54 protein-coding genes and 1 other RNA gene (2 of these 55 cut by a window edge) are annotated in these 55,319 nt (G+C 60.5%); 27 read left to right on the top strand and 28 right to left on the bottom strand.

Going from position 1 to position 55,319, the window contains the following annotated elements; genetic code table 11:
- On the bottom strand, positions 1 to 1,067 hold the 5' portion of the coding sequence (gene glpT / locus M1E04_RS23665; protein WP_192130697.1) for a glycerol-3-phosphate transporter. The gene continues 283 nt to the left of window position 1, outside the view; the window shows 1,067 of its 1,350 coding nt (coding positions 1–1,067); it begins with the start codon at positions 1,065 to 1,067; its stop codon lies beyond the left edge, outside the window.
- 217 nt (positions 1,068 to 1,284) lie between these two features.
- On the opposite strand from glpT, the gene M1E04_RS23660 reads away from it, so the two are divergent.
- Positions 1,285 to 2,274: a hypothetical protein gene (locus tag M1E04_RS23660; RefSeq protein WP_456292143.1), complete on the top strand. Its 990-nt coding sequence runs from the start codon at positions 1,285 to 1,287 to the stop codon at positions 2,272 to 2,274.
- Here M1E04_RS23660 and M1E04_RS23655 read toward each other — a convergent pair.
- A complete protein-coding gene (locus tag M1E04_RS23655; protein ID WP_456292142.1) occupies positions 2,271 to 3,413 on the bottom strand; it encodes an acyltransferase family protein in 1,143 nt (380 codons plus the stop codon). The genes M1E04_RS23660 and M1E04_RS23655 overlap by 4 nt on opposite strands.
- Positions 3,414 to 3,656: 243 nt before the next feature.
- On the opposite strand from M1E04_RS23655, the gene M1E04_RS23650 reads away from it, so the two are divergent.
- A complete protein-coding gene (locus M1E04_RS23650) occupies positions 3,657 to 4,304 on the top strand; it encodes an energy transducer TonB (RefSeq protein ID WP_456292141.1) in 648 nt (215 codons plus the stop codon).
- 44 nt (positions 4,305 to 4,348) lie between these two features.
- Here M1E04_RS23650 and M1E04_RS23645 read toward each other — a convergent pair whose 3' ends face one another.
- Positions 4,349 to 5,326, bottom strand: coding sequence for an NADPH:quinone oxidoreductase family protein (locus M1E04_RS23645; RefSeq protein WP_456292140.1), 978 nt, complete (start codon positions 5,324 to 5,326; stop codon positions 4,349 to 4,351).
- 135 nt (positions 5,327 to 5,461) lie between these two features.
- Between M1E04_RS23645 and M1E04_RS23640 the strand changes: the two genes are divergently transcribed.
- Positions 5,462 to 5,872 (top strand): flagellar basal body-associated protein FliL, encoded by a 411-nt coding sequence (locus M1E04_RS23640; RefSeq protein ID WP_065987463.1) that lies wholly within the window; start codon positions 5,462 to 5,464, stop codon positions 5,870 to 5,872.
- Positions 5,873 to 5,887: 15 nt separating this feature from the next.
- On the opposite strand, the gene M1E04_RS23635 is transcribed toward M1E04_RS23640, so the two are convergent.
- Positions 5,888 to 6,337, bottom strand: coding sequence for an EVE domain-containing protein (locus M1E04_RS23635; RefSeq protein ID WP_296308188.1), 450 nt, complete (start codon positions 6,335 to 6,337; stop codon positions 5,888 to 5,890).
- Between the two features lie 194 nt (positions 6,338 to 6,531).
- On the opposite strand from M1E04_RS23635, the gene M1E04_RS23630 reads away from it, so the two are divergent.
- A complete protein-coding gene (locus tag M1E04_RS23630) occupies positions 6,532 to 6,681 on the top strand; it encodes a hypothetical protein (protein ID WP_122534092.1) in 150 nt (49 codons plus the stop codon).
- A 52-nt stretch (positions 6,682 to 6,733) separates the two neighbouring features.
- Here the strand turns inward: M1E04_RS23630 and M1E04_RS23625 are convergent, their stop codons facing one another.
- From M1E04_RS23625 to M1E04_RS23610, 4 genes are all read right to left on the bottom strand, one after another.
- Positions 6,734 to 7,363 carry a 5-formyltetrahydrofolate cyclo-ligase gene (locus M1E04_RS23625; RefSeq protein ID WP_192130703.1) on the bottom strand — a complete coding sequence of 210 codons (630 nt, stop codon included), beginning with the start codon at positions 7,361 to 7,363 and terminating at the stop codon, positions 6,734 to 6,736.
- 101 nt (positions 7,364 to 7,464) lie between these two features.
- Positions 7,465 to 7,643: non-coding RNA, 6S RNA (gene ssrS / locus M1E04_RS23620), on the bottom strand.
- A 31-nt stretch (positions 7,644 to 7,674) separates the two neighbouring features.
- Positions 7,675 to 7,998: a cell division protein ZapA gene (locus M1E04_RS23615; protein WP_065987460.1), complete on the bottom strand. Its 324-nt coding sequence runs from the start codon at positions 7,996 to 7,998 to the stop codon at positions 7,675 to 7,677.
- Positions 7,995 to 8,204, bottom strand: a complete 210-nt coding sequence (locus M1E04_RS23610; RefSeq protein WP_456292139.1) for a TIGR02449 family protein — start codon at positions 8,202 to 8,204, stop codon at positions 7,995 to 7,997. The genes M1E04_RS23615 and M1E04_RS23610 overlap by 4 nt, the downstream gene beginning before the upstream one ends.
- 149 nt (positions 8,205 to 8,353) lie before the next feature.
- Here M1E04_RS23610 and M1E04_RS23605 point away from each other — a divergent pair, with 149 nt between their 5' ends.
- From M1E04_RS23605 to gcvH, 8 genes are all read left to right on the top strand, one after another.
- Complete coding sequence (locus M1E04_RS23605; protein ID WP_192130705.1) at positions 8,354 to 8,911, top strand: YecA/YgfB family protein; 558 nt, start codon at positions 8,354 to 8,356, stop codon at positions 8,909 to 8,911.
- Between the two features lie 81 nt (positions 8,912 to 8,992).
- Complete coding sequence (gene pepP / locus M1E04_RS23600) at positions 8,993 to 10,327, top strand: Xaa-Pro aminopeptidase (RefSeq protein WP_065987458.1); 1,335 nt, start codon at positions 8,993 to 8,995, stop codon at positions 10,325 to 10,327.
- Entirely contained in the window at positions 10,324 to 11,511 is a 1,188-nt protein-coding gene (gene ubiH, locus M1E04_RS23595) for a 2-octaprenyl-6-methoxyphenyl hydroxylase (RefSeq protein WP_410928255.1), read from the top strand. Before pepP ends, ubiH begins: the two co-directional genes overlap by 4 nt.
- 49 nt (positions 11,512 to 11,560) lie before the next feature.
- On the top strand, positions 11,561 to 12,781 hold the full coding sequence (locus M1E04_RS23590; protein ID WP_369318269.1) for a 2-octaprenyl-3-methyl-6-methoxy-1,4-benzoquinol hydroxylase: 1,221 nt from the start codon (positions 11,561 to 11,563) through the stop codon (positions 12,779 to 12,781).
- A gap of 280 nt (positions 12,782 to 13,061) precedes the next feature.
- Entirely contained in the window at positions 13,062 to 14,063 is a 1,002-nt protein-coding gene (locus M1E04_RS23585) for an extracellular solute-binding protein (protein ID WP_456292138.1), read from the top strand.
- Positions 14,064 to 14,187: 124 nt separating this feature from the next.
- Positions 14,188 to 15,804 carry an ABC transporter permease gene (locus tag M1E04_RS23580; RefSeq protein ID WP_369318271.1) on the top strand — a complete coding sequence of 539 codons (1,617 nt, stop codon included), beginning with the start codon at positions 14,188 to 14,190 and terminating at the stop codon, positions 15,802 to 15,804.
- Positions 15,805 to 15,958: 154 nt separating this feature from the next.
- A complete protein-coding gene (gene gcvT, locus M1E04_RS23575) occupies positions 15,959 to 17,041 on the top strand; it encodes a glycine cleavage system aminomethyltransferase GcvT (RefSeq protein WP_192130710.1) in 1,083 nt (360 codons plus the stop codon).
- 65 nt (positions 17,042 to 17,106) lie between these two features.
- A complete protein-coding gene (gcvH, locus tag M1E04_RS23570) occupies positions 17,107 to 17,490 on the top strand; it encodes a glycine cleavage system protein GcvH (RefSeq protein ID WP_065987452.1) in 384 nt (127 codons plus the stop codon).
- A gap of 96 nt (positions 17,491 to 17,586) precedes the next feature.
- Here the strand turns inward: gcvH and M1E04_RS23565 are convergent, their stop codons facing one another.
- The gene (locus M1E04_RS23565) at positions 17,587 to 17,904 is read right to left on the bottom strand and encodes a DUF2388 domain-containing protein (RefSeq protein ID WP_065987516.1); all 318 of its coding nucleotides are present in this window, start codon (positions 17,902 to 17,904) and stop codon (positions 17,587 to 17,589) included.
- 276 nt (positions 17,905 to 18,180) lie between these two features.
- On the opposite strand from M1E04_RS23565, the gene M1E04_RS23560 reads away from it, so the two are divergent.
- Complete coding sequence (locus M1E04_RS23560) at positions 18,181 to 18,951, top strand: glucose 1-dehydrogenase (RefSeq protein WP_456292137.1); 771 nt, start codon at positions 18,181 to 18,183, stop codon at positions 18,949 to 18,951.
- A 14-nt stretch (positions 18,952 to 18,965) separates the two neighbouring features.
- Positions 18,966 to 20,015 carry an L-idonate 5-dehydrogenase gene (locus M1E04_RS23555; RefSeq protein ID WP_456292136.1) on the top strand — a complete coding sequence of 350 codons (1,050 nt, stop codon included), beginning with the start codon at positions 18,966 to 18,968 and terminating at the stop codon, positions 20,013 to 20,015.
- On the opposite strand, the gene M1E04_RS23550 is transcribed toward M1E04_RS23555, so the two are convergent.
- Both M1E04_RS23550 and M1E04_RS23545 read right to left on the bottom strand, forming a co-directional pair.
- A complete protein-coding gene (locus M1E04_RS23550) occupies positions 20,016 to 21,800 on the bottom strand; it encodes a GspE/PulE family protein (protein ID WP_065987449.1) in 1,785 nt (594 codons plus the stop codon).
- A 112-nt stretch (positions 21,801 to 21,912) separates the two neighbouring features.
- Positions 21,913 to 22,260 (bottom strand): hypothetical protein, encoded by a 348-nt coding sequence (locus M1E04_RS23545; RefSeq protein WP_065987448.1) that lies wholly within the window; start codon positions 22,258 to 22,260, stop codon positions 21,913 to 21,915.
- A 147-nt stretch (positions 22,261 to 22,407) separates the two neighbouring features.
- On the opposite strand from M1E04_RS23545, the gene M1E04_RS23540 reads away from it, so the two are divergent.
- A complete protein-coding gene (locus M1E04_RS23540; RefSeq protein ID WP_065987447.1) occupies positions 22,408 to 22,878 on the top strand; it encodes an Lrp/AsnC family transcriptional regulator in 471 nt (156 codons plus the stop codon).
- A 649-nt stretch (positions 22,879 to 23,527) separates the two neighbouring features.
- On the opposite strand, the gene M1E04_RS23535 is transcribed toward M1E04_RS23540, so the two are convergent.
- Complete coding sequence (locus tag M1E04_RS23535) at positions 23,528 to 24,895, bottom strand: CYTH domain-containing protein (protein WP_456292135.1); 1,368 nt, start codon at positions 24,893 to 24,895, stop codon at positions 23,528 to 23,530.
- A 165-nt stretch (positions 24,896 to 25,060) separates the two neighbouring features.
- On the opposite strand from M1E04_RS23535, the gene argE reads away from it, so the two are divergent.
- Together argE and argA are read left to right on the top strand one after the other, a co-directional pair.
- Positions 25,061 to 26,209, top strand: a complete 1,149-nt coding sequence (gene argE, locus M1E04_RS23530) for an acetylornithine deacetylase (protein ID WP_456292134.1) — start codon at positions 25,061 to 25,063, stop codon at positions 26,207 to 26,209.
- 160 nt (positions 26,210 to 26,369) lie between these two features.
- On the top strand, positions 26,370 to 27,668 hold the full coding sequence (gene argA / locus M1E04_RS23525) for an amino-acid N-acetyltransferase (protein ID WP_065987444.1): 1,299 nt from the start codon (positions 26,370 to 26,372) through the stop codon (positions 27,666 to 27,668).
- Between the two features lie 180 nt (positions 27,669 to 27,848).
- Here argA and gshA read toward each other — a convergent pair whose 3' ends face one another.
- From gshA to M1E04_RS23510, 3 genes are all read right to left on the bottom strand, one after another.
- Positions 27,849 to 29,435: a glutamate--cysteine ligase gene (gshA, locus tag M1E04_RS23520; RefSeq protein ID WP_192130717.1), complete on the bottom strand. Its 1,587-nt coding sequence runs from the start codon at positions 29,433 to 29,435 to the stop codon at positions 27,849 to 27,851.
- A 197-nt stretch (positions 29,436 to 29,632) separates the two neighbouring features.
- On the bottom strand, positions 29,633 to 30,016 hold the full coding sequence (locus M1E04_RS23515; RefSeq protein ID WP_065987442.1) for a PaaI family thioesterase: 384 nt from the start codon (positions 30,014 to 30,016) through the stop codon (positions 29,633 to 29,635).
- Positions 30,016 to 32,340 (bottom strand): Tex family protein, encoded by a 2,325-nt coding sequence (locus M1E04_RS23510; RefSeq protein ID WP_192130718.1) that lies wholly within the window; start codon positions 32,338 to 32,340, stop codon positions 30,016 to 30,018. Before M1E04_RS23510 ends, M1E04_RS23515 begins: the two co-directional genes overlap by 1 nt.
- 280 nt (positions 32,341 to 32,620) lie before the next feature.
- Here M1E04_RS23510 and ompR point away from each other — a divergent pair, with 280 nt between their 5' ends.
- Together ompR and M1E04_RS23500 are read left to right on the top strand one after the other, a co-directional pair.
- Entirely contained in the window at positions 32,621 to 33,361 is a 741-nt protein-coding gene (gene ompR / locus M1E04_RS23505) for an osmolarity response regulator transcription factor OmpR (protein ID WP_065987440.1), read from the top strand.
- A gap of 166 nt (positions 33,362 to 33,527) precedes the next feature.
- Positions 33,528 to 34,841, top strand: coding sequence for an ATP-binding protein (locus M1E04_RS23500; RefSeq protein ID WP_065987439.1), 1,314 nt, complete (start codon positions 33,528 to 33,530; stop codon positions 34,839 to 34,841).
- Positions 34,842 to 34,922: 81 nt separating this feature from the next.
- Here the strand turns inward: M1E04_RS23500 and rimK are convergent, their stop codons facing one another.
- The 3 genes from rimK to rimA are packed head-to-tail and all read right to left on the bottom strand — an operon-like array spanning position 34,923 to position 37,096.
- Positions 34,923 to 35,828, bottom strand: a complete 906-nt coding sequence (gene rimK, locus M1E04_RS23495; RefSeq protein WP_065987438.1) for a 30S ribosomal protein S6--L-glutamate ligase — start codon at positions 35,826 to 35,828, stop codon at positions 34,923 to 34,925.
- Positions 35,825 to 36,307 (bottom strand): retropepsin-like aspartic endopeptidase RimB, encoded by a 483-nt coding sequence (gene rimB / locus M1E04_RS23490; RefSeq protein WP_065987437.1) that lies wholly within the window; start codon positions 36,305 to 36,307, stop codon positions 35,825 to 35,827. The genes rimK and rimB overlap by 4 nt, the downstream gene beginning before the upstream one ends.
- A 15-nt stretch (positions 36,308 to 36,322) precedes the next feature.
- Positions 36,323 to 37,096 carry a S6 modification regulatory phosphodiesterase RimA gene (gene rimA / locus M1E04_RS23485; RefSeq protein ID WP_192130719.1) on the bottom strand — a complete coding sequence of 258 codons (774 nt, stop codon included), beginning with the start codon at positions 37,094 to 37,096 and terminating at the stop codon, positions 36,323 to 36,325.
- A 117-nt stretch (positions 37,097 to 37,213) separates the two neighbouring features.
- Between rimA and M1E04_RS23480 the strand changes: the two genes are divergently transcribed.
- Positions 37,214 to 37,615: an RNA-binding S4 domain-containing protein gene (locus M1E04_RS23480; RefSeq protein WP_065987435.1), complete on the top strand. Its 402-nt coding sequence runs from the start codon at positions 37,214 to 37,216 to the stop codon at positions 37,613 to 37,615.
- A 65-nt stretch (positions 37,616 to 37,680) separates the two neighbouring features.
- Here M1E04_RS23480 and M1E04_RS23475 read toward each other — a convergent pair whose 3' ends face one another.
- Positions 37,681 to 38,490 (bottom strand): phosphatase PAP2 family protein, encoded by an 810-nt coding sequence (locus tag M1E04_RS23475; protein ID WP_065987434.1) that lies wholly within the window; start codon positions 38,488 to 38,490, stop codon positions 37,681 to 37,683.
- Between the two features lie 98 nt (positions 38,491 to 38,588).
- On the opposite strand from M1E04_RS23475, the gene hslO reads away from it, so the two are divergent.
- Both hslO and M1E04_RS23465 read left to right on the top strand, forming a co-directional pair.
- Positions 38,589 to 39,491, top strand: a complete 903-nt coding sequence (gene hslO / locus M1E04_RS23470; protein WP_065987433.1) for an Hsp33 family molecular chaperone HslO — start codon at positions 38,589 to 38,591, stop codon at positions 39,489 to 39,491.
- A 191-nt stretch (positions 39,492 to 39,682) separates the two neighbouring features.
- On the top strand, positions 39,683 to 41,224 hold the full coding sequence (locus tag M1E04_RS23465; protein WP_065987432.1) for a phosphoenolpyruvate carboxykinase: 1,542 nt from the start codon (positions 39,683 to 39,685) through the stop codon (positions 41,222 to 41,224).
- A 61-nt stretch (positions 41,225 to 41,285) separates the two neighbouring features.
- Here the strand turns inward: M1E04_RS23465 and M1E04_RS23460 are convergent, their stop codons facing one another.
- The 3 genes from M1E04_RS23460 to M1E04_RS23450 all read right to left on the bottom strand — a co-directional run bounded on the left by M1E04_RS23460 (position 41,286) and on the right by M1E04_RS23450 (position 44,318).
- On the bottom strand, positions 41,286 to 42,020 hold the full coding sequence (locus M1E04_RS23460) for a hypothetical protein (protein WP_192130721.1): 735 nt from the start codon (positions 42,018 to 42,020) through the stop codon (positions 41,286 to 41,288).
- A gap of 238 nt (positions 42,021 to 42,258) precedes the next feature.
- On the bottom strand, positions 42,259 to 43,386 hold the full coding sequence (locus tag M1E04_RS23455) for a hypothetical protein (RefSeq protein WP_192130722.1): 1,128 nt from the start codon (positions 43,384 to 43,386) through the stop codon (positions 42,259 to 42,261).
- Positions 43,387 to 43,514: 128 nt separating this feature from the next.
- Positions 43,515 to 44,318: a hypothetical protein gene (locus tag M1E04_RS23450; RefSeq protein ID WP_296307749.1), complete on the bottom strand. Its 804-nt coding sequence runs from the start codon at positions 44,316 to 44,318 to the stop codon at positions 43,515 to 43,517.
- Between the two features lie 242 nt (positions 44,319 to 44,560).
- Between M1E04_RS23450 and M1E04_RS23445 the strand changes: the two genes are divergently transcribed.
- The gene (locus M1E04_RS23445; protein WP_456292133.1) at positions 44,561 to 46,492 is read left to right on the top strand and encodes a RecQ family ATP-dependent DNA helicase; all 1,932 of its coding nucleotides are present in this window, start codon (positions 44,561 to 44,563) and stop codon (positions 46,490 to 46,492) included.
- Between the two features lie 54 nt (positions 46,493 to 46,546).
- Positions 46,547 to 46,975: an acyl-CoA thioesterase gene (locus M1E04_RS23440; protein WP_065987427.1), complete on the top strand. Its 429-nt coding sequence runs from the start codon at positions 46,547 to 46,549 to the stop codon at positions 46,973 to 46,975.
- A 70-nt stretch (positions 46,976 to 47,045) separates the two neighbouring features.
- Here the strand turns inward: M1E04_RS23440 and M1E04_RS23435 are convergent, their stop codons facing one another.
- From M1E04_RS23435 to M1E04_RS23420, 4 genes are all read right to left on the bottom strand, one after another.
- Complete coding sequence (locus tag M1E04_RS23435; protein WP_065987426.1) at positions 47,046 to 47,507, bottom strand: glycine zipper domain-containing protein; 462 nt, start codon at positions 47,505 to 47,507, stop codon at positions 47,046 to 47,048.
- 336 nt (positions 47,508 to 47,843) lie between these two features.
- A complete protein-coding gene (locus M1E04_RS23430; protein ID WP_167355775.1) occupies positions 47,844 to 50,174 on the bottom strand; it encodes an FdhF/YdeP family oxidoreductase in 2,331 nt (776 codons plus the stop codon).
- Positions 50,175 to 50,176: 2 nt separating this feature from the next.
- A complete protein-coding gene (fdhD, locus tag M1E04_RS23425; RefSeq protein WP_065987424.1) occupies positions 50,177 to 51,016 on the bottom strand; it encodes a formate dehydrogenase accessory sulfurtransferase FdhD in 840 nt (279 codons plus the stop codon).
- Between the two features lie 94 nt (positions 51,017 to 51,110).
- Entirely contained in the window at positions 51,111 to 51,998 is an 888-nt protein-coding gene (locus M1E04_RS23420; RefSeq protein ID WP_456292132.1) for a LysR family transcriptional regulator, read from the bottom strand.
- Positions 51,999 to 52,169: 171 nt separating this feature from the next.
- Between M1E04_RS23420 and lysM the strand changes: the two genes are divergently transcribed.
- Positions 52,170 to 52,616, top strand: a complete 447-nt coding sequence (gene lysM, locus M1E04_RS23415; RefSeq protein ID WP_065987422.1) for a peptidoglycan-binding protein LysM — start codon at positions 52,170 to 52,172, stop codon at positions 52,614 to 52,616.
- 132 nt (positions 52,617 to 52,748) lie between these two features.
- Here lysM and yrfG read toward each other — a convergent pair whose 3' ends face one another.
- Positions 52,749 to 53,411: a GMP/IMP nucleotidase gene (gene yrfG, locus M1E04_RS23410; RefSeq protein ID WP_456292131.1), complete on the bottom strand. Its 663-nt coding sequence runs from the start codon at positions 53,409 to 53,411 to the stop codon at positions 52,749 to 52,751.
- A 96-nt stretch (positions 53,412 to 53,507) separates the two neighbouring features.
- Here yrfG and nudE point away from each other — a divergent pair, with 96 nt between their 5' ends.
- Both nudE and cysQ read left to right on the top strand, forming a co-directional pair.
- Positions 53,508 to 54,074 carry an ADP compounds hydrolase NudE gene (gene nudE / locus M1E04_RS23405; RefSeq protein WP_065987420.1) on the top strand — a complete coding sequence of 189 codons (567 nt, stop codon included), beginning with the start codon at positions 53,508 to 53,510 and terminating at the stop codon, positions 54,072 to 54,074.
- Positions 54,071 to 54,913: a 3'(2'),5'-bisphosphate nucleotidase CysQ gene (gene cysQ, locus M1E04_RS23400; protein WP_456292130.1), complete on the top strand. Its 843-nt coding sequence runs from the start codon at positions 54,071 to 54,073 to the stop codon at positions 54,911 to 54,913. Before nudE ends, cysQ begins: the two co-directional genes overlap by 4 nt.
- 164 nt (positions 54,914 to 55,077) lie before the next feature.
- Here the strand turns inward: cysQ and M1E04_RS23395 are convergent, their stop codons facing one another.
- Positions 55,078 to 55,319, bottom strand: partial view of a YiiD C-terminal domain-containing protein gene (locus tag M1E04_RS23395; RefSeq protein ID WP_456292129.1) — the 3' portion only. The gene runs 226 nt beyond the window's last position; only the last 242 of its 468 coding nucleotides appear in the window; the start codon falls outside the window, past its right edge; it ends in the stop codon at positions 55,078 to 55,080.

Genomic DNA, 55,319 nt, shown 5'->3' with positions numbered 1-55,319 from the left:
GAGACCAGCGCAATCATGTCGACGGTGGGATTGCCGGGTGGGTTGAGCCAGTAGACCAACGTCGCAACGGTCACCATTGCCATGAACACGATGCCGGTCAGGCCACGGTTGCCACGAAAGATCTTGTCGGACATCCAGCCGCACAGCAGCGTGCCCGGAATGCCTGCCCACTCATAAAAAAAGTAGGCCCACGAGGTCTTGTCGACGTCGAAGTGCTTGGCTTCTTTCAAGTACGTTGGCGCCCAGTCCAGCACGCCGTAACGCAGCAGGTAAACGAATACGTTGGCCAGCGCGATGTACCAGAGCATTTTGTTACGCAGGACGTATTTGACGAAGATTTCTTTGGCGGTGAATTCCTCTTCGTGGCTCGCGTCGTAGCCTTCCGGGTAGTCGTTCTTGTAGTCCTCGACCGGCGGCAAGCCCACGGACTGTGGGGTGTCGCGCATGGTGACGAAGGCGAACAGGGCGACGAACAGGGCAACCGCCGCAGGCACGTAGAACGCGGCGTGCCAGTCGTTGGTCCAACCCAGCCCGAGCAGGAACAGCGGGCCGATCAAGCCACCACCGACGTTGTGCGCCACATTCCATACCGAGACCACGCCGCCACGCTCCTTCTGCGACCACCAGTGCACCATCGTGCGTCCGCTCGGCGGCCAGCCCATGCCTTGGGCCCAGCCATTGATGAACAGCAGAATGAACATGATGGTTACGCTGGACGTCGCCCAGGGTGCGAATCCGAACACGAACATCACCAGCGCGGAAATCACCAGTCCGAATGGCAGGAAGTAGCGCGGGTTGGAGCGATCCGACACCAGCCCCATCAGGAATTTCGACAGCCCGTACGCAATGGCAATCGCTGAGATCGCGAGGCCCAGTTGGCCACGGGTATATCCCTCGTCGATCAGGTAGGGCATGGCCAGCGAGAAATTCTTGCGCAGCAAATAGTAGCCAGCGTAGCCGAAGAAGATGCCGGCGAAAATCTGCCAGCGAAGGCGGCGGTAGGTAGAGTCGACACGCTCCTCAGGCAGCGGAGCCTGATGTGCGGCAGGACGGAAAAAGGCAAACATCGGGACACTCCATTTATTTTATTGTTATGCGAATCCGAATATTACATTTTCGTTACAGAAAATAGGAAGGCTTCTCATCGGATAAAAAGGACGTAAACACGGGCCGAGAGGGAATTCCTTTGCGAACATCCCGTTTGTACAGTGCTGTCCATAGGTGGGTTTCGGTGTCTGGGACAGGTAAAGTGCGCGCTCACGCGCTCACGATTGGCAAACCCTCATGCAGTCACCCCCGCTTGGGATTCGGAATAAAAAAATCATCATCCTGTGCCGCGATGTTGGCGGATACCTTGGCCGGCTCAGCACCTTTCTCGGCAAGTCGAACGACGTTGTATTCCTTGACCTGACCCATGGCGCGAAAGAACTGCCATGGCTTCCGGGGAAGCTGCGCCGATGGCTGAAAAAGTACCTGATCGTTAAGCGTGCTCGTGCGGCGATTCGGGCGGCGGGCCATGTCGATGCGCTGCTGGTTGTGAATCCAAGCCAGCTGGATCAGGGTTTGGTCACACTGGCCCAGGCTGCGGCGGCGCTCAGCGTCGCCTATCTGTCTGACGGGATTGCGCGATTGTCGATGCCGATTGATCAACTGGCGACCTTTGACAAGGTCTACACCTTCGATGGCGCTGATGCCCGCGAGTATCAACTGCGCAAGCTCTACAACTACATCTACGAAGAACACGCCGATTTCAGAACGACGTCCGACTTCAAGGCTTTTGTCGTGATGGGCGGCAAGCACCGTGTGGATGTACTCGGGAGGGTGGCTCGGGCGTTTGAACAACTGGGCTACACCAACACCTGCAAGTTCCTGGTGCAGAGCAAGCCAGTGTTGGGGGCCAGTCCATTACTGACCTTCTTTCGGCAGCGCATGGACATCGATGAAACGGCCGAATACGTCAGGCGTTCGGAAATACTGATCGACATCGTCCGGCCGGGGCACGCGGGTTTGAGCTTCCGGTTCTTCGAAGCACTGCTCTATCGCAAGAAAATGATCACAAACAATGCATCGGTGGCGGATTACGACTTCTACGATCCGCGCAACATTCTGATCATCGACAGCGATAACCCCGTGATCCCTGAAGCCTTCATCGCCGGTGAATACGTGGATCCGCCCGAAGAGGTCGTGCAGCGCTACAGCATGGCGAGCTGGGCGAACGAGGTTTTCAGTTCGTTGTCGGCCAGCCCGCCTCGGTTACCCGTTAACGAATCTTAAGCCCTCGGCAAACCGGCATCGGTGCTTGGCGTTGCCTTGCGCAGGAATGGATGCTCGATGCACCAGTACGTCGCGACGCTGATGCTGCTGGTCAGCAGGATGATCAGCGGTAAATACAGCGCGTAACTGAGTGGATCCGGTGTGGTGAAGTCATACATGCCCAGCAAGCTGAACGCGCTGTAGATGACGATGCCGTGCAGCAGGTAAATGCTGAAGCTGGCCTCGCCCAAAATCTTCAATCCTCGAATCTCCAGCAACCCGTGCAAGCTGTTGCCGAGCACAAACAGCGCAAACGGAATGCCGAGGATCAACATCTGCAGCGTCGAATACGATTTGAGCTTCATGCTGATCAGCAGTATCACGACCGCAACCAACGTGCAGCGCACGCCTGTGAAGTCGACGCGCCACTGGCGCATCCGGTCTTCAAACACCGCCACTGCGATGCCGACAGCGAACAGTTTGATGAACCGGTTGTGAAAGTGATGGTGGTATTCGCCCCACAGGCACGCCAGCACCATCAGCGAGACGACGACGGCCATCCCGGGGAGCGTGCGCCGAAGGAGGCAATACAGCACCGGCAGTGACAGGTAGAAGACCGCTTCATAGAGCAGCGTCCACTGCACCGAGGCGTTGATGCGGACAGTGTCCGGGAAACCGTTGATGGGGCTGCCGATGAAAATCACCCATCGGCCAAGTGCTTTGAGGGTGTCCATCACCGGGGCGCTGATGCCTGCGGATTGATACAGGGCGATGGCCGCGATCACGGCGACGCTGAAGAGGTACATCGGGAAGATTCGCCGTACCCGTGACGACAGGATCTGACGCCATTTCGGCTCGCCGCGGTAGATCTTCGCGGTAAACAGGTAACCCGTGATCATGAAAAACAGCGACACCGGCACCGTGCCCATGTTGTTCAGCACGCGACTGTCCGTGGTTTCCCAAGCTCCGTTGACGTGCCAGTAATAACTGACGATGAAGTGGTGAACGATGACCGCAGTGGCGAGCACGCCGCGCAGCCCGTCCAGCGACGAAACGCGGTGGAGCGCGTCTTGGGAAAGGATCGGGAGTCGCTGTGTAGCGAGGCAAAATATCGCGATCGACAGCGCGTACAGCGATATCAAAATCAGAGTGACGGTCATCAATACTGGGTCCGCAATTCGTATTGGAGTCGATACCGAATGAGGGCCCGTTCGGTATGTATCGGGCGTGAAATATACGGAACACATCGGGCGCCGTCGCGGGTTGTTTAGCGAGGTGTTGATTTTGGGATCGATCCTACGCAGCTCTGGGAAGTCATGAGCTATTGCCGCCGCAGCCCAACACACAAACTGCGCGCCGGCCTTTTGCACTCAAGCAGGGGGCACACGGGAAGAAGCGCGCAGGTGACGGCAGTGATGAGCAGGTGGGTTTTATGGGTGATGCTTGCGGTGTGTATCAAGGTTCATGCAGACGAGCGCAGTGTTGAGTTTGATTACCGCAGGGCGCCCGCCTGGCCGTATTCGCTTTCAAAATCGGGAGTATCCGGGTGGGTCGTCTACAACCTGAAGGCGCACCACGATGGAAAGGTTTCCGCGCCTGAGGTGCTGGACAGCTCGCACCCTCTGTTTTCCCTCTCCGTGGTAAACGTTGCGCCGATATGGCGCGTAAAACCCTGGGTGGTCAGTGATCAGCGTCCGGCAGTTATCTCGCTGCGCCAGGAGCATTACTTCGTCCACCCGCGTGAAGGAAATGCCCCCGTGCCCTGGCTTCATCGCAGCCTGCGACACATGACCTGCGCCCGATTCAACAAGCGACTGGACGACTTCCAGCAAAACTCATCCGGTCTTGAAGAGATCGACATGAGCGTGTTCCGGCACACCTTCAAAGTGCTGGCGAGGGTCGCCACTTACCGCAGGCTGTCCGACGAGCGACGGTTCGCGCTGGGGGATGCGCTGGCAGATGCAGCTCCGGAGATCATTCAGCGATGCCGGGTGAATCCGGAACTGCGTTACAAGGACGTGTTACCTGATCAAGTGAGGATGATGCTGTGAGCGCTTGGTCAGCCCTTTCAGATTGGAGGCGATCCCGATGCACGCTACCTGACGCTAACCACCACTTTGCCAACCGCTTTCCTCTGCGCCAACGATTCAATCGCTTCTGCCGCCTGCTCCAGCGGGTAAACCTTCGACACCAGCGGCTTCAGCTTGCCCTCGCTGAACCAGGTGAACAGTTGCTGGAAATTCGCCGCGTTGTCCTGGGGCTGGCGTTGGGCAAATGAGCCCCAGAACACACCCACAACCGAGGCCCCTTTCAACAGCGCGAGATTGACCGGCAGCTCAGGAATGCGGCCACTGGCGAAACCGACGACCAGCAGTCGCCCGTTCCAGGCGATGCCCCTAACGGCCTGATCAAAAAGGTCGCCGCCCACCGGGTCATAGATCACATCGACGCCGTTACCGTTGGTGAGGCGTTTGATTTCATCCTTGAGATTGCTTTCGCTGTAGTTGATTACCTCGTCGGCGCCTGCGTTTTTGGCGACCTCCAGCTTTTCTGCGCTGCTGGCGGCGGCAATCACTCGAGCGCCCATGGCTTTGCCGATCTCGACGGCCGCCAGGCCGACACCCCCGGAAGCGCCGAGGACGAGCAGTGTTTCGCCTGCCTGCAGATTTGCGCGCTGTTTAAGGGCGTGCATGGAGGTGCCGTAAGTCATGCTGAATGCCGCGGCGGTGGTGAAGTCCATCGTTTCGGGAATGGGCAGGACGTTGTAACCGGCCACGGCGATCTGTTCAGCGAAGCTGCCCCAGCCTGTCAGCGCCATTACCCGGTCACCGACACGCACATGGCCGACCTTTTCACCGACAGCGGTCACGATACCCGACGCCTCACCTCCAGGTGAAAACGGAAAAGGCGGCTTGAACTGGTATTTGCCCTCGATGATCAGCGTGTCCGGGAAGTTGACCCCGGCAGCGTGCACGTCCAGAAGAATCTCGTTTTTCTTCGGCTCCGGGCTGGGGATTTCCTCCAGCACCAGATCTGCAGCGGGACCGAAGGCTTTACAAAGCACGGCTTTCATCGAGGGCTATTCCTTTTTCGGGGATGGCCGATAAGTACAGGTAGCGAGGTTGTGGGGTCAATGAGCATGGCCCGGCCTGATAGGCGTGCATAAGCTGAAGTAAGCTATGCGGCAAAACGGATTGAGGAGCGGACTGTGAAAGCGTGGATTCTGATGTTGATGGCATTGTCGATGCCGGTTGTGGCGCTGGCCGAAGAGGGCGGCGAGAAGGAAGATCCGAACAAGGTTTCCTACGTGGCGTTGACGCCACCCTTCGTAGGCAACTACTCACTGGATGGCGGCCCGAAACTGCACGTCTATAAGGCCGACGTCGCCTTGCGCGTGACCGGCGCCGAAGCGCAGAAGCTGGTGAAGCAGAACGAGCCGCTGATTCGCAATCAGCTGGTGGCGCTGTTCACTCAGCAAACGGTCGACAGCATGGGCAACGTCGATGCCAAGGAGAAACTGCGTCAGGAAGCCCTGAAGCAGACCCAGCAAGTGCTGACCCAGGAAACCGGCAAGCCCGTGGTTGATGACCTGCTGTTCAACAACTTCATTGCCCAATAACGCCGCGTTCTGAACTCAGCGCAGGCCCAGCACGGCGGCCCATTGTTCGTCCGTCACCGGCATGACGGACAAGCGGCTGCCTTTCTGCACCAGTGGCATCTGCTCCAGTGCGGCTTGTTGCTTCAGAAAACTCAGGCCCAGCACGTTCGGAAACGCCTCGACGAATGCCACATCAAGGGCGCTCCAGGGGTTTTTCTGCTCGGTGGCCTTGGCGTCGAAGTAGTGGCTTTTTTCGTCCAGCGCAGTGGGATCGGGATACGCGGCCTTGACGATTTCTCCGATGCCGGCGATCCCGGGCTCGGGGCAGCTGGAATGGTAGAAAAAGAACTGATCGCCCACGGCCATCGCGCGCATAAAGTTGCGGGCCTGGTAGTTGCGTACACCGTCCCAGCGCGTCTGCCCGAGCTTTTTCAGCCCGCTGATCGAGAGCTCGTCGGGCTCGGATTTCATCAGCCAATAGGCCATTTATAAGGTTCCTGAACAGGTATTGGGAAAGTTGTCCTACGATTTGATGACAAACCGACAGTCGGCTGGCGCCAGTATTTGCGTGTTGCGTCACGTTGCCGCAGAATGCCGGCATTTTAAGGGCTGCACTATCTGGCGGCCTTGTTTAAACGTTATCGATTTCAGATTCTGATTCGTTACAAAGGGGACGATGAATGCGACGCAAGCCGGATGTACTATGGATTTTGGCAATTTTGTTCGGCTTGGGAATCGTTACCACCGGTTATGCGCAAAGTCTGTGGGCTGCCAAGGCAGACGCGCCGGTTGAAATCACTCAGCAACAGCAGCCACAGCTCCGCCGCTAAACCGCTTTTTCGCAGCGCGCTTTTTTTCACCCAAGCGCGCATTGCTGATGATTCACCCCGCCATATACCAACGCGTACCCGTCACCGTTCCTGCCAACGGAACATCCCAACTGGCGACCGCCAGCTTCCCGACTTTCTGACACTCGTGGGCCAGTCCCAGCAGCACCGGCTTGCGCCAGGTTTTACGACGCGCGAGATAAGCCAGGCTGCGGTCGTAAAAGCCGCCACCCATGCCAAGACGTCCCCCGTCCGGATCGAACCCCACGAGCGGCATCAGCACCAGGTCGAGCGTCCAGATCTTGCGCTGTCGCCTGGCATTGGTACGTGGCTCCGGGATGCGGAACCGGTTCGGCTTGAACGTCTCCCCGGGGCGCACGCGCTGAAACACCATTTTGGTTCGAGGCCAGGCACTGAGCACCGGCAGGTACGTGGTCTTGCCGCGTTTTTGAGCGGCACGGAGGAGCAGGCGCGGGTCGATTTCACCGTCCATCGGAAGGTAGAGCGAAACATGACGGGCGCGGCGAAACAGCGGGTTTTGCGCCAGTTGACGGTACAGGCCCTGCGCCGCCTGTCGCTGTTCTGCCGGGCTGAGCGCGCGACGATTATGGCGAAGAAGCCGACGCAACTGTGGTCGAGAGAGGCTTGAAGGATCTGGAAGGGGAGCGGCGCCGGATGAGGTCATGCTGGCGGGTCCGTGAGGCGTTGGATAGTGATGTCGTGGAATCAGGCAGATTCACGATGCCCACCGCCAGACGGGGCGCCTGGCGATGGGTAGAAGGTTCGAGACTCCCCGACGAACCGCTGTCGGTGTAGCCCTTGAACCCGAAAGTTCAAGGTGGAGATTGCAGGAGGTTTTAAGGCTTTCCGTCGAGCGGACATGCACACCAACCCCAACGTGCAACCCCCGTGGTTGTGCGTATCGGCTCAGGGACATGACCGACTGGCAAGCACTCCAGGGAGCGGTCGCAAGTATACCCAATCATGTCCGAACAATCAGCCTTGTGCTTTATCCGAATCCGTGGCAAGGACCAGGTCTACACGGTCCAGCAAATCGCGAACCTGCTCACTGTTGGCACCATTGGCCTGGGCCTTTGCGGGTGGCAGTTCCTGTTTGTGCAGAAGGTCATGGGTAATATTCAGTGCGGCCATCACCGCAATACGGTCGGCGCCGATGACTTTGCCGCTGCTGCGGATCTCGCGCATTTTGCCGTCCAGATAACGCGCGGCGCTGACCAGATTGGTGCGCTCCTCTTGCGGGCAGATGATCGAATATTCTTTGTCGAGGATTTGCACGGTGATGCTGTTGCCATTACTCATGAGTCTTGCTCCAGGGCCTTGAGGCGCGAAATCATGGACTCGACCTTTTGCCGGGCGATTTCGTTTTTTTCAATGAGTTGAGCGCGTTCCTCGCGCCAGGATTTTTCCTGAGCTAATAGGAGTCCGTTTTGACTTTTTAGTTGCTCGACACGATTGATCAATAACTCCAGTCGAACCATCAGCGCTTGCAGGTCGTTGTCTTCCATTGTTTTCCACTGATTACTTTCAGATGAGTGGTGCAGGCGCTGGCGTCTGGATTCGCCCCGGACATCGCCTGATAGCTTGGGCGCGTCTGCCGGTGCTACGATACAAGGCCTTCATTCTAGACATTGCGCCGCTTGGCGCCTAGTTGCCCATGCCTATTCAGAATTCCCCGTACAACGGCTTCGCCGCCCTGCTTGCCAGCAGTGGTCATCATGTATCTCCTGCCGAATTGCACGGCCTCTTGCTGGGCCGCAGTTGCGCCGGCGCAGGCTTCGATGCAGAAGAGTGGCTGTCCGACGCTCATCTGCTGCTGGAAACAGAGCCAGACGACAAAGTGCGTCAGGCCCTGATCGGCCTGCAGGCAATGGTCAAAAGCGAACTGACCGGTGACGACATGACCGTCGTGTTGCTGTTGCCCGGCGATGATGAGCCCCTGGCTGCACGCACCGCCGCCATGGCACAGTGGTGCCAGGGCTTTCTCAGCGGCTTTGCCCGGGTGGGTGGCCAGTCACTGAGCGATGATGCCAGGGACGTGCTGCAAGACCTGGCTGCCATTGCTCAGGTTCATGACGCGCTGGACGAGTCCGAAGATGGCGAGAGCGACTACATGGAAGTCATGGAGTACCTGCGCGTTGCGCCGTTGCTGCTGTTCACCGAGTTCAACCAGAAAACCGATGCTGACGACGAAGCCAAGCCTTCTTTGCACTGACAGCGCGTCATCGCGGCTTCCGCCATGCCGCCCTTGCGCGGCGGTGGCCGAAGCGCATCTCCCGGAGAACCGCACTTGCCCATGATTCATATCCCGAAAGCCGAATATGCCCGCCGCCGCAAGGCGTTGATGGAGCAGATGGAGCCCAACAGCATCGCCATCCTGCCAGCGGCGGCTGTGGCGATTCGAAATCGGGACGTCGAGCATGTGTACCGCCAGGACAGCGACTTTCAGTACCTGAGTGGCTTCCCCGAACCGGAAGCGGTGATCGTGCTGATCCCTGGCCGCGAGTACGGTGAGTACGTCCTGTTCTGTCGCGAACGCAATCCCGAGCGCGAGTTGTGGGACGGCCTGCGCGCGGGCCAGGACGGCGCGATGCGCGAGTACGGCGCCGATGATGCCTTCCCGATCACCGACATCGACGACATCCTGCCCGGCCTCATCGAGGGTCGCGATCGGGTGTATTCGTCCATGGGCAGCAATCCTGAATTCGACCGCCATGTGATGGAGTGGATCAACGTCATCCGTTCCAAGGCGCACCTGGGTGCGCAGCCGCCCAAAGAATTCGTTGCGCTGGATCACTTGCTTCACGACATGCGCCTGTATAAATCGGCGGCCGAAGTGAAGGTGATGCGTGAGGCCGCGCAGATCTCGGCCCGTGCCCATGTGCGAGCCATGCAGGCCAGTCGCGCCGGGCTGTACGAGTTCAGCCTGGAAGCGGAGCTTGATTACGAATTCCGCAAGGGCGGCGCGAAGATGCCGGCCTATGGCTCCATCGTCGCCTCGGGGCGCAACGCCTGCATCCTGCATTACCAGGAGAACGACGCGCCGCTCAAAGACGGTGACCTGGTACTGATCGATGCCGGTTGCGAGATCGACTGCTACGCCAGTGACATCACCCGTACCTTCCCGGTAAGCGGCAAATTCTCCGCCGAACAGAAGGCGATTTACGAGGTGGTGCTCAAATCCCAGGAAGCGGCGTTTGCAGCGATCAAACCCGGCAATCACTGGAATCAGGCCCACGAGGCTACGGTTCGAGTCATCACCGAAGGGCTGGTTGAGCTGGGGCTGCTGCGAGGCGCGGTGGATGAACTGATTGCTGCCGAAGCGTACAAAGCTTTTTACATGCATCGCGCCGGACACTGGCTGGGCATGGACGTGCACGACGTCGGCGAATACAAGGTCGGCGGAGAGTGGCGTGTTCTGGAGGCCGGGATGGCGCTGACGGTCGAGCCCGGCATTTATGTGTCCCCGGACAATCAGACCGTCGCCAAAAAGTGGCGCGGGATTGGCGTGCGAATCGAGGATGACGTCGTGGTAACCAAAAAAGGCTGTGAAATCCTGACGGGCGATGTGCCAAAAACCGTTGCCGAGATCGAGGCCCTGATGGCCGCAGCACGAACCCAAGCCGCATGAGCCGCTTTAATCTGGCCATCGTGGGTGGCGGACTGGTCGGCGCAAGCCTGGCCCTGGCCCTGCAAGCCGGGGCGAAGGCGCGAGGCTGGAAAATCGTCCTGATCGAGCCGTTTGCGCCCGGCGACACGTACCAACCCAGCTACGACGCGCGCTCTTCAGCGCTGTCTTTCGGCGCGCGGCAGATCTACGAGCGCCTGGGCCTGTGGCAGCAGATCAGCCGCCGCGCCGAGCCGATCCTCAACATTCACGTTTCCGACAAAGGCCGGTTTGGCGCCGCGCACCTGTCTTCGATGGAAGAAGGTGTTCCGGCCCTGGGCTACGTGGTTGAAAACGCCTGGCTGGGCCAATGCCTGTGGCAGGCGCTGGACAAGGACGTGATCAGTTGGCGGGTCCCGGCCGAAGTCACGCACATGCAGGCGCTGCCCGATGGCTACCAACTCACGCTCAATGACGAAACTCAGCTCACCTGCGACCTGGCGGTGCTGGCCGATGGCGGCCGTTCCAGCCTGCGCGAGCAGTTGGGCATTGCCGTGCGACACACGCCATACGATCAAAGCGCGCTGATCGCCAACATCACGCCGGGAGACCCACACGGTGGTGAGGCCTTCGAGCGGTTTACCGAAAATGGCCCCATGGCGTTGCTGCCGCTTCCGGATAATCGTTGCGCGCTGGTCTGGACGCGCACCGGCGATGACGTTCAACGGCTGATGGCGCTGGACGACCGAAGCTTCCTGGAAGAACTGCAGGGCGTCTTCGGCTTCCGGCTGGGCGCACTGAAGCAAGTGGGGGCGCGCCACAGCTATCCGCTGGCGCTGATCGAGGCCGAAGAGCAGATCCGCTCCCATCTGGTGGTGCTCGGCAATGCCGCCCACAGTCTTCATCCGATTGCGGGGCAGGGCTTCAACCTGTCGCTGCGTGATGCCGCCTCCCTGGCCGAGGCGCTGCTGGCCAGTGATGCACCGCTGGGCGAGCTGTCGACGTTGCAGGTGTATCGCGAGCGCCAGCGGGTTGATCAAAAACTGACCGTCGGCTTTTCCGATCAGGTCACCCGGTTGTTCAGCAGTCAGCAGTCCGTCGTGACTGCAGGCCGCAATCTGGGCCTCCTGGGCCTGGATCTGTTGCCTTCGGCCAAGAGCTGGTTCGCCCGTCAGGCCATGGGCCTGGGAACGCGAAGCGATGTCTGAACACTCCATTCATTCGTGGCCTTCGCCACAGTCGAGAACGATTTAAAGCATGGAAACGCGCGCAGATCTGCTGATTGTCGGGGCCGGAATGGTGGGGAGTGCGCTCGCGCTGGCGCTGCGAGACAGTGGGCTGAACATCCTTGTGGTGGATGGCGGTCCCCTGACGGTCAAACCGTTCGTGGCTGATGCCCCCTTCGAAGCCCGGGTCAGTGCGCTGTCCATCGCCAGTCAGCGCATTCTTGAGCGGCTTGGCGTCTGGGATGGCATCGTTGCGCGTCGCGTCAGCCCCTACAGCGACATGCACGTGTGGGATGGCAGCGGCACGGGCAAGGTGCATTTTTCTGCTTCCAGCGTTCACGCTCAGGTGCTTGGGCACATCGTCGAAAACCGCGTGGTGCAGGATGCGTTGGTCGAACGTCTGCATGCCAGCGACATCGGCATGTTGGCAGACGTGCGTCTGGAGCAGATGCGTCACTCCGGCGATGACTGGCTCCTGACGCTCTCCGACGGCCGCACATTGCGTGCGCCGCTGGTGGTAGCCGCCGATGGCGCCAACTCGACCGTACGACGCATGACCGGCACCGCGACGCGGGAGTGGGACTACCTGCACCACGCCATCGTGACGAGCGTGCAAATGGCGGACTCCCACCGTAAAACCGCCTGGCAGCGCTTCACTGACAGTGGCCCGCTGGCCTTTTTGCCGCTCGACCGAGAGGGTGAGCATTGGTGCTCCATCGTCTGGTCGGTGACGCCGGAGCAATCCGAGCGTTTGATGAAGCTCGACGACGAACGCTTCTGCCGTGAGCTGGAGAATGCGTTCGAAGGCCGTCTCGGGCCGGTGATTTCTGCTGATCCACGGCTTTGCGTGCCGCTGCGTCAACGCCACGCCAAGCGCTACATAGCGCCTGGCCTTGCGCTGATCGGCGATGCCGCGCACACCATCCATCCGTTGGCGGGGCAGGGCGTCAACCTGGGCTTTCTCGACGCAGCGGTGCTGGCCGAAGTGCTGCGCGGTGCGGTGGAGCGCGGCGAACGTCTGGCCGATGAGCGCGTGTTGAGCCGTTACGAGCGTCGGCGCATGCCGCATAATCTGACCTTGATGGCGGCGATGGAAGGCTTCGAGCGACTGTTCCAGGCTGACGCGCTGCCGGTTCGTCTGTTACGCAACGCCGGGCTGAAGATGGTCGATCGTTCGGCAGAGGCCAAAGCGTTGTTCGTGCGCCAGGCCTTGGGCCTGACCGGGGACCTCCCGACGCTGGCACGGCTCTGACAACACGGCACTTTCTGTCCGCGCGCTTCACCGTGGGACCGGCTTTAGCCGGAAAAGCGCCATTCGTTACGCCGCGAATCTGATGGCGTTCAAGCTGGCCTCCTCCCGGCTGAAGCCGGTCCCACTGTAACTGCGCGTGCGTTCAGTGGTGCCGGGTGTGGCACCGCCAGCATCTCGCAACATCCGGTAACGCCTCAATCCTGACTTCGGTTGAGATGGCAGATGCGATTCACTACCATTTCGCCTCGTTTTTCCCCTCTCTCGAATCAGGAGAACCTGCATGCAGGCGAGCAAGCGTCTTTTGGCTGCCCTGGCGTTAACCGTGCTCGGCAGCACCGCCCAGGCCGCAGATGAAGTGGTGGTGTATTCCTCCAGAATCGATGAGCTGATCAAACCGGTGTTCGATGCCTATACCGCCAAGACCGGCGTGAAGGTCAAGTTCATCACCGACAAGGAAGCGCCGCTGATGCAGCGCATCAAGGCCGAGGGCCAGAACGCAACGGCTGACCTGCTGCTCACCGTCGACGCGGGCAACCTCTGGCAAGCTGAGCAAATGGGCATCCTGCAGCCGTTCACTTCGCCGGTCATCGACGCCAACATTCCGTCCCAGTACCGCTCTTCCACCCACAGCTGGACCGGCCTGAGCCTGCGCGCGCGGACCATTGCCTACTCCACCGATCGCGTCAAACCTGAAGAACTCACCACCTACGAAGCCCTGGCCGACAAACAGTGGGAAGGGCGTCTTTGCCTGCGTACCGCCAAAAAGGTTTACAACCAGTCGCTGACCGCCACGCTGATCGAAACTCACGGGGCCGAGGCGTCGGAGAAGATTCTCAAGGGCTGGGTGAACAACCTCTCGACCGACGTATTCTCCGATGACATCGCGGTGCTGGAAGCCATCAATGCCGGCCAATGCGACGTCGGCATCGTCAACACCTACTACTACGGCCGTTTGCACAAGGACAATCCGGATCTCGCCGTGCGCCTGTTCTGGCCCAATCAGTCGGATCGCGGCGTGCACGTTAATCTTTCCGGCATTGGCCTCACCAAGCACGCGCCCCACCCAGACGCCGCCAAAGCGTTGGTGGAATGGATGACGGGCCCTGAAGCCCAGACCATATTCGCCGGCACCAATCAGGAATTTCCGGCCAACCCGAAAGTGGCGCCCTCTGAAGAAGTGGCGAGCTGGGGCGCATTCAAAGCGGACACGATCCCGGTTGAAGTGGCCGGTCGGCGGCAGGCCGAGGCGATTCGCATGATGGACCGCGCTGGCTGGAACTGATCTTTCGCGAAAGAAGGCCGGGTTAACGCCGGCTTTGCATCCTGACAAAGACCCTGTGGGAGCGCCACCCCGGTCACTCCCACCGAGGGCTTCGGCAACCCGCAACTCTCCATGAGTAACCCCCTTGGCCCACTCTCCCCAGCGTCGCTGGTACCCCCTGGTTTTCAGCATTGCCGCGCTGGTGCTGCTGCCGTTAAGCGTTCTGCTGTTTTCCTGGCAAACCATCGATCAGCAGATCTGGTCCCACCTCTGGGAAACCCAGATGCCGCGGTTGCTGCGCAACACCCTGACGTTGGTGATTGGCGTGGGGCTGGGCGTCACGCTGCTGGGCGTGAGTCTGGCGTGGCTGACGGCGCTTTGTGAGTTTCCAGGGCGCCGCTGGCTGGACTGGGCACTGATGCTGCCGTTTGCCATCCCGGCATATGTGCTGGCGTTTGTCTTTGTGGGTTTGCTGGATTTCGCAGGCCCGGTGCAGACGCTGCTGCGCGAGTGGTTCGGTTCCGGCCTGCGTCTGCCGCGAGTGCGCTCCACCGGCGGCGTGATTATCGTGCTGGTGCTGGTGTTCTATCCCTACGTGTATCTGTTGGCGCGCACGGCATTTCTGGCACAGGGCAAAGGCCTGATGGAGGCCGCGCGCATTTTGGGGCAGTCGCCGTGGCAAGCGTTCTGGCGCGTGGCATTGCCCATGGCACGGCCGGCGATCGGTGCCGGTGTCGCGTTGGCGTTGATGGAAACCCTGGCGGATTTCGGCGCGGTGTCGGTGTTCAACTTCGACACCTTCACTACAGCGATCTACAAAACCTGGTATGGCTTCTTCAGCCTGTCGAGCGCCGCGCAGCTGGCGAGCCTGTTGCTGTTGGCGGTCATGGTCCTGCTGTACGGCGAGCATCGCGCACGGGGCGCGAGCCGGCCGAGCAACGAGCGTCCGCGGGTCAAGGCCCTCTATCACCTGCATGGATTAAAAGCTGCCGCCGCCAGCACGTGGTGTGGACTGGTGTTCGCCTGCGCGTTTGTGGTGCCGCTGTTGCAGTTGATTGTCTGGGTCTGGCAGCGCGGGCGTTTCGACCTCGACGAGCGCTACGCCGGGTTGATTCTGCACACGCTTTATCTGGGCGGCATCGCTGCGCTGGTCACGGTCTGCGTGGCGATGATCCTTGTGTTTGCTCGGCGTCTCGCCCCCACCCGCGCCATCCGCTCGGGCGTCAGCGTCGCCAACATTGGCTATGCGCTGCCCGGCTCGGTGCTGGCGGTGTCGATCATGTTGGCGTTCAGTTATCTGGACCGGGAACTGGTCGTGCCCTTATCTAGCTGGCTGGGCGGCGCTGGCCGACCGTTGCTGCTGGGCAGTCTGGGGGCGCTCGTGCTTGCGTATCTGGTGCGTTTTATCGCGGTCGCGTACGGGCCGCTCGAGAACAGCCTGTCGCGGATTCGCCCGTCACTGCCCGAAGCCGCGCGCAGTCTGGGGGTCAGCGGGCCGCGATTGTTTTTCAGGATTTATCTGCCGCTGCTCATACCCGGCACGTTGAGCGCTGCGCTGCTGGTCTTCGTCGACGTCCTCAAGGAAATGCCCGCCACGCTGCTCATGCGCCCGTTTGGCTGGGACACGCTGGCCGTGCGCGTCTTCGAAATGACCAGCGAAGGTGAGTGGGCGCGTGCGGCTTTGCCTGCGCTGACCCTGGTGCTGGTCGGGCTGCTCCCGGTCATCGGTTTGATCAGACGTTCGGCCAAGCCGATTGGTTAGGTGCGGGGTCCCAACCTTGCGGCTACAATGCGCCGCAATCGACTCGGTCTGTCAGACAATTCCTCAGATTAGCAAAGGTTTCAGACCCCAATTCACGGGGGATTTGCGGGATTGCCATTGACCGCGTCTTCGCCACGCCCGGAAGGAGAAACCCATGGGACAGCGTACGCCCCTCTTTGACCTGCACCTCGCGCTTGGCGCGAAGCTCGTCGATTTTGGTGGTTGGGACATGCCCTTGCACTACGGCTCCCAAGTTGAGGAGCACCATCAGGTGCGCCGGGACTGCGGGATTTTTGACGTGTCGCACATGCATGTGCTCGACGTATCCGGCAGTCAGGCCAAGCCCTGGCTGCAGCATCTGCTGGCCAACGACGTCGGTAGATTGCAACAGACCGGGCAGGCGCTTTACAGCGCAATGCTCGACACCCACGGCGGTATCGTCGACGACATGATCGTCTACCTGACCGACGAGGGTTATCGACTGGTGGTCAACGCAGCCACCGGCGACAAGGACCTGGACTGGATGAACGCCAACCTTGCCGGCTACGACGTGCGCGTCAAGCACCGCTCGGAGCTTGCGATGCTCGCCATTCAGGGACCGAACGCCCGGCAGAAGATCGGCGAACTGGTCAATCAGGAACGCACCGCGCTTATCCACACCCTCAGACCCTTCGAAGGTCAGCAGGAAGGCGACTGGTTCATCGCCCGCACGGGTTACACCGGTGAAGACGGCCTGGAGATCATCCTGCCAGCCACCGAAGCCTGCAGTTTCTTCAACGACATGGTCGGCGCCGGCATTTCCCCGATCGGACTGGGCGCACGCGATACGCTGCGTCTGGAAGCGGGCATGAACCTGTATGGTCAGGAAATCGACGAGCAGGTCTCGCCGCTGGTCTCCAACATGGCCTGGACGGTGGCGTGGATGCCTGAAGAGCGCGAGTTCATCGGGCGCTCTGCACTCGATGCGGAGCGAAAGCGAGGCATCTCATCAAGGCTTGTAGGACTGGTCCTCGAAGAGCGGGGCGTTTTGCGCGCTCATCAGGTCGTCCGGATAGCGGAAGTTGGCGAAGGAGAGATCACCAGTGGTAGTTTCTCTCCTACGCTAAGCAAGTCGATCGCGCTGGCGCGAGTGCCGATGGCCACCGCTGACCGTGCCGAGGTGGAAATCCGGGGCAAGTGGTACCCGGTCCGAGTGGTTCGACCCGCATTCGTGCGTCACGGCAAGGCCCTGATATAACCTGATTTGAAAGCCATCCCTGGCGGGTTTTTCCGCTGACCTGATGAAGTAGAGAGGATAAGAACATGAGCACTATTCCCGCCGAACTGCGTTTTGCCGAGAGCCACGAGTGGGCCAAGCAAGAGGGTGATCTGATCGTTGTCGGTATTTCCGATCATGCGCAGGAAGCGCTGGGTGACGTCGTGTTCGTCGAGCTGCCTGAAGTGGGTAAAGTTTTCTCGGCACCAGGTGATCAGGCCGGTGTCGTTGAGTCGGTAAAGGCTGCATCTGACATCTACTCGCCAGTGGCGGGCGAAGTCGTTGAAGTCAACGAGGTGCTGTCGGGTGAGCCAGAGGCACTGAACAACTCGCCTTACGATTCGTGGATCTTCAAGGTCAAGCCAGCCAATGCCGCCGACTTGGACAAGCTGCTCGACGCAGCCGGTTACAAGGCGCTGATCGCCGAATAAGCCCATCGGTCAGGCACAAAAAAGCCGCTCACATGAGCGGCTTTTTTTGCGAGCGAGATCGGCGTCAGAACGCCAATTCATCCCGATGTGTCTGACTTATTGCTCGGCAACCAGATTCTTCGCCAGGATGGCGTTTGCCAGGTCCATGTCCGATGCCTTCAGGGCCGGGTTATCTTTGCGCACTTGATCCATCGCCGCTTCAAGGTACGGGCCACGGATTTCGCCGTTGCTGGCCACGAAGCTGCCAGCGTCGTCTTGCGCCGCGACGATCAGCTTGTGGTGACGAAAGGTGAGGTAGGTGGAGCCGGTTGTGGCACCAGACGAAAGCACATCCCGCAGAAAACCGTCGGCCATTGCTGAACCGACCGGCAGGGAAAGCAAGGCTAACGTGGCTACAGCAAGTTTAAGACGCATGACGGCTACTCCGATGTTGGTTTGTTCTGAAACGATTTGATACGCCATCTCCCGTTCTAGTTCCCCACCCACAGGGGGTCATAGCACCCCGCTCTGCAAAAATGCCCGGTTCCTGGAGTTCATCAACGTTCATGGAGTCACCGTTGATGACGGTGGGAAGTTGATCGGGCAGAGTAAGGTGACTGCACTCTGCGCAGCGAACCTTCCGTATCTGACAGGAAGAACAGCTGGCGCAGCCAATCGAGATTAACGCCACAAAAACAATAGGAGAGCGTCATGGCTGTTCTGGAAAGTTTTCGTCTCGACGGCAGGGTGGCCCTGATCACCGGCTCCAGCGCAGGCATCGGACTGGCGATCGCGCGAGGCCTGGCCGAAGCGGGCGCCACCGTCGTGCTCAACGGCCGCAGCGCCGAGACATTGCATTCGGCCGGCCAAGCGTTGACGGCCGAGGGGCATGCGGTCCACACCCAGCGTTTTGATGTGACGGACAGCGCGGCGGTCGCCGCTGCGGTTCAGGACATCGAGGCGCGCGTCGGGCCGCTGGAAGTCCTGGTCAACAACGCGGGCATCCAGCGGCGCGGGCCGCTGGCGGAGTTTGCCGAAGCGGACTGGCACGAGCTGATGCGCACCAACCTCGACAGCGCGTTCTTCGTCGGTCAAGCGGTCGCGCGCTGCATGATCCCCCGTGGGCGCGGGCGCATCATCAACATCTGTTCGGTGCAGAGCGAGCTGGGCCGCCCGGGTATTGCGCCGTACACGGCAAGCAAGGGCGCGCTGAAGATGCTGACCAAGGGCATGGCGATCGACTGGGGCCCGTTCGGCCTCAACGTCAACGGAATCGGGCCGGGCTACTTCAAGACCGAACTGAACGCTGCGCTGGTGGCCAACGCCGAATTCAGCGACTGGCTGGTGCAGCGGACGCCGAGCCGCCGTTGGGGCGAAGTGTCTGAACTGGCAGGCGCGGCGGTGTTTCTGGCTTCTGACGCGGCCAGCTTCGTCAACGGCCACATCCTTTACGTCGACGGTGCCATCACGGCATCGCTGTAATCCGGAGAATGACCATGCAAGCGATTGTCTGCCATGCCGCGAAAGACCTGCGTGTCGAGCCCGGCAACGAAGCATTGCCGCTTTCTGCCGGCCAGTTGCGGGTTCGCGTTGCTCGCGGCGGTATCTGCGGCTCGGACCTTCACTACTACCAGCACGGCGGTTTCGGCGCGGTTCGGCTGAAAGAGCCGATGGTCCTCGGCCATGAAATCTCGGCGGTTATCGAGGAGGTCGGCGACGCGCAGAGCGCTTTCAGCGTCGGGCAACGGATCTCCGTGTCACCGTCACGGCCGTGCGGCGACTGCAAATACTGTCACGAAGGCCTGCCCAACCATTGCCTGAACATGCGTTTTTACGGCAGCGCGATGCCGTTTCCGCACATTCAGGGCGCGTTTCGCGAGCACTTGGTGATCGAGTCAAGCCAGGCTCATGTGCTGGCGCCGACCACTACGATGGCTGAAGGCGCACTGGCCGAGCCTTTGTCGGTCGGGCTTCACGCGATCCAGCGCGCCGGCGGCGTGTTCGGCAAGCGCGTGCTGGTGACCGGTTGCGGCCCGATCGGCAACTTGTTGATCGGCAGCCTGCGCGCGGCGGGTGCGTTGCAGATCATTGCCGCAGACCTGAGCGACAGCGCGCTGGCGTGCGCGCGGCGCATGGGCGCCAGCGAAACCCACAACCTGCGCGACGAGCCCGAAGCACTGGCGCGCTATACCGCCGACAAGGGTTATTTCGACGTGATGTTCGAGGCCTCCGGCAGCGCCCACGCCTTGCGCGATGGCCTGACGTGCATGCGCCCGCGCGGGATTGTGGTGACGGTCGGGCTCGGTGGCGATGTGGCGATTCCGCTAAATCTGGTGGTGGGCAAGGAAATCGACCTGCGCGGCACCTTTCGCTTCCACCCCGAATTCGCCCAGGCGGTGGACTTGCTCAATCGCAAAGTCATCGACGTCACGCCAGTGATCTCCCACACCCTCGCGTTTCACGACGCGGTCCAGGCGTTCGAGCTGGCCGGGGACAAGCAGCAAGCGATGAAAGTCGTGCTGGATTTCGGGGTGCCGGACCAGTAACTAACGCTGCTCGCTCTGCGGTGTCACACGCAGCACCTCTTCGACCGTCGTCAGCCCTGCCGCGACCTTTTGCGCGCCGGACAACCGCAGGCTGCGCATGCCGTCCTTGAAGCCCTGGCGACGCAACGCCGTCAGGTCCAGGTCCGCCGTGATCAGCGACTTCACGGCGTCGGACATCAGCATGATCTCGTACACCCCCGCACGCCCGCGATAACCCGTGTCGCGGCACTCCGCGCAACCCACTGCCCGGTGCGCGCCGCTTGGCACGGGCGCCTGCCAAGGCCGCGTCAGGGTTTGCCAGTCGACCTCATCCATTTCGATCGGCGCCTTGCAGTGCGGGCACAGCGTCCGCACCAGACGTTGCGCCATCACGCCGAGGATCGTCGCCTTGAGCAGATAATGCGGCACGCCCAGCTCCAGCAGACGGCTGATGGCGCTGGGCGCGTCGTTGGTGTGCAGCGTCGACAGCACCAAGTGACCGGTCAGCGCCGCCTGGATCGCCATTTCTGCGGTCTCCAGGTCGCGAATCTCGCCGATCATGATGATGTCCGGGTCTTGCCGCATCAGCGCGCGGACACCACTGGCAAAGGTCAGGTCGATGTTGTGCTGCACTTGCATCTGATTGAACGCCGGCTCCACCATCTCGATCGGGTCCTCGATGGTGCAGAGGTTCACCTCCGACGTCGCCAGCATCTTCAGCGTTGTGTACAGCGTGGTGGTCTTGCCGGAACCGGTCGGGCCGGTCACTAGAATGATGCCGTTGGGCTGTCGGGTCATGCCCTCCCAGCGACGCAGGTCATCGCCGGAGAATCCGAGCTGGTCGAAGTCCTTGAGCAGCACTTCCGGGTCAAAAATCCGCATGACCATCTTTTCGCCGAAAGCCGTGGGCAGCGTCGACAGCCGCAGCTCCACCTCGCCACCGTCAGGCGTTTTGGTCTTCACCCGGCCGTCCTGCGGCTTGCGCTTCTCGGCCACGTTCATGCGGCCCAGGCTTTTCAGGCGGCTGGTGACGGCCATCGCCACTTGCGGCGGGAATTGATACACGTTGTGCAGCACGCCGTCGATGCGGAAGCGGACAGTACCGGCGTCGCGGCGGGGCTCGATGTGAATATCGCTCGCCCGCTGCTGGTAGGCGTACTGGAACAACCAGTCGACGATATTGACGATGTGCGCGTCGTTGGCGTCCGGCTCCTGATCGCTGGCGCCGAGCTTGAGCAGCTGTTCGAAGTTACCCATGTTGCTGATTTTCTGATCGCTGGCACTCGCGCCGCTGACCGATTTCGCCAGCCGGTAAAACTCCACGGCCAGTTTCTGCACGTCGACGGGATTGGCGACGACGCGCTTGATCGGCATCTTCAGTACGTGGGTCAGGTCGGCTTCCCACGCACTCACGTACGGTTGCGCGCTGGCGATGGTCACCGCGTCGCGATCGACGTCCACCGCGAGAATCTTGTGGCGCTGGGCGAAGGCGTAGGACATCAACGGCGTGACGGCGGCGACGTTGATCTTCAGCGGATCGATGCGCAGATACGGCTGGCCGGCTTGCTCAGCCAGCCAGGCGGTGAGGGTTTCGAGGTCGAGTTTCTTGCCGGGCCGCTTGTGGTTATCGAACTGCTGGGTGGCGATGAGTTCGAGCGGGTGGGCGTGGAGATTCTGCGCGGCTCGGCGCAGCGTGAGCGCATATTCGGCGTTGTCCTGGTCGAGGTATCCCTGCGCGACGAGGTCACGCAATACTTCGTTCAGATCCAGCCAGCGGTCCTGAGATGATGAGGCGAGGACGGACATGCGGGCTCCTTCGGACGAGACGGCTTACTTCGGTGATGAGCAAGAGTAGTCCCAAGCGTGCCAGTTGTGACGCCCTGCCGGTAGCGAAGCGTTGCCAATATTTTCGGTGCGCTCAACTGGCGGCGAGTGAGACAACCTCGGTTACGACGTGCAAATCACCCATGGGTTCAAGTTCGACCGAGCAAACACTGATGAGGTTGCGCATTTTTTCGCCAATCACCTGAGCGCGGTGCCACGTCATGCCGCCCACCTCGACATTCACCATCAGCATGCCGTCCTGCTGCAGCACGCTGACCTGTTGGGGGATCAGGTACTGCATCGCGAACAGGTTGAGCAGCCGGCAGAGTACGTCAGCTTCTGCCTCGGCAAGGATTTGATAGCGCGACAGGCAATGAGCGTTGCCGACAGACCAGGCATCGTTGCGAAAGGGGGCGGGGCTGGCGGGTTCGAAATGCGGCATGGGAGTCTCCTGACGACCTCGTCGTTGCAATGACGTTGATTGGCAGAAAGTTTTACACGCGGGAAAAGAAATTTCTGATCGAAGATGCGCTGTATTAGGCTATATGGGACTTGTTTATGTGCAGTGGACTGCTTTCAGGAATTGACTATGCAAATCGAGCTGGATGCCTACGACCGGAAGATTCTGGCGCTGCTGCAAGAGGATGCGTCGCTGTCCAGCGCGCAGATTGCCGAGCAGGTCGGCCTGTCGCAGTCTCCTTGTTGGCGGCGGATCCAGCGGCTCAAGGAGGAGGGCGTGATCCGGCGGCAGGTGACGCTGCTGGATCGCAAGAAGATTGGCCTGAATACGCAGATTTTTGCAGAGGTAAAGCTCAACGCCCACGGTCGGTCCAATTTCACTGAATTCACCGAAGCGATCCGTGGCTTTCCCGAAGTGCTGGAGTGTTATGTGCTGATGGGGTCGGTGGACTTTTTGCTGCGCATCGTCACGCCGGATATCGAGGCGTATGAGCGATTCTTCTTCGAAAAGCTCTCGCTGGTACCGGGCATTCAGGAAGTGAACTCGACAGTGGCGCTGTCTGAGATCAAATCGACGACGAGCTTGCCGATTGGCCGATAGGGTGCCTCTTCCCGGCTGAAGCTGGTCCTACTGACACAACGCATGCCTTTCGTAGGACCGCTTGCCTTTAGTGGGACCGGCTTCAGCCGGGAAGGCGTAGGTAGGCACACCACAAAAATTGAGGGGCGGCCACTGGCCACTTCCCGGCTGAAGCCGGTCCTACTGACACACGCATGCCTTTCGTAGGACTGGCTTTAGCCGGGAAAGCGTAGGTAGGCACACTGCAAAAATTGAGGGTGCTGTTACTGGCCTCTTCCCGGCTAAAGCCGGTCCTACTGACACACCGCGTGCCTTTCGTAGGACTGGCTTTAGCCGGGAAAGCGTAGGTAGGCACACTGCAAAAACTGAGGGACGGCCACTGGCCACTTTCCGGCTGAAGCCGGTCCTACTGACACACGCATGCCTTTCGTAGGACTGGCTTTAGCCGGGAAGGCGTCGGTAGGCACACTGCAAAAATTGAGGGTGCTGTTACTGGCCACTTCCCAGCTAAAGCCAGTCCTACTGACACGCCGCGTGCCTTTAGTGGGACTGGCTTCAGCCGGGAAGGCGCCGGTGGACACACCACAAAAATTAAGGTGCGGCCACTGGCCTCTTCCCGGCTGAAGCCGGTCCTACCAAAACAGCGTCAGCCGGTCCTACTGCCAGCGCCTTACAATTTCAACAATGTCTTCCACGCCCGGCTTTGCAGCACGGTGATGGTTTGCTGGACGCGGGCATCGAGGATTTCGTCGGTGATGTCCAGATGCGCCAGTTGCTCTAGCTTGTTCAACTCGCCGTACAAGCGATCCAGCTCAGGCAGGTCGAGGGCCTGGCGGGCGTAATGCAGCCAGACCTGAAGGCGTTCGATGCGTGGCAGTTGCTCGGCCAGATCTTCCGGCTGTTGCTGGTAGCGCGGCAGGTTCAGCGCGGTGGCTTCATCACCCAGGAAACGCGGTACCCAACTGCTGAGCATCGCGTGGCCCTGACGATTGCCACGGTTGTTGCGCTCCACCGTCCAGCTGCGCGCCATCAACCAGCGCGAGGTGGTCAGCGAGAACAGACCCCAGCGAGTGTCCTGCAACTCTTCGATGAACTGCTCATGGGCGGCGGCGCGTACGTCGCCGTCTTCCTGGCCAGCCAGCACCAGCGTGCGCCAGTCTTCCAGCAAAGCGTCCAGCGCGGCGCGCAGGTCATGGGTCGTGGCGCGCGGAGCGGCCTGACCGAGGCTGCCGGCCAGAGCGCGCAATTCAGCGAGCACTTCGACCCATTCCTGCAACAGGCTCCAGTGACCGTTGAAACGGTACTGCTCGGCCAGACGCTGGCTGCTGCCGAGCAGGAACCAGGCGATGGCGCTGAACGCGTCGTCTACGGAGAGTTCGCCATGCAGCTCGGGTGACGGCAACTTGATCGAGTAGCTGCTGGCGTCGAACAGGCGATAGCCACGTTCGGCCTTGCTGATATCGCAGGGCATCAGCGGCAGCTTCTCGGCCAGCTCTGCAGCCAGTTCCAGCAGCGCGGCAGGGTCGCCTTCGCGCAGCTCAAGCTCCAGCTCGCAGATTTCTTCCTGCTGCTTGCCGGCGACGACCTTGCCCAGGTCCAGCGCCGCTTCGATCACCACCTTGGTCTTGCCACGGCCCCAGGCGATTTCCGCTTTCTCGCGGACGAAATCAGTGGTGAACACCGGCTTGATGGTTTTCTTGTCCAGATCTGCCAGTTGCTCGGGCCAGCATTCGCCGTCGAGCTTCTTCAGGTCCAGCTTGGCTTTGGGTACATCCCAGTTGTATTCGTTACGCTCGGACAGGCCCGCCACGCTCTGGCCGCGGGTCTTGAGGGTCTGAATGATCGCGTCGCCGTCGCGGCGCAGGCGCAGCGCAACCTTGGCATGGGCCAGCTCGCGCTCGGGGGTGTCGAAGTACTGATTGAACAGCTCCAACCGCTCCCAGCCGCTCTTGTTGCGCTTCTTCAGCAACGGGTGCTCGCGCAGGGCTATGAGGGTTTCGCGGCTGACGCGGAGTTTGATTTCGGTTTCTTTCTGCATGGCCGGAGAATCCAAACGCTCTATCGCTGATAACGGGGTCGCAGCCGGAATCGACACAGCTGCGTGGGCCGTGCAGTGTACAGGACATCAACCGTGACAGTTTATTCATGCGGGCCAATCGACCTATGATGGCCGGCGTGTCGTACCCCATTACCGGAGTCGCCTATGCCGTTGCCGTCCATGAAAGACCAGTTCGCCGCCCTGATCGCCGCGCCGTCTGTGAGCTGTACGCAGCCCGCGCTCGACCAGTCCAATCGCGCCGTCATTGATCTGCTGGCAGGTTGGCTGGGCGATCTGGGTTTTGCCTGCGACATCCAGCACGTGAGCCCTGGCAAATTCAATCTGCTGGCAACGTATGGCACCGGCCCCGGCGGGTTGGTGCTCGCGGGCCACAGCGATACGGTCCCTTACGACGATGCGCTGTGGAAGACCGATCCGCTGAAACTGACCGAAGTCGACGGCAATTGGGTAGGACTGGGCAGCTGCGACATGAAGGGCTTCTTCGCGTTGGCCATTGAGGCGCTTCAGCCGCTGCTCGATCAGCCGTTCAAACAGCCGCTGATCATCCTCGCGACCTGCGATGAAGAAAGCTCCATGGCTGGTGCCAAGGCATTGGCTGCGGCGGGCGGCGTGCTCGGCCGCGCGGCGGTTATTGGCGAGCCGACTCGCCTCAAGCCGGTCCGCCTGCACAAAGGCGTGATGATGGAGCGCATCGAGATTCTCGGCCGCAGCGGTCACTCCTCTGACCCGAGCCTGGGGCGTAGCGCCCTGGAAGCCATGTACGACGCCATTGGCGAACTGAAAGGCCTACGCCGACAGTGGCAGGAGCAATACCGCAATCCGCAGTTCAGCGTGCCTCAACCCACCCTGAACTTCGGTTGCATCCATGGCGGCGACAACCCGAACCGCATCTGCGGGCAATGCTCGCTGGAGTTCGACCTGCGCCCGCTGCCGGGGATGGACCCCGAGGTGCTGCGCGCCGCGATCCGGCAGAAACTGCAGCCCGTCGCCGAACTGCACCAAGTACAGATCGACTACGCGCCGCTGTTTTCGGAGGTGTCTCCCTTTGAAGAACGGGCCGATGCGGAACTGGTGCGAATCGCGGAGCGTCTGACCGGTCATGCGGCCGAAGCAGTGGCATTTGGCACCGAAGCGCCTTATCTTCAGCGCCTTGGTTGTGAAACCATCGTGATGGGGCCCGGGGATATTGCCTGTGCGCACCAGCCCGGTGAGTATCTTGAAATGTCACGTTTGCAGCCTACAGTGCGTCTGTTACGTCAATTGATCGAACATTACTGCCTGGCTACCCCTTGAGTGCCCTTGAATGCGCCCACGTGCTGGTTGAGTCAGGGCCTGTCTGAGAATTACCCGAAAAGGAGAGTACGCGTGTTGCGATGCCTGTTCCGACGATAACGCTCATGCCGTCTTGAGTGCTTCCACCCCTTCGTCCATCCACTACAGGCTCCTTTCGGATATGCCCGATTACGTCAATTGGCTCCGCCACGCGTCTCCCTACATCAATGCCCACCGGGATTGCACCTTCGTCGTCATGCTTCCGGGCGATGGCGTGGCGCACCCGAACTTCGGCAATATCGTCCACGACCTCGTGTTGCTGCACAGCCTCGGCGTGCGCCTCGTGCTGGTTTACGGCTCCCGCCCGCAGATCGAAAGCCGCTTGCAGGCCCGTGGCCTGACGCCGCATTTCCATCACGACATGCGCGTGACTGATTTCGCCACGCTCGAATGCGTGATCGACGCCGTTGGCGCCCTGCGAATTGCCATCGAAGCGCGTCTGTCGATGGACATGGCCGCCTCGCCGATGCAGGGCTCGCGGTTGCGCGTGACCGGTGGCAACTTTGTCACGGCGCGTCCGATCGGCGTCCTCGAGGGCGTCGATTTCCAGCACACCGGCGAAGTGCGCCGTATCGACCGCAAGGGCATCAGCCGGCTGCTCGACGAACGCTCCATCGTGTTGCTTTCACCGCTGGGTTACTCGCCCACCGGCGAGATCTTCAACCTGGCCTGCGAAGACGTCGCGACGCGCGCGGCCATTGATCTGGGGGCGGAAAAGCTGCTGCTGTTTGGCGCCGAGTCAGGCTTGCTGGACGAGCAGGGCCGATTGGTCCGTGAGCTGCGTCCACAACAGGTCCCCGCGCACCTACAGCGCCTGGGCAGCAACTACCAGGCGGAACTGCTGGATGCCGCGGCCCAGGCCTGTCGCGGTGGTGTGGCGCGCAGCCATATCGTCAGCTATGCCGAAGACGGCGCGCTGCTCTCCGAGCTGTTCACCCGAGCCGGCGGCGGGACACTGGTGGCCCAGGAGCAGTTCGAGCTGGTGCGCGAAGCGTCGATCGGCGATGTCGGCGGGCTCATCGACCTCATCACGCCGTTGGAAGAGCAGGGCATCCTGGTGCGTCGGTCGCGGGAAGTGCTGGAGCGGGAAATCGAGCAGTTCAGCGTGGTTGAGCGCGAAGGCCTGATCATCGCCTGCGCGGCGCTGTACCCGATTGCCGATTCCGACGCGGGTGAGTTGGCATGTCTGGCAGTGAATCCCGAGTATCGCCACGGCGGGCGCGGCGACGAGCTGCTTGAACGCATCGAAGAACGCGCCCGGGCGCTGGGTCTGAAAACCCTGTTCGTCCTCACCACGCGTACGGCGCACTGGTTCCAGGAGCGCGGTTTCGAGGCCAGCAGCGTCGATCGCCTGCCCAGCGCACGTGCGTCACTGTACAACTACCAGCGTAATTCGAAGATTTTCGAGAAGGCGATCTAAGCGAAGCGCGTCAGGGCCTGAAGCCTGACGCGCATTTTCGGTTCGATACAACCCTTGTGGGAGCGAGCTTGCTCGCGAAGGGGCAGGTCAGACGATACATCTCCCTCGCCTGAGACACCGCTTTCGCGAGCAAGGTGGAGCGCCACCCCGGTCGTCCCACCGTTTGCAACGGGTCTGGCGTCAGTTGCTGATCGCCAGAATGCTCGCCTGATACGCACCCACGAACGTGTCGAAATCCACTTTCTCTTCGGTCTGTTCCAGCTCCGCTTGCTGAGCCAGGGACTCACGCGCCTTGCTCTCAAAATGCGTCTGGTCCTCTGCGCTCAGCGGATTGCTGCGGAAATGATCAGCGTGAACCTGTGACTGGCGCAGCGAGAAGGCCGTGAAGCCTTCCTTGTGCTCGGTCATGGCCGCCAGCACCTGTGCCGAAGGCGTCAGGGAGGCGTCCGCCACTTTCGCGCGCTGAGCGTCCAGCGATTTGACGTGCTGATCCGTGCCCTGGCTGGCATCGAGCAGTTCACAGATCGGCCTGATCGTGTCCAGCATCTCGTTGGCCCAGACTTTCAAGTCGATCGTCGTATCGTTGCGGTTCAGTTGCAGGCCGGGACGGCGACCTTCCTTGACCACGGTCAGGAAGTTCGTGCTGGCGTTGCCGCACTCGTTGCTCGCCAGCTGCGGGCTGTCGTGCAGCGCGCAATACAGAATGAACGCATCGATGAAGCGCGATTGCTCAAGGTCGATGCCCACCGGCAGGAACGGGTTGATGTCCAGGCAACGGACTTCCACGTACTGCACCCCGCGCGCGACGAGCGCCTGAATCGGACGCTCACCGGAATAGGTGACGCGTTTCGGGCGGATCGTCGAGTAGTACTCGTTCTCGATCTGCAGCACGTTGGTGTTCAGCTGAATCCACTCGCCATCCTTGTGCGTGCCGATTTCGACGTAAGGCGCGTAGGGCGTTGCCACCGCGCGGCGCAGGCTATCGGTGTACGTCAGCAGGTCGTTGTAGCAGGGCGTCAGGTCCGCCTGGGCGTTGCTTTGGTAACCCAGATCGCTCATCCGCAGGCTGGTCGCGTACGGCAGATACAGCGTTTCGGCGTCAAATTGCTCAAGCTGATGCGAGCGGCCGCGCAGGAAACTGGCATCCAGCGCCGGCGACGCGCCGAACAGGTACATCAGCAGCCAGCTGTAACGACGGAAGTTGCGAATCAGGCCGATATAGCTCTCGGACTGGAAATCGCGGTCATCGCCTTCGAATTTCGCGTCTTGCTTGAGCACGGGCCAGATGGCTTCGGGCAGCGAGAAGTTGTAGTGAATGCCGGCAATGCACTGCATGGTTTTGCCGTAACGCAAGGCAAGGCCCTGACGGTAGACGTACTTGAGCTTGCCGATGTTGGAGGTGCCGTAATAGGCGATCGGAATATCTGCTTCGGCCGGCAGCGGGCACGGCATCGAAGGGCTCCAGATGTATTCGCTGCCCAGTTTGCTGTACGCGAAGCGATGGATTTTATCCAGGCTTTCCAGCGTTTGAGCAGGGTCGGCCAGGGCGGGAGTGATGAACTCCAGCAGCGACTCGGAGTAATCGGTGGTGATTTGCTCGTTGGTCAGCGCCGCGCCGAGGGCTTCAGGGTGCGGGGTTTGTGCCAGACGGCCTTCGCCCGTAACGCGCAGGCATTCACGCTCGATGCCGTGCAAGCACTTCTCCAGAAGGGAGAGGTTGGAGTGCTCGCCAAGCAGAGTCAGGCGGCGGTTGAGAAGTTCGCTCAAGTTGGAATCCTTCACGCGTCAGTCGGCCCTATATGGGGGCGATATGGCGGTCTACAAGGGTGAAGAAAGGAACTGGCGTTTTCGCCTCGTCGATGGCCCTAACGCCGATGCCCGTCGCTGATCGTTCCTACAAGGAAATCAGATAATTTCGACACTGCTGAACAGTGCCGAAATTAACTCATAACGCTATCGGACAGCTAGACGATCGCAAACGTGCCCTGCGCTTTGGCAACCAGCTTGTCGTTCTGGCGAACGTCGGCTTCGACCACCAGGGTTCGGCGTCCGGCATGCAGCACGGTGCTGGTGCAGATGACTTCACCCTCGGCCACAGCACGCATGTAATTGATTTTGCATTCCACGGTGACACTTTGCTTGTCGAAGCCGTGGGTGCTGGAGCAGGCCAGCCCCATGGTGATGTCTACCAGACTGAACAGCGCGCCGCCGTGCATGACATTGCCGCGATTGCGCAGGTGCGGCTCCAGCGGCAAGGCCACGACGGCGACACCTTCATTCAACTGCACCACCCGGCAGCCGAGCGTCTTGAAGTAGGCGCTCTGAGTCAATTCATCAGGGATATCCATCAGCGCTTCTTCAATTGCTTGGCGTTGGCGAACAGCGACGCCATCGGATTGTTGCTCGGCGCCGGGGTGGGGGCTTCCTTACGGGGGGCATTGCTGTGCTGCTGGCGCGGCGCCGCACCAGGACGGGCACCGCGAGCGCCGTCGACTTTCTCGCCCGGCGTGTCGCTCATGCGCATCGACAGACCGACGCGCTTACGCGGAATGTCCACTTCCATCACCTTGACCTTCACCACATCGCCGGCTTTGACCGCTTCGCGAGGGTCCTTGATGAATTTCTCCGAAAGCGCAGAGATGTGCACCAAACCGTCCTGATGCACGCCGATATCAACGAACGCACCAAAGTTGGTAACGTTGGTGACTACGCCTTCGAGGATCATGCCCGGCTGAAGGTCCTTCAAGTCTTCAACGCCGTCCTGAAACTCAGCGGTCTTGAATCCCGGACGCGGATCGCGGCCCGGTTTTTCCAGTTCTTGAAGGATGTCGGTGACGGTCGGCAGGCCGAAGGTTTCGTCTGTGAATTTCTTCGGGTCGAGACGCTTCAGAAAGCCTGCATCGCCGATCAGCGAGCGGATGTCGCGATCGGTCTGGGCGGCAATGCGCTGCACCAGGGGGTACGCCTCAGGGTGAACGGCGGACGAGTCCAGCGGGTTGTCACCGTTCATGACGCGCAGAAAGCCTGCGGCCTGTTCGAAGGTTTTCTCGCCCAGGCGCGGGACTTTCTTCAGCGCCGCACGGGTCTTGAACGCGCCATTCTGGTCGCGGTGGGAAACGATATTCTGCGCCAGCGTGGTGTTCAGGCCGGAAATCCGCGCCAGCAGGGCCACGGAGGCGGTGTTCACATCCACACCCACGGCGTTCACGCAGTCTTCTACCACCGCGTCGAGGCCGCGGGCGAGTTTGAGTTGTGAGACGTCATGCTGGTACTGGCCAACACCAATGGATTTCGGGTCGATTTTCACCAGTTCGGCAAGCGGGTCCTGCAAGCGGCGGGCGATGGACACCGCGCCACGGATCGAAACGTCGAGGTCCGGGAATTCCTTGGCAGCGAGTTCCGAAGCCGAGTACACCGAAGCGCCGGCTTCAGAGACCATGACTTTGGTCATCTTCAGACCTGGATACTTTTTGATCAGATCGCCGGCTAGCTTGTCGGTTTCGCGGCTTGCGGTGCCGTTGCCGATCGCGATCAGGTCAACGGAATGCTTGGCGCACAGGGCTGCCAGCACGGCGATCGTCTGATCCCACTGGTTTTTTGGTACGTGCGGGTAGACCGTGGCGTAGTCCAGCAGTTTGCCGGTGCTGTCGACCACGGCGACCTTGCAGCCGGTGCGCAGGCCCGGGTCGAGGCCCAGCGTTGCGCGGGGTCCTGCTGGCGCGGCCAACAACAGGTCGTGCAGGTTGTGAGCGAATACGTTGATCGCTTCGGTCTCGGCACCTTCGCGCAGCTCGCCGAGCAGGTCGGTTTCGAGGCTGGAGTACAGCTTGACCTTCCAGGTCCAGCGCACGACTTCGGCCAGCCACTTGTCTGCAGGGCGGTTCTGGTTCTGCAGGCCGAAGCGCTCGCTGATCATCATTTCGCAGGGGTGCAGGGTGCCGGGCAATTCTTCCCCGACTTTCAGCGCCGAGCTCAGCACGCCCTCGTTGCGACCCCGAAAGATCGCCAGCGCGCGGTGCGACGGCATGCTCTTGAGCGGCTCGTCGTGTTCGAAGTAATCGCGGAATTTGGCGCCTTCTTCCTCTTTACCCGGGACCACCCGGGCACTGATCACGGCTTCGTGCTTGAGGAAGCTGCGCAGCTTCTCCAGCAGCGTCGCGTCTTCGGCAAAGCGCTCCATCAGAATGTATTTGGCGCCTTCGAGCACGGCCTTGACGTCGGCGAAGCCTTTCTCGGCATCGACGAATCGCGCGGCTTCGGCTTCGGGAGTAAGCGTCGGGTCGTTGAAGATCCCGTCGGCCAGCTCGCCCAGGCCGGCTTCCAGCGCGATCTGGCCTTTGGTGCGGCGCTTCTGCTTGTACGGCAGATACAAGTCTTCAAGGCGGGTCTTGGTGTCGGCGAGCTTGATGTCGCGCGCCAGTTCAGGGGTCAGCTTGCCTTGCTCTTCGATGCTGGCAAGGATGCTGATGCGGCGCTCGTCGAGTTCGCGCAGGTAGCGCAGGCGCTCTTCCAGATGACGCAGCTGCGTGTCATCGAGGCTGCCAGTGACTTCCTTGCGGTAACGAGCGATGAAAGGCACCGTTGAGCCTTCATCCAGTAGCGCGACGGCCGCTTCGACCTGTTGCGGGCGGACGCCGAGTTCCTCGGCGATGCGGCTGTTGATACTGTCCATAAAACCACCTGGCAAATGTGTGTGCATAAAATCAGCGGCTGGCGAACCGCCTTGAACGAGCGTTGCCTGACCTTGAGGGCGGCGCATTATACCCAGTGAGCCTTGAATAGGGGATTGCCCGGTCGATACGCCGGTTTCAGCCCGCGTAGCCGCCGTGAATCAGCCTTAAGTGACTCAACGAGAGCACCCATGTGGATTCAGGAAAAATCTGCTAACAATGCACACGGTGCGCATCACTGCAGCTACGCCATAATGCGCGCCGAGATCAAAGGAGCTTCCAATGAGCAGCACTGCACAAACGGCTGAAGGCGAGAAAATCCTCATCGTTGACGATGACCCGGGCTTGAGCAGCCTGCTAGAACGCTTTTTCAACAGCAAGGGCTACCGCGCCCGGGCTGTGCCCAACGTGGAGCAAATGGATCGGCTGCTGGCGCGCGAAGTGTTTCACCTCGTGGTGCTGGACCTGATGCTGCCGGGCGAAGACGGGCTGTCCGCCTGCCGCCGCCTGCGCGCCGCGAACAATCAAGTCCCTATCATCATGCTCACCGCCAAGGGCGACGAGCTCAGTCGCATCAAGGGCCTCGAGCTCGGCGCTGATGACTACCTCGCAAAACCTTTCAACCCTGACGAACTGATGGCCCGCGTTCGCGCTGTGCTGCGTCGTCAATCCGCACCCGTACCTGGCGCGCCTGCCACGGAAGACGAAACCGTCACCTTTGGCGACTACGCTCTGTCCCTCGCCACCCGCGAGCTCAAGCGTGGCGACGAAGTGCACATGCTCACGACCGGTGAATTCGCCGTGTTGAAGGCATTGGTCATGCACGCCCGTGAGCCGCTGACGCGAGACAAGCTGATGAACCTGGCTCGGGGCCGTGAGTGGGACGCTCTGGAGCGCTCCATCGATGTCCAGATCTCCCGTCTGCGCCGTCTGATTGAAGTGGACGCTGCCAAGCCGCGTTACATTCAGACGGTCTGGGGAGTGGGTTATGTTTTCGTGCCAGACGGTGCCAACAAGCAGTAACAGCAAGTTCGACGGTAACCTGCCGGGCCTGTCTCACGCCCGCCTACGTTAGCCAGTCACCTCGATGTTCGCGAAAGCGGCCATTGGCGTGACTGGTTTTTGCTGTGTCATGTGTTCCGCAAATTCGCGAGCCCGGCTCGCTTCCGCAAAGTGTGTAGCTGCTGTTATGAAGACACCGCTCTGGTTCCCGCAAAGTTTTTTCTCCCGCACCCTGTGGCTGGTGCTCATTGTCGTGCTGTTTTCGAAGGCGCTGACCCTCGTCTATTTGCTGATGAACGAGGATGTTCTGGTCGATCGTCAATACAGCCACGGCGTTGCACTCACTTTGCGGGCTTACTGGGCGGCCGATGAGAGTGACCGGCAGACCATCGCTGACGCCGCCGGACTGATCCGCGTGGTGGGCGGTGGTGTACCGGAAGGCGAGCAGCACTGGCCGTACTCCGAAATCTACCAACGGCAGATGCAGGATGAGCTGGGCGCGGACACCGAGGTGCGCCTGCGTGTCCACGCGCCCCCCGCGCTATGGGTGAGGGCGCCGAGTCTTGGCGATGGCTGGCTGAAAGTGCCGCTGTACCCGCATCCGTTGCGCGGGCAGAAAATCTGGAGCGTGCTGGGCTGGTTCCTGGCGATCGGATTACTCTCGACGGCCTCGGCCTGGATCTTCGTCAGCCAGCTCAATCAGCCGCTCAAGCGCCTGGTGTTTGCGGCCCGCCAATTGGGCCAGGGCCGCAGCGTGCGTTTGCCGGTGGGTGACACGCCCAGCGAGATAACCGAGGTCTACCGCGCGTTCAACCAGATGGCCGAAGACGTGGAGCAGGCCGGGCAGGAGCGCGAACTGATGCTGGCCGGGGTGTCTCACGATTTGCGGACGCCGCTGACCCGGCTGCGTCTGTCCCTTGAGCTGATGCCGACCAATAACGAGTTCATGGAAGGCATGGTTCGCGACATCGAAGACATGGACGCGATCCTCGATCAATTCCTGGCATTCATCCGGGACGGGCGTGATGAAGAGGTCGAAGAAGTCGATCTGGTCGAGCTGGTCCATGAAGTCGTCGCGCCGTACAACAACCCGGTGGAGCAAGTACGGCTGTGCCTGGAGTCCATTCCGCCTTTCCCGTTGCGACGGGTTTCCATGAAACGTTTGCTCAACAACCTCATTGGCAATGCGATGCACCATGCCGGTGACGGGGTTGAAGTCGCGGCCTATGTTTCCGGCGACAGCGGCGCGCCCTACGTGGTGCTGAGTGTGCTGGACAGGGGCATGGGGATCGATCCGTCGGAGCTGGAAGGTATTTTCAATCCCTTCATCCGTGGTGACCGCGCCAGAAGCGGCAAGGGGACAGGGCTTGGCCTGGCGATCGTCAAGCGCATTGCCGCAATGCACGGCGGTAATGTCGAGCTGCGTAATCGTTCGGGAGGCGGGCTGGAGGCCAGAGTTCGCCTGCCGTTGGGGTTGTTGCTGCCGCGGGATGCCGATTGATTCGTTCGTGATTCTGCCTGGAGGCCGTGGGCGGGTGGGGTACTCGCGACCATAGCCTCCGTGCAGAGACGGGCTTGGGGGTTATCCTTTGCCTTTGGTGCGGGTCATGTGCGGCCCGCCGTTTTTCTCGATGTACTCGATGATTATCCCCGCGACATCCTTGCCGGTGGTGGTTTCAATGCCTTCAAGACCTGGCGATGAGTTCACCTCCATCACCAGTGGCCCGTGGTTGGAACGCAGGATATCGACGCCTGCCACACTCAGGCCCATGACCTTGGCCGCGCGAATGGCTGTCATGCGCTCTTCCGGGGTGATCTTGATGAGGCTGGCGGTGCCGCCGCGATGCAGGTTGGAGCGGAACTCCCCCGGTTTCGCCTGGCGCTTCATCGACGCAATGACCTTGTCACCCACCACGAAGCAGCGGATATCGGCGCCACCGGCTTCTTTGATGTACTCCTGCACCATGATGTCCTGTTTCAGCCCCATGAAGGCCTCAATCACGGATTCGGCCGCGGTCGCGGTTTCGCACAGCACCACGCCAATACCTTGCGTCCCCTCGAGCACCTTGATTACCAGAGGCGCGCCGTTGACCATCTGGATCAGGTCAGGGATGTCATCCGGTGAGTGGGCGAAGCCGGTGACGGGCAAGCCAATGCCTCGACGTGACAACAGCTGCAGCGAGCGCAGCTTGTCGCGGGAGCGCGCGATGGCGACGGATTCGTTGAGCGGGAACACGCCCATCATTTCAAACTGACGCAGCACGGCGCAGCCGTAGAAGGTCACGGAGGCGCCGATGCGGGGTATCACCGCATCAAAGCCTTCCAGGGGTTTTCCTCGGTAGTGGATCTGCGGCTTATGACTGGCAATGTTCATATAGGCGCGCAGGGTATCGACCACCACGACCTCATGGCCGCGCTGGATTCCAGCTTCGACCAGACGACGAGTTGAATACAGACGCGGGTTTCGCGAAAGCACAGCGATCTTCATGCAGCACCTGTGGCAGAGAGATTTGAAGCCGGGAACACCGGCTTGTCCTGAATATATGTCACACCCGGATTGACCACCAACTGGCCGTCAATCAGGGCTTTGGAACCCAGCAGCAGCCGGTAGCGCATGGCCTTGCGGCAGGCCAGCGTGAATTCCACCGGCCAGACCCTGTCCCCCAGCGCCAGCGTCGTACGAATAACGTAGCGAACCTGGGCGTGGCCGTTGGAGCTTTTGATGGTTTTCATCGCCACCAATTGAGCCTCACAGCGACGGTGACGCAGCTGCACCACCGTCCCCAGATGAGCGTTGAAGCGCACCCATTTCTCACCGTCCCGTTCGAACGGCTCTATTTCTGTCGCGTGCAGGCTGGAAGTGCTGGCACCGGTGTCGATTTTTGCGCGCAGCCCGGCGACGCCCAGATGGGGCAAAGCCACCCATTCGCGCAGGCCGATGACTGTCAGATGGTCAAATGTTTTCAAATCGGTTCCGTTCGTTTACACGTTCTGCCAGGCGCCGGCATCGATGTGCGCCAGCGCCTGGAATGCAGGCTTGGCGAACCAGTAGCCCTGCATGAGGTAAATGTTGCAGTCGGCGAGGAAGTCCCGTTCGCCCGCATCTTCGATGCCTTCGGCGATCACTGTAACGTTCAGGTCCGTACACATTGTGACAATGCCGCGCACGATGGCCTGCCGTGCAGGGTCCAGATGGACGTTGCGCACCAGGGCCATGTCGAGCTTGATCAGGTCAGGCTGAAAGTCGGCGAGGAGGGTGAGTCCGGAGTGCCCGGCGCCAAAGTCGTCGATGGCGGTCTTGAAGCCGAACTGGCGGTACTCCCGAAGAATGTTGGTCAGGTGGCTGTTGCTGCAGACGTGCTCGGTTTCGACGGTCTCGAAGATCAACCGGTCCAGCGGAAAGTTGTGGGCGCGGGCCGCTTCAAGGGTGCTGCGAATGCACAGGTCGGGGCGATACACCGCGTTGGGCAGGAAGTTGATCGACAGGTATTCGTCCATTCCCAGCCGGGCGGCAGTTGAAATCGCGCGGGTTCGGCACAATTGATCGAAACGGTAACGGTTGGTGTCGTCGATCTGGTTCAGGACAGACAGGGCACCCTCGCCGTTGACGCCTCGTACCAACGCCTCGTGAGCGAATACCGAGCGGTCGCGGACGTCCACGATGGGCTGATAGGCGAATTCAAATTCGAAATCCAGTGCGGAGCTTTCTCTGCAGCCCTGGCACCCACCAGTCAATGACGTTGGGAAGTCTGTCACGTCGTTCTCCTGAAGCCGGCGCTTTAGTCTGGTGGGCAGTGTAAACGAGGGTGGCGGTTACTGCGTCCCCGGCGTGACGTAGTACGATTCTGACCATTACACGATTGAGGAATTCAGATGACACAGAAGTCAGACGAGGACGACAAAGTCCGTCTGGACAAATGGCTTTGGGCGGCGCGTTTCTTCAAGACGCGTGCGCTGGCAAAAGCCGCCATTGAAAGCGGTAAGGTTCATTGCCGCGGCGAGCGTTGCAAGCCGGGGAAAGAGCCGCGGGTAGGGGACGAGTTCCAGATCAGAGCGGGTTTCGATGAGCGGACCGTTGTGGTCCAGGCGTTGTCGATTGTCCGCCGTGGCGCCCCCGAGGCGCAGTTGCTGTACAGCGAAACCCCGGAGAGCCTCGCCAAACGCGAGCAAGCCGCCGAGATGCGCAAGGCCGGAAGCCTGGGCGTGACCACTGACGGCAGGCCGACCAAAAAGCAGCGTCGGCAATTGTTTCATTTTCGTTCGGGTGACGACTGACGATCTCGCCGCTTTCCGGGATCGCGCATTGATCGACCCCGGACTGCTCTGTAGCAACAGGCAGCTTACAAATGAGAGCCCTGCTTCATGATGCTCAGGCATTTGAGCAGCGGCAGGCGGCCCATCACGTTGAAGACTGGTGCCGTCAGTCGAAACAGAACCCCGGTAGCGGTGGCCACGAACGGGGTGTAGCAGCTCCAGCCCAGCGCGAGCAATGCGATCATTACACCGCCAATGTAGTCGTCCTGACCCCAATGGGCCCCGGCGACCAGGCGCGGCATCATGAACAGAAACGCCAGGGCCCAGATGACCACGCGCTGGCCGACTGTGCGGCTGTAGACGCTCATGAACATCGCCCAGATCAGCAGCACCGAAGCGTGGTCGCCCGGGAAGCTCTGGCTGGAACGATCCTTGAGCTGCCACTTGTCCTCCAGCTCCGGGAATATGTCGCTGAGCTTGATGGCATCGGGGATCATCACTGACGCGCTGTCATGTTGCAGCGCGCTGTGGTCGATGATTTTGGAAAACACCGTGCGGATGATCAGCAGCAGGATCAGCGTGAGCACAAAGCCGATCAGCGCGGCACGCGTTTGCAAGGATTTGAACACCCAGTCGCCCTTTATGAGCAGCGTGAGCAGAATCAGGCCGACGACGATGTCGAAGGGTCGCATGCTGGCAATCGTCCAGACCCACAGCCACGCCTTGTTTTGCTCAAGCGGGCGGTTCAGCAAGTGAAACAGGCCTTCGTCGAAGTGCGTGAAAGCCGCGTGTCCCGTGGGCCACACCCACAGCAGTAGCAGGCCCAGCGCCACCAGATTACACAGCAGGAATTTTTTGGCGTTCCACTTGGGTTGGAACAATGCGGGATAGTCCATAAAATGCCCCCATCGGCATGGCAGTGCACCAAGCGGTGCGAAACCGCGCTTTATAGGCGCTTGTCATCATTTTGTCATCCATTCAGATACCTTCTCCTATGTCAGACTTTGCGGATACCGATTACACCCAGCGTTTCATCTTTGACGAGAGCGACGTGCGCGGCGAGCTCGTGGCCCTTGAGCGCAGCTACGCCGAGGTCCTTGCCAAGCACCCGTATCCCGAGCCAGTGGCTCAGTTGCTCGGCGAAATGCTCGCCGCCGCTGCGCTGTTGGTGGGCACGCTGAAGTTCGACGGCCTGCTGGTTCTACAGGCTCGGTCCCTTGGACCGGTGTCGTTGCTGATGGTCGAGTGCTCCAGCGAGCGTGAACTGCGCGGGATTGCGCGTTACGACGAGGCCTTGGTGAAGCCGGACGCCACGCTGCTCGACCTGATGCCCGATGGCGACCTGACCATGACCATCGACCCGCGTCAGGGCAAACGCTATCAGGGCATCGTGGGCCTGGACGGCGTCGACCTGTCGGCCTGCCTGTCCGAATACTTTGTGATGTCGGAGCAATTGCCGACGCGTTTCTGGATCAAGGCCGACGGCAAACGCGCACGTGGGCTGCTGCTGCAACAACTGCCGGCTGAGAAGCTGAAAGATCAGGATGAGCGTGAAGCCAGCTGGCAGCATGTCAATGTGCTGGTTGACACCCTGACCGCCGAAGAACTGCTCAGCCTGACCAACGAAACCGTGTTGAAACGCCTGTTCCACGAAGACGTCGTGCGGATGTTCGACGTCCAGCCACTGGTGTTCCGTTGCAGCTGCTCGCGCGAACGTTCTGGCAATGCGTTGGTCAGTCTTGGTCTGGAAGATGCACAGCAGTTGGTGATCGAGCATCACGGTGCGGTGGAGATCGACTGTCAGTTCTGCAATCAGCGCTATCTGTTCGATGCAACGGATGTAGCGCAGCTGTTTGCAGGGGGCGGGGTAGATACCCCTTCCGATACCCGCCATTAATGTAGTGCGGGTCCTGCGCTGAAAGCTTTCCGCCCGGCCCGCTTGACTCTTCTTCATGTAGTTCTGACAGGAGGGCCCTACCTTTTTTGGGCTTTTCTGGCATAATCCGGCCACTTTTTAGCTGTAGTAGTGTTGGTTTTTCTACTACAAAACGTTTGGAGCACTCGGCCATCGAGCCGACGGGGAATCTCATGACGCAAGCCAATAACGCCGTTCACACCGATCTCAGTGTCGACGATCTGGTTAAAGAAGCCCTCAAACGCGAAGAAGGCGTGCTGTCCGATACTGGCGCACTCGTCGTGGAAACAGGCCACCGCACAGGCCGCTCGCCTGTCGACCGCTTCATCGTAGACGAACCCTCCACCCAGGCTGCGATCGCCTGGGGGCCGATCAACCGCAAGTTCCCGGCCGACAAGTTCGATGCCCTATGGGCGCGTGTCGAGGCGTTCAACAACGCTCAGGAACACTTCGTTTCCCACGTGCACGTAGGCGCCGCCGAAGATCACTACCTTGCGGTCAAGATGACCACGCAGACTGCCTGGCAGAACCTGTTCGGTCGCTGCCTGTTCATCAATCCGGCCCAGTACAACCCGGCCGGCCGTGAAGAATGGCAAGTGCTCAACGTGGCTAACTTCGAGTGCGTGCCTGAGCGTGACGGCACCAACTCCGACGGTTGCGTCATCATCAACTTCGCCCAGAAGAAGGTCCTCATTGCCGGTATGCGTTACGCCGGTGAAATGAAGAAAGCCATGTTCTCGGTGCAGAACTTCCTGCTGCCGGCTTCCGATGTGCTGCCAATGCACTGCGCGGCCAATATCGGTGAAGACGGCGACGTGACACTGTTCTTCGGTCTGTCCGGCACCGGTAAAACCACGCTGTCCGCCGACGAGACCCGTTACCTGATCGGTGACGACGAACACGGCTGGGGCGAAGGCGTTGTCTTCAACATCGAAGGCGGTTGCTATGCCAAGTGCATCGACCTCTCCGAGAAGAACGAGCCGGTTATCTGGAAGGCCATCAAGCACGGCGCCGTGCTGGAAAACGTGGTGCTGGACGCAGCCGGTCATGCCGACTACGCCGACGGCAGCCTGACTCAAAACAGCCGCGCCGCTTACCCGCTCGAGCACGTTGAAAAGCGTTCCGAGAAGAACCTGGGCGGCGAGCCAAACGCGGTGATCTTCCTGACCTGCGACCTGACTGGCGTGCTGCCGCCGGTGTCGATCCTCAGCGAAGAACAAGCGGCCTACCACTTCCTGTCGGGTTACACCGCACTGGTCGGTTCCACTGAAATGGGTTCGGGCGCCGGCATCAAGTCGACGTTCTCTACCTGCTTCGGCGCACCGTTCTTCCCGCGTCCGGCGGGCGAATACGCAGAGCTGCTGATCAAGCGCATCCGCGGTTTCGGCTCCAAGGTCTACCTGGTCAACACCGGCTGGACCGGCGGCGGCTACGGTGTTGGCAAACGCTTCAACATTCCGACCACCCGTGGCGTCATCGCGGCCATTCAGAGCGGCGCGTTGATCGGTGCAGAAACCGAGCACCTCGACACCGTCAACCTGGACGTCCCGACCTCCGTGCCAGGCGTCGAAACCGGACTGCTCAACCCGCGCAACACCTGGGCTGACAAAGCGGCGTACGACGAAGCCGCCAAAGCACTGGCCGGCCTGTTCATCGAGAACTTCAAGAAGTTCGAAGTGAGCGACGCGATCAAGGCAGCGGGCCCGAAGCTGTAAGATCGGTACCTGCTAAAAAGAAACCGCCCTTCGGGGCGGTTTTTTTATACCTGCGCGCTAGCTAGCCGCCAGTCTTCGTCGTCACCGGAAAGTCCTGGGTGATGTCGAAGCTGCCCTTCGCCACAACGCTCTTCGCATTACACAGCTTGGCATCGAACCCCGGGTGGCGTTCGCCGTGCTCGGCCGCGTACGCAGCGGCTTCCCGAGTACATTCGTCGGTGGGCTGTTCAGGGGAAAGCGCCGCGTTGAACTGGAACGTGCCGATCAACCGATAGCGGTCGAGCAGTTTGTTGGGGGAGGTGAGTTTCTCGATTTTGCTGAAGACGAGCTGGACGTTGCTGTTGCCCCCACCCTTGTCCGTGTCGAAATACTGATAGTACGAACCGGTGTCGTAGGACGCGCTGTTTTCATCGTGGGCCACTTCGACGCGGCCACCCTGAAACATGATCGCTTTCTTCTCTTGATCAGGGTTGTCGAAAGAGAACCCGAGGATAGGGCCGATGCTCACCTCATTGCGGTCGCCTTCGGCTTCCTGATCCGCGCTGAGTGTCAGCCAGTTGGAGCCGGGCAGTTTGCCGGGCAGGAAGCCAACGGCTACTTGATCGCCTTTTGCCTCGTAGTGCAGGTTGAGCGCGCCACTGACGTCGACAATCATGCTCTTCTGAAGGGTCGACGCACTTGCGGTCGCCGTCCCGGCTGTCTTGGCTTCATCGCCGCAGCCCGAAAGAAGAGCGGCGGTGACTGCGAGTAACAGCGGTAGCAGGCGTGTATGGGTTCGCGGGGCTGCTTGAGGCATGTTGTTCCGTCCGTAATCGCTGCGGTTGTCTCTGACTCTAGCCTCCTATGACCGCAGAATGCGCCGGCGGGTCAATGAGGCGATGACAAAAAACGGAACGAAGAAACCGCCCTCAGTGGGGGCGGTTTCTTGGGGAATTCTTTTTCGCCAGCGCAGCGCTCAGCCAGGAGGGCGTTGGCGTTGATCCGTGCAGTCAGAAACCTGAACGGCGGGACGCGTTATGGCTGTGGATCGAACCTCAAGAGATATCTTTGTACGCGCTGGCTCCTTTCGCGAGGTTCGCCGCCAGTCCTTCCGCAGGTTTAAACGGCGTTCCCGCTACCATGCTGAAACCGGTTCCCTTGTCGGCATAACTGACATACCGCTCTGTTTTGTGGTCTTCAACCAAAACAGTGTATGAGTGGCTTCGCATCTTGATGAACTTGGCTTCATGCATAACGATACTTTGGTGCAGTTTGCCAATGTCGATGGCCGACAAGTTGAGTTTTCTTTGTAACTTCGTTCCCCATCGGGTCAGACACACTTCGGCGTAATGCCGCACCAACTTACCAGGCTCTGTCAGGTCACCTGGCCCACTCGCTCCCGAGAGCGACGCGTTACCCACCAGCGTCGCGTGACGTCCGGCCATGGGATAGATGCTGACTTTGGTCTTGGGAGCTGTTTTAGGAATGATGCAGGAAAATCCTTTAGAGCGTTCGTCGCGGGCGTAGAACGCCACATATTCTTTGACGTTGCTGCCGAGAGAAACTTTTTCAAGCTGATAATTAAAGGGACCGGGCACCGGGTCCACCGCAAATATGTTGACCGGTATATGACGCGTGGCCGGATTAGCCAGCAGCGCATTGGCGAGCATGTGACAACTGACGCCGCCACGACTCCAGCCCACCAGATTGATTTGCTTTGGGATCAAGCCGCCTTTTCTCAGGTTCTTGATCAGCTGTTGCTGGAGTTCCTGCGGGCTGATGCGATTGCCGTAGTCGTACTGCCGCCAGAACCACGAGCCGTGCGCCTGGGCGTCGGGAATAGGCACATCGGCTCGCTTGAGGCGCTGGTAATCGGCTTCCGACAGCTTGGTTCTTTGCCAGTCGAATTTGCCCTGAATGATGTTGACGGCATGCTGCACATTCTCGTGCCAGCCTTTGCCGAAAGCGGGGCCAGTCCACCCGAATGCTTTGGGTTCGGTGAACAGCTCATCGGCCTGCATATTGCCGCTACCCGGCCCGTCAATGACGATCCACTCGGCGAACTCGTGACCGTCGATGTTATTGGCCAGCGTCGCGACCAGCTCACCGTTCCAGTAGTTCTTGTGCAGATGGTCGTATTTAGTCGAGCCCGTGCCGCAAAAGAAAATTGTAAAAGTTGTCATGTTTATAACCTCGTTGTTGGATAGGAATCACGAGGTTAGAAGACTGATTGTGGACGCGTCCGCTGTTGTTGTTACTTCATGTTCAGTGGAGCGCTAATGACTATCTGGTGACGTAAATTGTTTTTCCATCACGCTGAATAATCCCGGGCCGCTGTGCAGTACTGCTCTTGCGCCAGTTTGTTCTTGTCGCTCTTATCTTTGGCGACGCGTTTGCTCCAGTCGCTGCACATGTCTTTGAAGTAGGGTACGGCGGCGCGACGGCATTCACGGTGTTCGACACTGTCGGCCAGGAAGTTCATGCAGACACTGCTGGTTTCAATATGGTTGTTGGAAATGCGATAGCGGGCTTCATAGCGATTTCGCCCGTCTATTTCACGGATGAACACACCTGCTACTTCATAGCGCCGCGCGGGCTCGGTTTTGGGTTTGGCGGCGGCGGCCTTGTAGGTCGCCATGTAACGATCTGAAACCATGCCTTGGGGTCGAGTGGCTTGGGAGTCGTTGGCCTGAGCTTCACCGAAGCGGCAATTGATGACATCCCGGTCGATCACGTTGCCGTCTTTCAGGCAGGCGTCGAGCGGCCGCGCCGTGGCGGGTTGGGAGACTTCAACTTTGGGGGCGATATAAACCACTTGTTCGACGTTGCGCACCTGAGCGACGGGCTCTGGGTCAGTCTCACTGACCACCTCTGCGATGGGCGGCGCAGGAATGACCGTTGCTGCAGGCTTGGGCGTGCGAAACATTTGCGTGATCAGAAAGATAATCGCGATCAGCAGCGCGAGGCAGATCAGAACGCTACTCAGCGGCCAGTTGCCGTTGCCGGATGCGGCAGCTCGCCGGGCAGGATGCGAGCCGAGCACAACGTCGAATTGGCCGGGGGCCAGCCGTTGCATGGTAAGCCCGTCATCCTCGGGCTGTGGCGTGGATTGCATTGCCTCTCCTTGGCGAATCGTGTGTTGTCGACCGGTTTGCAGTCAATCGGGGTGGCTGACGTACAGCGCTTGAATACGCGTCGCGCGAGATTAATCCTCGGCATGACGTTTTGCCAGCATGGCGCGCGGTATTTGTCCGCGCTGTATCCTGTCCGATATTTCTGTAATGGTTTAGGTGTATTGCGCCCGGACCCACCGCGCTATGGTTCACGCCCTTGCGACGGTCAAAGGAGTGGCAGCACATGCATCAAACCCTTGAGCAGGTTTTCGGTTATCGGCAGTTTCGCGCCGGACAAGAGGCCGCCATCAGTGCCGTGTTGGCAGGGCGCTCCGCCGCAGCGATCTTTCCCACGGGGTCCGGTAAATCCCTCTGCTACCAGCTGCCGGCATTGCTGCTGCCGCATCTGACGCTGGTGGTATCACCGCTGTTGGCGCTGATTCAGGACCAACTGGCTTTCCTTCAGCGACACGGCATTGCGGCGGCGAGCATCGACTCCGCGCAAAGTCGTGATGACGTCGCCGACGTCATGGCCAGGGCGCGCTCCGGCGAGTTGAAAATCCTGATGATCTCCGTCGAGCGCCTGAAGAACGAGCGCTTCCGGCATTTCATCACTCAGGTGCCGATTTCGCTGCTTGTAGTGGACGAGGCCCACTGCATTTCCGAGTGGGGCCACAACTTCCGGCCTGATTATCTGAAGCTCCCTGACTACCAGCGCGAGTTCAATATCCCCCAGGCGCTGCTCCTGACAGCGACAGCGACGCCCCAAGTCATCAGTGACATGCAGAGCAAGTTCGGCATCGCCCTGGACGATGTGGTGACAACGGGTTTCTACCGGCCCAACCTCACGCTGCGGGTCGAGCCGGTTGCAGGCCGGGACAAGCGCCGGCGTCTGGTGGAGTGGCTTGGCGAACGGGCCGGTCAGCCGAGCATTGTCTACGTTACGCTGCAGAAGACCGCCGAGTTCGTGGCGGCTCACCTGTCGCAGAACGGCATCCCGGCGTACGCCTACCATGCCGGTCTGCCCCACGATAAGCGCGAGTCGATCCAGCGGCAGTTCATGGACGGGCGTCTGAACTGCATCGTCGCCACCATCGCTTTCGGGATGGGCATCGACAAGAGTGACATCCGCAACGTCGTGCATTTCGATTTGCCCAAATCCATCGAGAACTACAGCCAGGAGATCGGTCGTGCGGGCCGGGACGGGGCGACGTCGGAGTGTCTGGTGCTGGCCAATCGCGACAGCCTGAACGTGCTGGAGAACTTCGTGTACGGCGACACACCGGAGCAGGAAGGCATCCGGTTGGTGCTGGAAGATCTGCAAGGCGCGCGTAACGACAGTCAGTGGGAGTTTCTGCTGGCACCCTTGTCGGACCTCAGCAATATCCGTCAACTGCCGCTCAAAACGCTGTTGGTGCAACTGGAGCTGCGCGGGATCATTGCGCCGCGTTATTCGTACTTCGCGGAATACCGCTTCAAATACCTGATCGAACCGCAGGTGCTGGTGCAGCGCTTTCAAGGCGAACGACGCGAATTCGTGCAGGCGCTGACCGAGACGTCAAGCCGGGCGCGGACGTGGGCAACCGTCAACTTCGACGCCATGTACCAGCAGTATCAGGCCGAGCGCGGGCGCGTGGTAACGGCGCTGGATTTCTTTCAGGAGAAGGGCTGGATCGAACTCGAAAGCAAGCAGATGACCGAGGTCTTCAGCCTGATCGCCGCCGACTTCGACGCCCAGGCCCTGAGCGAAGAGTTGCATGACTATTTCGTCCACCACGAAAAGACCGAGGTCGCGCGCATCCACGCCATGCTCGAGCTGTTTGCCAGCGAGCAGTGCCTCAGTCATCGTCTGGCTCAATACTTTGGCGACGACCGTGCGCCCGCGCATTGCAGCCACTGCTCGGTGTGTGAGGGTCATGTGGCCGTGCTCCCCGAGCCGCCAGCCTTGACGCCGTTGAGCGAGCAGGACTTCGCGGATCTATGCAGCGAGTTCGTCGGCAAGCACCTCGAGGCCCGAGGGCATGAGCCGGGCGCGGAGTGCCTGACGCGGTTTCTGTGTGGGATTAGCGTGCCGATGTTTACCCGGCTCAAGGCCCGGAACATCGGCGGTTTCGCGGCGCTGGAGGCTTACCCGTATGCGGACGTGCGGGAATGGATTCAGCGCCAGATTCAATAGCGGTCACGGATTTCATCAACCAGGAAGCACAGCAGACAAACCGGAGGGAACCCCATGAACGACACCCCGCAGCGCGCCGACTATCGCCACTTCCAGCCAATCGTGACGCGTTGGCACGACAACGATGTGTACGGCCACATCAACAACGTCACGTACTACAGCTTCTTTGACAGCGCGGTGAATACCTACCTGATCGAACAGGGCGGACTGGATATCCATGACGGTGAAGCAGTGGGATTTGTGGTGAGTTCGTCGTGCGATTACTTTGCGTCGATTGCCTATCCGGAGCCGATCGAGGTCGGGCTACGGGTTGGCAAGCTGGGCAACAGCTCGGTGCAATATGAGCTGGCGGTCTTCAAGGCGGGGGAAGACGAGGCGCGGGCGGCAGGACGCTTCGTGCATGTATTCGTGGATCGGGCATCCAATCAGCCGGTGCCGATCCCTGCGGCGTTGCGGCAGGCGCTTGAGCGTTTGGTGGTCTGAAAGTGATACCGGCCGCTTTATGGGCGGCCGGTATTCATCGGGTCAGGTGCGCGAGTCGGGCTCGACGGCATCAGTCACGATGGTGTTTGCGATGACCATGCGCGTGACCGCGACCGTGTTTGTAGTCGCGGCGATCGCCACGGTAACCACGGCCTCGGTCGTCGTCACGGCGGCTTTCGTCGCCCATGTAGTTGCCGAGTGCGCCGCCCGCGCCGCCGCCTGCTGCTGCGCCAATCAGACTGCCGGTGCTGCCACCGACGCTGCGACCGACTACGTTGCCGCCAGCAGCACCCAGGCCGCCGCCGATGGCGGCTTCGGTACGGTTCCGGCGGTTTGCGCCCACTGCGCCACCAGCCGCGCCGCCAAGGCCGGCTCCGATTGCCGAACCTGTGCTGCCGCCGACCTGTTGGCCAACGACGGAGCCGAGTACCCCACCCAATGCGCCGCCCACGCCGGCCGTCACGTTATCGCCTGCTGAGGCAAAACCGCTGACCAGTGAGAACGATAACAACAGAATCGAGGAATACTTCATGTATGGATGCTCATAGGGATGACGCCGCGATCCTGCGATCATGAAGAAAATGTCACAATCTAAATCCGACGAATAACACGACCTGTATACAAAACGCTAACTTATTGTTTTGGCTTGGGAACCGAAGTCGTATTGGTGAGTCATACGCTACTTGATAAAGGCCCGAATCTCGCGATTCGGGCCTTTTTTTGTGGCGCTATATCCTGCTATCGCCGCAAGGAACCTGTGGGAGTGAGTTTGCTCACGAAGGGGCCGGGACCTTCAGCCTTTTTCTCCGGAGGCTGAAAGCAGGTCTTCGCGGGCAAGCGTGCTCCTACAAGATTCTTCAGCTCAGGATCAAATAATCCGCGCTGTCTCCGTATGCCGTTCCAGCTTGATCGCCACGAACTTGGACGTCGGCGTGCTGCTGCCGTCGCCCACGCTTTCCAGCGGTACCAGCGGGTTCACTTCCGGGTAATACGCTGCAGCCTGGCCGGCCGGAATGTCGAACGGCAGCAGTGTGAAGCCCTTCACGCGACGTTCGATGGCATCGCCCCAGATCGACACGATGTCGACTTTCTGACCGGGTACGAAGCCCAGACGAATGATGTCGGCCTCGTTCACGAACATCACGTCACGCTGACCTTTCACGCCGCGGTAACGGTCGTCCAGGCCATAGATGGTGGTGTTGTACTGATCGTGAGAACGCATCGATTGCATGATCAGGTCCGGCACGATGCCTGTCCCGCGAATGCTTTCATGCACCAGGTCGCTCGGCAATACGTTCGCCTTGAAGTTGGCCCGCGCACTCGGCGTGTTCCAGCGACGGGAGCCTGCGGCGTTGCCCAGGTAGAAGCCGCCCGGGTTTTTGATCTTCTCGTTGAAGTTCTGGAATGACGGAATGGTGTCGGCGATCAGGTCGCGAATGCGGCTGTAGTCCGCCACCAGCCACAGCCAGTCCACCGGCTGCTTGCCCAGTGTTGCGTTGGCAATGCCCGCCAGGATCGCAGGCTCGGAACGCATCTGCGGCGACAGCGGCTTCAGCTGACCGTTGGACGCGTGGACCATGCTGAACGAATCTTCAACCGTTACCGCTTGCGGGCCTTCGGCCTGGATGTCGATGTCGGTACGGCCGAAGCACGGCAGAATCAGCGCTTCCTTGCCGTGGGCCAGGTGGCTGCGGTTGAGCTTGGTGCTGATCTGCACGGTCAGGTCGCAGTTGCTCAGGGCTTCGAAAGTGCGCGGGCTGTCCGGGGTGGCTTGAGCGAAGTTGCCGCCCAGACCGATAAAGACTTTCGCGCGGCCTTCGAGCATCGCGTGAATCGCTTCGACGACGTTATGGCCGTTTTCACGCGGCACCTTGAACTGGAAACGTTTCTCCAGCGCATCAAGGAAAAATGCCGGCGGACGTTCGTTGATGCCCATCGTGCGGTCGCCCTGCACGTTACTGTGACCGCGCACCGGGCACAGGCCTGCGCCTGGCCGACCGATGTTGCCGCGCAGCAGCATCAGGTTGGAGACTTCCTGAATGGTCGGCACCGAATGGCGATGCTGAGTGATGCCCATCGCCCAGCACATGATCACGTTCTTGCCTTTGGCGTACATCCGCGCGGCGAGTTCGATGTCGGTCAATGGCAGACCCGATTGCTCGACGATGAATTCCCACGAGGTGTCGTCAATGGCAGCGAGGTATTCCAGCACGCCATTGGTGTGTTCGTTGAGGAAGGTGTGATCGAACACCGATGGCTCGTTGTTCGCCTGGGCTTCGCGTTCCCATTGCAGCAGGAACTTGGCCATGCCGCGCAGCAGGGCCATGTCGCCGCCCAGTGCCGGACGGAAATACGCCGTGTTGGTCGGCTCGGAGCCGTTGCTGAGCATTTCCAGCGGGTGCTGAGGGTGCTGGAAACGTTCCAGACCGCGCTCTTTCAGCGGGTTGACGCACACCACTTGCGCGCCGCGTTTGACCGCTTCACGCAGCGGTTCCAGCATGCGCGGGTGGTTGGTGCCCGGGTTCTGACCGAGGACGAAAATCGCATCCGCGTGCTCGAAGTCATCAAACGTTACGGTGCCTTTGCCCACGCCCACGCTTTGCGACAAAGCAACGCCGCTCGCTTCATGGCACATGTTCGAGCAGTCGGGGAAGTTGTTGGTGCCGAAGGCACGCACGAACAGCTGATACAGATACGCCGCTTCGTTGCTGGCACGGCCAGAGGTGTAGAACTCGGCCATGTTCGGGTTCGGCAGATTGTTCAGGTGCTTGGCAATCAGCGCAAAGGCGTCGTCCCAGGCAATCGGCTTGTAGCGATCGGTCTGGGCGTCGTAGACCATTGGCTCGGTCAGACGGCCCTGATATTCCAGCCAGTAATCACTTTGCTCAAGCAGCGAGCTTACGCTGTAGCGGGCGAAGAAGGACGCATCGACGCGGCGCTTGGTCGCTTCCCAGTTCACTGCCTTGGCGCCGTTCTCGCAGAACTTGACCATGCCGCTTTCCGGCGAATCACCCCACGCGCAACCCGGGCAGTCGAAGCCGCCGTTCTGGTTGGTCTTGAGCATCGTGCGGATGTTCTTCAGGGCGTTGTCGCTGGTCAGCCAGAAGTGGGCGACGCTGATCAATGCGCCCCATCCGCCGGCCGGGCCTTTGTAGGGCTTGTAGCGGGGGGTCGATACCTTGTCGGCTTCTTTATGCATGCTCACGCTTGATTCTCCAACGCAGGACTGTAAACCCGCGGCGCACTGTGTTTAGGCAGATGAATGAGGTTTAGGTTGTGGCGGCGAGCCCATTGCAGCGCCAGGCCGGTGGGCGATGACAGGCTGACGAGGGTCTGAATGCCGGCACGTAATACTTTTTGAATGAGCTCCAGACTGCAGCGGCTCGTGACAATGGCCAGACCGCCCGTGGTCGGGATGTCCTGACGAATCAGCGCGCCGATCAGCTTGTCCAGAGCGTTATGTCGGCCGATGTCTTCACGACCTAAAAGAATTTCGCCTCGAGCGTCCATAAACATCGCCGCATGGACCGCGCCGCAGTGTTCGCCCAACGGCTGAAATTGGCCCATACGCTCGCGCAGACCTTTCAGCCATTCGGCGGGGGGAAGGGGCGCGCCGGGCAGCACGTTGAGCTCGGGCAATGCCTGCTCGACGGCTTCGACGCCACACAGGCCGCAACCGCTGGTGCCGGCCAGTTGCCGACGCTGAGTCTTGAGGTTCCAGAAGGCGCGGCTGGCGATTTCGACTTCTGCGGTCTGCGCAGAGCCGCAGCCACCGAGCTTGATGTCGTAGATCTCATCCGGTGATTCGATGAGGCCGCTGCCGACGCTGAAGCCGACGATGAAATCTTCCAGGTCAGTGGGCGTGACCAGCATGACCGCCTGGCTGATGCCGTTATAGGCAATCGCCAACGCGACTTCCTCGGCAAGCACATTGGGCTCGCTGACATCGTGTTCGAGGTTCGTATAGCTGTAGGACTGGCTTGCGGCGGGCGCGGGCAATTGTTGTGCGGGCGCCGTGATATCCATGTGCTTGGCGTGCATCGGGGGTGACCGGCAGATTGATTAGGCTTAAGCCTAGGCCTCCGGTCGGATTACGTCTAATCGCTAGTACTGATGCACCGATAGATGATGTCGATCAAGACGTCTCCATCATCGTGTGGTAAAGCGCCAGGCAGGCTTCAGCCAGTGCCGACCGCGGTGCCGAGCGACGCATGATCAAGCCGAGCCGCGCCAGGGTCTGTGCCTCTTCAATCGGCTGCAGTCGGAGGTGCTCGGTCAGTGACTCAAGGCCGCCGTCCAGCGGCATGATCGCGCAGCAGAACCCGCCATGCACCGCCTGCAGCAGCTGATGGACCGCATCGGTCTGGATGATCGGCTGCGGATGAAGGCCGCGGCTGTGAAAGTTGTGATCGATGGATTGCCGAAAATGCATGCCACTGGTGAGCAGCCCCAGGGGCAGTTCGGTGAGGCTTTCCCAGCTCGATGTCGCTTCGGCAAAACTGAAATAACGCTGGTCGTACATCACCCCCATGCGGGTTTCGGCCAGTTCCAATGAGTCGAAGCGCTCGGAGTCGAGTCGGTCGAGGTACGAAACCCCGAGGTCCAGGCGGTTGCTGGCGAGTTGATCGAGGATCTGCTCGGAGCTCAGCGATGAAAGCTCAAAGCGCATGCTCGGGTGCAGAGAATGCAGACGTTGCAGCAACGGCAGTGGATCGAAATTCGACAGCGGCACCACGCCCAGCCGTAATGTGCCCACCAGATTCCCGCGACAGGCGGCCGCTTCAGCCTGCAAACCGTCGTAGGCCGCCAGCACCGTGCGCGCCCATGCCAGGACGCGTTCGCCCGGGGCGGTGAATCCTTCGAAACGTTGGCCACGATTGACCAGCGGCAGGTCCAGCTCTTCTTCAAGGCTGCGCAGACGCATCGACAGTGTCGGTTGCGTGATATGGCAACGCGCAGCCGCTTGCCCGAAGTGACGGGTTTCGTCGAGGGCGATCAGAAATTTCAGCTGTTTAATGTCCATCTTCATTCCTTGAGGCACAGGCTGGCCCGGCGAAGTCTATCGCGACCGAACGTCCAATGGCTTGAAACCTTGAGACCCGGCCACGGGTCGGAGGTTTGTCGGGCAATGTCAGCGGAACAGATGTTGCGCGGGAAACCACAACGACACTATGACGTCACCAAGGAGAAACCCATGAGTCTGTTCAGTTTTGTGAAGGAAGCCGGTGAGAAGCTTATCGACCTGCTCACCCCAGGAAACGCCAACGCCAGCGAAGAGCTGAAAAAGCACATCGAGTCTGTCGGGCTGGGCAATCCCAACGTTCATGCAACGGTCGACGGCGACAAGATCACCTTGACGGGCGAAGTCACCAGTCAGGAAGAGAAAGAGAAGATCGTGCTGGCTGCCGGCAACATTTCCGGTGTGGGTAGCGTTGATGATCAGCTGACTGTTGCCGCTGGCGCAACTGCTGTTACCGCTGCGAAGTTCGTCACTGTTGAGAAGGGCGATACGCTCAGCGCGATCTCCAAGCGCGTGTATGGCGATGCCAACAAGTATCAGAAGATCTTCGACGCCAACAAGCCGATGCTGAAGGACGTAAACAAGATCTACCCAGGTCAGTCTCTGCGCATTCCTGAGTAACGCGGCGGTCTTACTGACCGTACGCCGACTCTTGCAGGAGCGCCCTTGCCGGCGACATTCGGACATCCCGACCCATGTTTGGGTGGGGTGTGCGAGTTAAGCGGGCAAGCGTGCTCCTGCTTCGTTTTGCGCTTATAACCCCTTCATCAACGCCCGATAATCCTCAACGGCTTCGAATTCTTCGGTGTCTTTGGGCCCTTTGCGGCTATCCGGTTCGCGCACGGCCAGCAAGTGGCCGATACCGTATCGCCCAGCGCTGCGCAAGATCGGCAAGGTGTCGTCGATGAACAGACTGCGCGCCGGGTCAAACTTGATGTCGTCCTGCAGTGCATCCCAGAACTGCGGGTGTTCCTTGGGATAGCCATAGTCGTGGGAGCTGATTAAGCGCTCGAAGTAGGGCGCCAGTTCCAGTCTTTCCATCTTCAGCGACAGCGAGTCACGGTGAGCGTTGGTGATCATGATCACCCGTTTGCCGGCCTGCTTGATGGCGGCCAAAAACGTCTCGGCGTCGGGGCGCAAGGCGATGAGGTGGGCAATCTCGACTTTCAGGTCTTTCACCGGCAGGTTCAGCTCCGAACTCCAGAAGTCGGTGCAGTACCAGTTGAGGGTGCAGGCGTTTTTTTCGAAGAGAGGCATCAACTCCAGCTGCGCCATTGCCAGGCTGACCCCGTGCACCTCGGCGTAGCGCCTGGGCAGATGCTCCAGCCAGAAGTGATTGTCGAAATGCAGGTCGAGCAGGGTGCCGTCCATATCCAGCAGAACGGTGTCGATATCGCGCCAGGGCAAAGAAGGCATGCAGGTCTCTCGGCGTTGGAGGGGTCGCGTGGGTTTGCGGCGAAGACATCCGCAAAAGCCACGGTATAGTAACCCGACTACGCCAAGGAGCTCGTCATGCAGCAGAAACCTACCGTCCTCTCTCGCGAAATCGTCGCGAGCAGCCGCCTGTTCCGCGTTGAAGAAGTGCAGCTGCGCTTTTCCAACGGCGTGGAGCGCACCTACGAGCGGCTGGTTGGCAGCGGCAGTGGCTACGGCGCGGTGATGATCGTGGCCATGCTCGATGCCGATCACGCCGTGCTGATCGAGGAATACTGCGGCGGCACTGACCAGTACGAGCTGTCGCTGCCCAAGGGCTTGATCGAGCCGGGCGAGGACGTGCTGGCCGCCGCCAATCGCGAGCTCAAGGAAGAAGCCGGTTATGGCGCGCGGACCTTGGTGCACCTGACCGAACTGTCGCTTTCGCCGGGCTACATGAGCCAGAAAATTCAGGTCGTGCTGGCCACTGATTTGTATGAAGAAACGCTGCCCGGCGACGAGCCTGAGCCGATGCGTGTGGACAAGGTCAATCTGCGCGAGCTTGCCGCTCTGGTTCAGAACCCGCAGTTCACTGAGGGGCGCGCGCTGGCTGCGTTATACCTTGCCCGCGACCTGCTGGCCGAGCGTGGGGATTTCCTGCCATGAACCCGACATTCACGCCATTGCCGCACCCGCTGCTTGCCCCCGTCATCGAGCTTTGCCGCCAAGCTGGGGAAGTCATTCTGCCGTTCTGGCGCTCCGGCGTGGAGGTCGCGGTCAAGTCGGACGACTCGCCGGTAACGGCTGCTGATCTGGCCGCCCATGAGCTGTTGGTAGCGGGGCTCAAGGCGCTGGATCCGAGCATTCCTATTCTGTCCGAAGAGGACGCGAATATTCCGTTGAGCGAGCGCAGTCAGTGGCAGCGCTGGTGGCTGGTGGACCCGCTGGATGGCACCAAGGAATTCATTGCCGGCAGTGAAGAGTTCACGGTCAACGTGGCGCTGATCGAGAACGGTCGCGTGGTGTTTGGCGTGGTGTCGATGCCGACCAACAACCGCTGCTATTTCGGTGGCGCCGGGCTGGGCGCGTGGCGCAGTGACGATTCGCAGCACCTGGCGCCGATCAGCGTGCGCAATGAGCCGGGCGCGGGAGAAGCGTTCACCGTGGTCGCCAGCCGGCGTCACTCAAGCCCCGAGCAACAGAAGTTGCTGGCCGGTTTGTCGGAAGTGGTGGGTGAATTGGAGCTGGCCAATATCGGCAGCTCGCTGAAGTTTTGCCTGTTGGCCGAAGGGGCTGCCGATTGCTACCCGCGTCTGGCGCCCACCTCTCAGTGGGACACGGCTGCGGCGCAAGGTGTGGTGGAAGGCGCGGGTGGCGTGGTATTGAACCTGGACGGCACGGCGTTCGAATATCCGGCGCGGGAGACACTGCTGAATCCGTATTTCCTGGCGCTACCGGGGGAAGCCACGTGGCGCGACGCGTTGCTGGCGCTGGCGCTGACCTGAAGCTTTCGGTTCCCTCGTAGGAGCGTGGCTTGCCCCGCGATCGGCGACGCAGTCGTCGCAGATGCAGCGCTGGGTTTTCCAGAGCGAATTGCACCGATCGGATTTGCGACCGCTTCGCGATCGATCGCGGGACAAGCCACGCTCCTACAGGTGGAAGGATGTGTTCAGCGATGCAGGACGAACTGCCCGACGAAATCCACTGCCGTTTCTTCTGAATCTTCCGCCACGATCCGGGTGTGCAGCGCCAGGCGCGCGCGGCCGCGGCGCTGGTAGAGCTTGAGGAATTTCTCCCAGCTCGCTTCATCCGTTCCGTCGCAAATGGCGACGCCATCGCGGGTGACCGGCAGGGGATAACTGATCTGGCCGTCCTGGATCACGATGTGCCCGTCGTCGATCCCGGCTTCTT

The organism is Pseudomonas sp. AK106 (assembly GCF_053903055.1).
The sequence above is the reverse complement of the archived record's forward strand: the minus strand, read 5'-3'. Positions and strand labels throughout refer to the sequence as shown.

Excerpts from the sequence above, each read along its gene's own strand:
- fdhD (WP_065987424.1), bottom strand. The coding sequence starts at position 51,016 with ATGCACGCCAAGCACATGGATATCACGGCGCCCGCACAACAATTGCCC.
- M1E04_RS23555 (WP_456292136.1), top strand. The coding sequence starts at position 18,966 with ATGCAAGCGATTGTCTGCCATGCCGCGAAAGACCTGCGTGTCGAGCCC.
- M1E04_RS23540 (WP_065987447.1), top strand. The coding sequence starts at position 22,408 with ATGCAAATCGAGCTGGATGCCTACGACCGGAAGATTCTGGCGCTGCTG.
- M1E04_RS23560 (WP_456292137.1), top strand. The coding sequence starts at position 18,181 with ATGGCTGTTCTGGAAAGTTTTCGTCTCGACGGCAGGGTGGCCCTGATC.
- ompR (WP_065987440.1), top strand. The coding sequence starts at position 32,621 with ATGAGCAGCACTGCACAAACGGCTGAAGGCGAGAAAATCCTCATCGTT.
- M1E04_RS23655 (WP_456292142.1), bottom strand. The coding sequence starts at position 3,413 with ATGACCGTCACTCTGATTTTGATATCGCTGTACGCGCTGTCGATCGCG.
- M1E04_RS23515 (WP_065987442.1), bottom strand. The coding sequence starts at position 30,016 with ATGGATATCCCTGATGAATTGACTCAGAGCGCCTACTTCAAGACGCTC.
- M1E04_RS23535 (WP_456292135.1), bottom strand. The coding sequence starts at position 24,895 with ATGCAGAAAGAAACCGAAATCAAACTCCGCGTCAGCCGCGAAACCCTC.
- M1E04_RS23420 (WP_456292132.1), bottom strand. The coding sequence starts at position 51,998 with ATGGACATTAAACAGCTGAAATTTCTGATCGCCCTCGACGAAACCCGT.
- M1E04_RS23590 (WP_369318269.1), top strand. The coding sequence starts at position 11,561 with ATGGAAACGCGCGCAGATCTGCTGATTGTCGGGGCCGGAATGGTGGGG.
- M1E04_RS23460 (WP_192130721.1), bottom strand. The coding sequence starts at position 42,020 with ATGCCTCAAGCAGCCCCGCGAACCCATACACGCCTGCTACCGCTGTTA.
- argA (WP_065987444.1), top strand. The coding sequence starts at position 26,370 with ATGCCCGATTACGTCAATTGGCTCCGCCACGCGTCTCCCTACATCAAT.
- M1E04_RS23610 (WP_456292139.1), bottom strand. The coding sequence starts at position 8,204 with ATGGAAGACAACGACCTGCAAGCGCTGATGGTTCGACTGGAGTTATTG.
- argE (WP_456292134.1), top strand. The coding sequence starts at position 25,061 with ATGCCGTTGCCGTCCATGAAAGACCAGTTCGCCGCCCTGATCGCCGCG.
- M1E04_RS23510 (WP_192130718.1), bottom strand. The coding sequence starts at position 32,340 with ATGGACAGTATCAACAGCCGCATCGCCGAGGAACTCGGCGTCCGCCCG.
- M1E04_RS23500 (WP_065987439.1), top strand. The coding sequence starts at position 33,528 with ATGAAGACACCGCTCTGGTTCCCGCAAAGTTTTTTCTCCCGCACCCTG.
- gcvH (WP_065987452.1), top strand. The coding sequence starts at position 17,107 with ATGAGCACTATTCCCGCCGAACTGCGTTTTGCCGAGAGCCACGAGTGG.
- M1E04_RS23545 (WP_065987448.1), bottom strand. The coding sequence starts at position 22,260 with ATGCCGCATTTCGAACCCGCCAGCCCCGCCCCCTTTCGCAACGATGCC.
- yrfG (WP_456292131.1), bottom strand. The coding sequence starts at position 53,411 with ATGCCTTCTTTGCCCTGGCGCGATATCGACACCGTTCTGCTGGATATG.
- lysM (WP_065987422.1), top strand. The coding sequence starts at position 52,170 with ATGAGTCTGTTCAGTTTTGTGAAGGAAGCCGGTGAGAAGCTTATCGAC.
- cysQ (WP_456292130.1), top strand. The coding sequence starts at position 54,071 with ATGAACCCGACATTCACGCCATTGCCGCACCCGCTGCTTGCCCCCGTC.
- M1E04_RS23450 (WP_296307749.1), bottom strand. The coding sequence starts at position 44,318 with ATGCAATCCACGCCACAGCCCGAGGATGACGGGCTTACCATGCAACGG.
- M1E04_RS23645 (WP_456292140.1), bottom strand. The coding sequence starts at position 5,326 with ATGAAAGCCGTGCTTTGTAAAGCCTTCGGTCCCGCTGCAGATCTGGTG.
- M1E04_RS23585 (WP_456292138.1), top strand. The coding sequence starts at position 13,062 with ATGCAGGCGAGCAAGCGTCTTTTGGCTGCCCTGGCGTTAACCGTGCTC.
- rimK (WP_065987438.1), bottom strand. The coding sequence starts at position 35,828 with ATGAAGATCGCTGTGCTTTCGCGAAACCCGCGTCTGTATTCAACTCGT.
- ubiH (WP_410928255.1), top strand. The coding sequence starts at position 10,324 with ATGAGCCGCTTTAATCTGGCCATCGTGGGTGGCGGACTGGTCGGCGCA.
- M1E04_RS23440 (WP_065987427.1), top strand. The coding sequence starts at position 46,547 with ATGAACGACACCCCGCAGCGCGCCGACTATCGCCACTTCCAGCCAATC.
- M1E04_RS23660 (WP_456292143.1), top strand. The coding sequence starts at position 1,285 with ATGCAGTCACCCCCGCTTGGGATTCGGAATAAAAAAATCATCATCCTG.
- M1E04_RS23550 (WP_065987449.1), bottom strand. The coding sequence starts at position 21,800 with ATGTCCGTCCTCGCCTCATCATCTCAGGACCGCTGGCTGGATCTGAAC.
- M1E04_RS23625 (WP_192130703.1), bottom strand. The coding sequence starts at position 7,363 with ATGACCTCATCCGGCGCCGCTCCCCTTCCAGATCCTTCAAGCCTCTCT.
- gcvT (WP_192130710.1), top strand. The coding sequence starts at position 15,959 with ATGGGACAGCGTACGCCCCTCTTTGACCTGCACCTCGCGCTTGGCGCG.
- M1E04_RS23565 (WP_065987516.1), bottom strand. The coding sequence starts at position 17,904 with ATGCGTCTTAAACTTGCTGTAGCCACGTTAGCCTTGCTTTCCCTGCCG.
- hslO (WP_065987433.1), top strand. The coding sequence starts at position 38,589 with ATGTCAGACTTTGCGGATACCGATTACACCCAGCGTTTCATCTTTGAC.
- M1E04_RS23465 (WP_065987432.1), top strand. The coding sequence starts at position 39,683 with ATGACGCAAGCCAATAACGCCGTTCACACCGATCTCAGTGTCGACGAT.
- M1E04_RS23445 (WP_456292133.1), top strand. The coding sequence starts at position 44,561 with ATGCATCAAACCCTTGAGCAGGTTTTCGGTTATCGGCAGTTTCGCGCC.
- M1E04_RS23635 (WP_296308188.1), bottom strand. The coding sequence starts at position 6,337 with ATGGCCTATTGGCTGATGAAATCCGAGCCCGACGAGCTCTCGATCAGC.
- M1E04_RS23480 (WP_065987435.1), top strand. The coding sequence starts at position 37,214 with ATGACACAGAAGTCAGACGAGGACGACAAAGTCCGTCTGGACAAATGG.
- M1E04_RS23615 (WP_065987460.1), bottom strand. The coding sequence starts at position 7,998 with ATGAGTAATGGCAACAGCATCACCGTGCAAATCCTCGACAAAGAATAT.
- M1E04_RS23630 (WP_122534092.1), top strand. The coding sequence starts at position 6,532 with ATGCGACGCAAGCCGGATGTACTATGGATTTTGGCAATTTTGTTCGGC.
- M1E04_RS23435 (WP_065987426.1), bottom strand. The coding sequence starts at position 47,507 with ATGAAGTATTCCTCGATTCTGTTGTTATCGTTCTCACTGGTCAGCGGT.
- M1E04_RS23605 (WP_192130705.1), top strand. The coding sequence starts at position 8,354 with ATGCCTATTCAGAATTCCCCGTACAACGGCTTCGCCGCCCTGCTTGCC.
- M1E04_RS23455 (WP_192130722.1), bottom strand. The coding sequence starts at position 43,386 with ATGACAACTTTTACAATTTTCTTTTGCGGCACGGGCTCGACTAAATAC.
- pepP (WP_065987458.1), top strand. The coding sequence starts at position 8,993 with ATGATTCATATCCCGAAAGCCGAATATGCCCGCCGCCGCAAGGCGTTG.
- M1E04_RS23430 (WP_167355775.1), bottom strand. The coding sequence starts at position 50,174 with ATGCATAAAGAAGCCGACAAGGTATCGACCCCCCGCTACAAGCCCTAC.
- nudE (WP_065987420.1), top strand. The coding sequence starts at position 53,508 with ATGCAGCAGAAACCTACCGTCCTCTCTCGCGAAATCGTCGCGAGCAGC.
- M1E04_RS23475 (WP_065987434.1), bottom strand. The coding sequence starts at position 38,490 with ATGGACTATCCCGCATTGTTCCAACCCAAGTGGAACGCCAAAAAATTC.